Annotated in this window: 51 protein-coding genes (2 of these 51 running past the window's edge); 23 read left to right on the top strand and 28 right to left on the bottom strand. The window is 74.6% G+C overall.

Annotation, left to right across the window (positions count from 1 at the left end; all coding sequences use genetic code 11):
* From ACFVUH_RS14795 to ACFVUH_RS14785, 3 genes are all read left to right on the top strand, one after another.
* Positions 1–1,289, top strand: the 3' portion of a protein-coding gene (locus tag ACFVUH_RS14795) for a right-handed parallel beta-helix repeat-containing protein (RefSeq protein ID WP_387913495.1). The gene continues 2,089 nt to the left of window position 1, outside the view; the window shows 1,289 of its 3,378 coding nt (coding positions 2,090–3,378); its start codon lies beyond the left edge, outside the window; it ends in the stop codon at positions 1,287–1,289.
* 443 nt (positions 1,290–1,732) lie between these two features.
* A complete protein-coding gene (locus ACFVUH_RS14790; protein WP_387913493.1) occupies positions 1,733–2,899 on the top strand; it encodes a S8 family serine peptidase in 1,167 nt (388 codons plus the stop codon).
* A gap of 252 nt (positions 2,900–3,151) precedes the next feature.
* Positions 3,152–3,766 (top strand): sigma-70 family RNA polymerase sigma factor, encoded by a 615-nt coding sequence (locus ACFVUH_RS14785; protein WP_355365345.1) that lies wholly within the window; start codon positions 3,152–3,154, stop codon positions 3,764–3,766.
* Between the two features lie 251 nt (positions 3,767–4,017).
* Here ACFVUH_RS14785 and ACFVUH_RS14780 read toward each other — a convergent pair whose 3' ends face one another.
* Positions 4,018–4,461 (bottom strand): hypothetical protein, encoded by a 444-nt coding sequence (locus ACFVUH_RS14780; protein WP_387913491.1) that lies wholly within the window; start codon positions 4,459–4,461, stop codon positions 4,018–4,020.
* Between the two features lie 278 nt (positions 4,462–4,739).
* Positions 4,740–6,338: a CehA/McbA family metallohydrolase gene (locus tag ACFVUH_RS14775; RefSeq protein WP_387913584.1), complete on the bottom strand. Its 1,599-nt coding sequence runs from the start codon at positions 6,336–6,338 to the stop codon at positions 4,740–4,742.
* A 405-nt stretch (positions 6,339–6,743) separates the two neighbouring features.
* On the opposite strand from ACFVUH_RS14775, the gene ACFVUH_RS14770 reads away from it, so the two are divergent.
* Positions 6,744–7,556, top strand: coding sequence for a polysaccharide deacetylase family protein (locus ACFVUH_RS14770; RefSeq protein WP_387913489.1), 813 nt, complete (start codon positions 6,744–6,746; stop codon positions 7,554–7,556).
* A gap of 177 nt (positions 7,557–7,733) precedes the next feature.
* A complete protein-coding gene (locus ACFVUH_RS14765; protein WP_387913487.1) occupies positions 7,734–8,393 on the top strand; it encodes a hypothetical protein in 660 nt (219 codons plus the stop codon).
* A 28-nt stretch (positions 8,394–8,421) separates the two neighbouring features.
* On the opposite strand, the gene ACFVUH_RS14760 is transcribed toward ACFVUH_RS14765, so the two are convergent.
* The 11 genes from ACFVUH_RS14760 to ACFVUH_RS14710 form a co-directional block, all read right to left on the bottom strand.
* Complete coding sequence (locus ACFVUH_RS14760; protein WP_387913485.1) at positions 8,422–9,672, bottom strand: sensor histidine kinase; 1,251 nt, start codon at positions 9,670–9,672, stop codon at positions 8,422–8,424.
* A gap of 31 nt (positions 9,673–9,703) precedes the next feature.
* The gene (locus ACFVUH_RS14755) at positions 9,704–10,246 is read right to left on the bottom strand and encodes a hypothetical protein (RefSeq protein ID WP_387913483.1); all 543 of its coding nucleotides are present in this window, start codon (positions 10,244–10,246) and stop codon (positions 9,704–9,706) included.
* Positions 10,247–10,563: 317 nt separating this feature from the next.
* Positions 10,564–11,199, bottom strand: coding sequence for a 4'-phosphopantetheinyl transferase (locus ACFVUH_RS14750; protein ID WP_387913481.1), 636 nt, complete (start codon positions 11,197–11,199; stop codon positions 10,564–10,566).
* Between the two features lie 95 nt (positions 11,200–11,294).
* Positions 11,295–13,631, bottom strand: coding sequence for an arylsulfatase (locus tag ACFVUH_RS14745; protein WP_387913480.1), 2,337 nt, complete (start codon positions 13,629–13,631; stop codon positions 11,295–11,297).
* Positions 13,628–15,298, bottom strand: coding sequence for an ABC transporter ATP-binding protein (locus ACFVUH_RS14740; protein ID WP_387913478.1), 1,671 nt, complete (start codon positions 15,296–15,298; stop codon positions 13,628–13,630). Before ACFVUH_RS14740 ends, ACFVUH_RS14745 begins: the two co-directional genes overlap by 4 nt.
* The gene (locus tag ACFVUH_RS14735; RefSeq protein WP_387913476.1) at positions 15,295–16,155 is read right to left on the bottom strand and encodes an ABC transporter permease; all 861 of its coding nucleotides are present in this window, start codon (positions 16,153–16,155) and stop codon (positions 15,295–15,297) included. Before ACFVUH_RS14735 ends, ACFVUH_RS14740 begins: the two co-directional genes overlap by 4 nt.
* Positions 16,156–16,158: 3 nt before the next feature.
* Positions 16,159–17,103 (bottom strand): ABC transporter permease, encoded by a 945-nt coding sequence (locus ACFVUH_RS14730; protein WP_380681874.1) that lies wholly within the window; start codon positions 17,101–17,103, stop codon positions 16,159–16,161.
* A gap of 18 nt (positions 17,104–17,121) precedes the next feature.
* On the bottom strand, positions 17,122–18,705 hold the full coding sequence (locus tag ACFVUH_RS14725) for an ABC transporter substrate-binding protein (RefSeq protein ID WP_387913475.1): 1,584 nt from the start codon (positions 18,703–18,705) through the stop codon (positions 17,122–17,124).
* Positions 18,702–19,979, bottom strand: coding sequence for an ROK family protein (locus ACFVUH_RS14720; RefSeq protein WP_387913473.1), 1,278 nt, complete (start codon positions 19,977–19,979; stop codon positions 18,702–18,704). The genes ACFVUH_RS14725 and ACFVUH_RS14720 overlap by 4 nt, the downstream gene beginning before the upstream one ends.
* A 70-nt stretch (positions 19,980–20,049) precedes the next feature.
* The gene (locus ACFVUH_RS14715; RefSeq protein WP_387913472.1) at positions 20,050–21,018 is read right to left on the bottom strand and encodes a TauD/TfdA dioxygenase family protein; all 969 of its coding nucleotides are present in this window, start codon (positions 21,016–21,018) and stop codon (positions 20,050–20,052) included.
* A gap of 533 nt (positions 21,019–21,551) precedes the next feature.
* Positions 21,552–21,809, bottom strand: a complete 258-nt coding sequence (locus tag ACFVUH_RS14710; RefSeq protein WP_387913471.1) for a hypothetical protein — start codon at positions 21,807–21,809, stop codon at positions 21,552–21,554.
* A 130-nt stretch (positions 21,810–21,939) separates the two neighbouring features.
* Here ACFVUH_RS14710 and ACFVUH_RS14705 point away from each other — a divergent pair, with 130 nt between their 5' ends.
* Together ACFVUH_RS14705 and ACFVUH_RS14700 are read left to right on the top strand one after the other, a co-directional pair.
* Positions 21,940–22,422, top strand: coding sequence for a cysteine/serine endopeptidase inhibitor (locus ACFVUH_RS14705; protein WP_355365322.1), 483 nt, complete (start codon positions 21,940–21,942; stop codon positions 22,420–22,422).
* Between the two features lie 267 nt (positions 22,423–22,689).
* A complete protein-coding gene (locus ACFVUH_RS14700) occupies positions 22,690–24,063 on the top strand; it encodes an NAD(P)/FAD-dependent oxidoreductase (RefSeq protein WP_387913469.1) in 1,374 nt (457 codons plus the stop codon).
* A gap of 55 nt (positions 24,064–24,118) precedes the next feature.
* Here ACFVUH_RS14700 and ACFVUH_RS14695 read toward each other — a convergent pair whose 3' ends face one another.
* Entirely contained in the window at positions 24,119–26,509 is a 2,391-nt protein-coding gene (locus tag ACFVUH_RS14695) for an ATP-binding cassette domain-containing protein (protein WP_387913467.1), read from the bottom strand.
* A gap of 157 nt (positions 26,510–26,666) precedes the next feature.
* Here ACFVUH_RS14695 and ACFVUH_RS14690 point away from each other — a divergent pair, with 157 nt between their 5' ends.
* The 3 genes from ACFVUH_RS14690 to ACFVUH_RS14680 all read left to right on the top strand — a co-directional run bounded on the left by ACFVUH_RS14690 (position 26,667) and on the right by ACFVUH_RS14680 (position 28,838).
* Positions 26,667–27,659, top strand: a complete 993-nt coding sequence (locus ACFVUH_RS14690; protein WP_387913465.1) for a DUF6528 family protein — start codon at positions 26,667–26,669, stop codon at positions 27,657–27,659.
* Between the two features lie 295 nt (positions 27,660–27,954).
* Positions 27,955–28,224: a hypothetical protein gene (locus ACFVUH_RS14685; RefSeq protein WP_387913464.1), complete on the top strand. Its 270-nt coding sequence runs from the start codon at positions 27,955–27,957 to the stop codon at positions 28,222–28,224.
* Positions 28,221–28,838: an acyl-CoA thioesterase gene (locus ACFVUH_RS14680; protein ID WP_387913462.1), complete on the top strand. Its 618-nt coding sequence runs from the start codon at positions 28,221–28,223 to the stop codon at positions 28,836–28,838. The genes ACFVUH_RS14685 and ACFVUH_RS14680 overlap by 4 nt, the downstream gene beginning before the upstream one ends.
* A 265-nt stretch (positions 28,839–29,103) precedes the next feature.
* Here ACFVUH_RS14680 and ACFVUH_RS14675 read toward each other — a convergent pair whose 3' ends face one another.
* The gene (locus ACFVUH_RS14675) at positions 29,104–30,048 is read right to left on the bottom strand and encodes an ROK family protein (RefSeq protein WP_387913460.1); all 945 of its coding nucleotides are present in this window, start codon (positions 30,046–30,048) and stop codon (positions 29,104–29,106) included.
* A gap of 233 nt (positions 30,049–30,281) precedes the next feature.
* On the opposite strand from ACFVUH_RS14675, the gene ACFVUH_RS14670 reads away from it, so the two are divergent.
* Positions 30,282–32,585: a transglycosylase domain-containing protein gene (locus ACFVUH_RS14670; RefSeq protein ID WP_387913459.1), complete on the top strand. Its 2,304-nt coding sequence runs from the start codon at positions 30,282–30,284 to the stop codon at positions 32,583–32,585.
* A gap of 85 nt (positions 32,586–32,670) precedes the next feature.
* On the opposite strand, the gene ACFVUH_RS14665 is transcribed toward ACFVUH_RS14670, so the two are convergent.
* From ACFVUH_RS14665 to ACFVUH_RS14650, 4 genes are all read right to left on the bottom strand, one after another.
* Positions 32,671–33,108 carry a hypothetical protein gene (locus ACFVUH_RS14665; protein ID WP_355365298.1) on the bottom strand — a complete coding sequence of 146 codons (438 nt, stop codon included), beginning with the start codon at positions 33,106–33,108 and terminating at the stop codon, positions 32,671–32,673.
* A complete protein-coding gene (locus ACFVUH_RS14660; protein ID WP_387913457.1) occupies positions 33,105–33,542 on the bottom strand; it encodes a hypothetical protein in 438 nt (145 codons plus the stop codon). Before ACFVUH_RS14660 ends, ACFVUH_RS14665 begins: the two co-directional genes overlap by 4 nt.
* Positions 33,543–33,815: 273 nt before the next feature.
* Positions 33,816–34,577 (bottom strand): ABC transporter permease, encoded by a 762-nt coding sequence (locus ACFVUH_RS14655; RefSeq protein WP_387913455.1) that lies wholly within the window; start codon positions 34,575–34,577, stop codon positions 33,816–33,818.
* A complete protein-coding gene (locus tag ACFVUH_RS14650; protein WP_387913453.1) occupies positions 34,567–35,499 on the bottom strand; it encodes an ATP-binding cassette domain-containing protein in 933 nt (310 codons plus the stop codon). The genes ACFVUH_RS14655 and ACFVUH_RS14650 overlap by 11 nt, the downstream gene beginning before the upstream one ends.
* Before the next feature lie 166 nt (positions 35,500–35,665).
* On the opposite strand from ACFVUH_RS14650, the gene ACFVUH_RS14645 reads away from it, so the two are divergent.
* Both ACFVUH_RS14645 and ACFVUH_RS14640 read left to right on the top strand, forming a co-directional pair.
* Positions 35,666–36,940 carry a sensor histidine kinase gene (locus ACFVUH_RS14645; RefSeq protein ID WP_387913451.1) on the top strand — a complete coding sequence of 425 codons (1,275 nt, stop codon included), beginning with the start codon at positions 35,666–35,668 and terminating at the stop codon, positions 36,938–36,940.
* A 112-nt stretch (positions 36,941–37,052) separates the two neighbouring features.
* On the top strand, positions 37,053–37,727 hold the full coding sequence (locus tag ACFVUH_RS14640; protein ID WP_387913449.1) for a response regulator: 675 nt from the start codon (positions 37,053–37,055) through the stop codon (positions 37,725–37,727).
* A gap of 115 nt (positions 37,728–37,842) precedes the next feature.
* Here ACFVUH_RS14640 and ACFVUH_RS14635 read toward each other — a convergent pair whose 3' ends face one another.
* Both ACFVUH_RS14635 and ACFVUH_RS14630 read right to left on the bottom strand, forming a co-directional pair.
* A complete protein-coding gene (locus ACFVUH_RS14635; RefSeq protein WP_355365280.1) occupies positions 37,843–38,286 on the bottom strand; it encodes a hypothetical protein in 444 nt (147 codons plus the stop codon).
* A gap of 109 nt (positions 38,287–38,395) precedes the next feature.
* On the bottom strand, positions 38,396–39,109 hold the full coding sequence (locus ACFVUH_RS14630) for a DJ-1/PfpI family protein (protein ID WP_387913447.1): 714 nt from the start codon (positions 39,107–39,109) through the stop codon (positions 38,396–38,398).
* A gap of 188 nt (positions 39,110–39,297) precedes the next feature.
* Between ACFVUH_RS14630 and ACFVUH_RS14625 the strand changes: the two genes are divergently transcribed.
* Positions 39,298–39,756 carry a nitroreductase family deazaflavin-dependent oxidoreductase gene (locus ACFVUH_RS14625; RefSeq protein ID WP_387913445.1) on the top strand — a complete coding sequence of 153 codons (459 nt, stop codon included), beginning with the start codon at positions 39,298–39,300 and terminating at the stop codon, positions 39,754–39,756.
* Positions 39,757–39,801: 45 nt separating this feature from the next.
* Here ACFVUH_RS14625 and ACFVUH_RS14620 read toward each other — a convergent pair whose 3' ends face one another.
* Together ACFVUH_RS14620 and ACFVUH_RS14615 are read right to left on the bottom strand one after the other, a co-directional pair.
* Positions 39,802–41,118, bottom strand: coding sequence for a cytochrome P450 (locus tag ACFVUH_RS14620; protein WP_387913443.1), 1,317 nt, complete (start codon positions 41,116–41,118; stop codon positions 39,802–39,804).
* A gap of 172 nt (positions 41,119–41,290) precedes the next feature.
* Complete coding sequence (locus tag ACFVUH_RS14615; RefSeq protein ID WP_387913441.1) at positions 41,291–44,479, bottom strand: M28 family peptidase; 3,189 nt, start codon at positions 44,477–44,479, stop codon at positions 41,291–41,293.
* Positions 44,480–44,935: 456 nt separating this feature from the next.
* Between ACFVUH_RS14615 and ACFVUH_RS14610 the strand changes: the two genes are divergently transcribed.
* On the top strand, positions 44,936–46,354 hold the full coding sequence (locus tag ACFVUH_RS14610; protein ID WP_387913439.1) for a helix-turn-helix domain-containing protein: 1,419 nt from the start codon (positions 44,936–44,938) through the stop codon (positions 46,352–46,354).
* 207 nt (positions 46,355–46,561) lie between these two features.
* On the opposite strand, the gene ACFVUH_RS14605 is transcribed toward ACFVUH_RS14610, so the two are convergent.
* Positions 46,562–47,392, bottom strand: coding sequence for an alpha/beta fold hydrolase (locus ACFVUH_RS14605; RefSeq protein ID WP_387913438.1), 831 nt, complete (start codon positions 47,390–47,392; stop codon positions 46,562–46,564).
* Positions 47,389–47,916, bottom strand: coding sequence for a MarR family winged helix-turn-helix transcriptional regulator (locus ACFVUH_RS14600; protein WP_387913437.1), 528 nt, complete (start codon positions 47,914–47,916; stop codon positions 47,389–47,391). The genes ACFVUH_RS14605 and ACFVUH_RS14600 overlap by 4 nt, the downstream gene beginning before the upstream one ends.
* A 167-nt stretch (positions 47,917–48,083) precedes the next feature.
* On the opposite strand from ACFVUH_RS14600, the gene ACFVUH_RS14595 reads away from it, so the two are divergent.
* The 6 genes from ACFVUH_RS14595 (at position 48,084) to ACFVUH_RS14570 (ending at position 53,125) form a co-directional block, all read left to right on the top strand.
* The gene (locus ACFVUH_RS14595; RefSeq protein WP_355363307.1) at positions 48,084–48,587 is read left to right on the top strand and encodes an RNA polymerase sigma factor; all 504 of its coding nucleotides are present in this window, start codon (positions 48,084–48,086) and stop codon (positions 48,585–48,587) included.
* Complete coding sequence (locus ACFVUH_RS14590; RefSeq protein WP_387913435.1) at positions 48,584–49,405, top strand: zf-HC2 domain-containing protein; 822 nt, start codon at positions 48,584–48,586, stop codon at positions 49,403–49,405. The genes ACFVUH_RS14595 and ACFVUH_RS14590 overlap by 4 nt, the downstream gene beginning before the upstream one ends.
* Before the next feature lie 26 nt (positions 49,406–49,431).
* The gene (locus ACFVUH_RS14585) at positions 49,432–50,238 is read left to right on the top strand and encodes an ABC transporter ATP-binding protein (protein WP_387913434.1); all 807 of its coding nucleotides are present in this window, start codon (positions 49,432–49,434) and stop codon (positions 50,236–50,238) included.
* The gene (locus ACFVUH_RS14580) at positions 50,235–51,626 is read left to right on the top strand and encodes a hypothetical protein (protein ID WP_387913432.1); all 1,392 of its coding nucleotides are present in this window, start codon (positions 50,235–50,237) and stop codon (positions 51,624–51,626) included. Before ACFVUH_RS14585 ends, ACFVUH_RS14580 begins: the two co-directional genes overlap by 4 nt.
* Positions 51,623–52,165: a hypothetical protein gene (locus ACFVUH_RS14575; protein WP_387913431.1), complete on the top strand. Its 543-nt coding sequence runs from the start codon at positions 51,623–51,625 to the stop codon at positions 52,163–52,165. The genes ACFVUH_RS14580 and ACFVUH_RS14575 overlap by 4 nt, the downstream gene beginning before the upstream one ends.
* Before the next feature lie 297 nt (positions 52,166–52,462).
* The gene (locus ACFVUH_RS14570) at positions 52,463–53,125 is read left to right on the top strand and encodes a zinc ribbon domain-containing protein (protein WP_355363024.1); all 663 of its coding nucleotides are present in this window, start codon (positions 52,463–52,465) and stop codon (positions 53,123–53,125) included.
* A 144-nt stretch (positions 53,126–53,269) separates the two neighbouring features.
* Here ACFVUH_RS14570 and ACFVUH_RS14565 read toward each other — a convergent pair whose 3' ends face one another.
* The gene (locus ACFVUH_RS14565) at positions 53,270–54,037 is read right to left on the bottom strand and encodes a hypothetical protein (RefSeq protein ID WP_387913429.1); all 768 of its coding nucleotides are present in this window, start codon (positions 54,035–54,037) and stop codon (positions 53,270–53,272) included.
* On the bottom strand, positions 54,034–54,702 hold the full coding sequence (locus tag ACFVUH_RS14560) for an RNA polymerase sigma factor (protein ID WP_387913427.1): 669 nt from the start codon (positions 54,700–54,702) through the stop codon (positions 54,034–54,036). The genes ACFVUH_RS14565 and ACFVUH_RS14560 overlap by 4 nt, the downstream gene beginning before the upstream one ends.
* A 117-nt stretch (positions 54,703–54,819) precedes the next feature.
* On the opposite strand from ACFVUH_RS14560, the gene ACFVUH_RS14555 reads away from it, so the two are divergent.
* On the top strand, positions 54,820–55,356 hold the full coding sequence (locus tag ACFVUH_RS14555) for a GNAT family N-acetyltransferase (RefSeq protein WP_355363028.1): 537 nt from the start codon (positions 54,820–54,822) through the stop codon (positions 55,354–55,356).
* A 37-nt stretch (positions 55,357–55,393) separates the two neighbouring features.
* Here the strand turns inward: ACFVUH_RS14555 and ACFVUH_RS14550 are convergent, their stop codons facing one another.
* Positions 55,394–55,720: an ArsR/SmtB family transcription factor gene (locus tag ACFVUH_RS14550; RefSeq protein WP_387913425.1), complete on the bottom strand. Its 327-nt coding sequence runs from the start codon at positions 55,718–55,720 to the stop codon at positions 55,394–55,396.
* A gap of 96 nt (positions 55,721–55,816) precedes the next feature.
* On the opposite strand from ACFVUH_RS14550, the gene ACFVUH_RS14545 reads away from it, so the two are divergent.
* Positions 55,817–55,949, top strand: the beginning of a protein-coding gene (locus tag ACFVUH_RS14545; protein WP_387913423.1) for a putative quinol monooxygenase. It continues 206 nt past the right edge of the window; 133 of the gene's 339 nt are visible here — the first part of the coding sequence; its start codon is at positions 55,817–55,819; its stop codon lies beyond the right edge, outside the window.

The following is a 55,949-nucleotide window of genomic DNA, read 5'->3' as shown; positions in this document are numbered from 1 at the left end:
GTTCCGGCTCCGGTTCCGGCCCGGACTTCGGCCGCGAGGCGATCGACACCCTGGTCAAGCTGATGGAGGACCACCGCGACGACATCGTGGTGATCGTGGCCGGCTACTCCGCCGAGATCGGCGACTTCCTGGCCTCCAACCCCGGCCTCGCCTCCCGGTTCAGCCGGACCGTCGAGTTCGCCAACTACGAGGTCGACGAGCTGGTCACCATCGTCGAACGCGCCGCCGGCGGCCACGGCTACGAACTGGCCGAGGGCACCGGCGCGGCGCTCACCGTGCTCTTCGAACGGATGCCGCGCGGCGAGGACTTCGGCAACGGCCGGTCGGCCCGCAAGGTCTTCGAGGAGATGGTCGACCGGCAGGCCACCCGGCTCGCCGAGCAGGCCGAGATCAGCGACGAGGACCTCGCGCTGCTCGTCCCCGAGGACGTCGGCGTGGAGCTCGAACCGCCCGTCAAGGAGGCCGACGGCACCGAACCGCTCGCCGAGCTGCGGGCACTGGTCGGCCTGCCCGCCGCCAAGGCCCAGGTCGAGGACCTGGTCAACCTGATCCGCCAGGTCCGCCGCCGCGAGGAGGCCGGGCTGCCGACCGCCACCATCAGCCACCACCTGGTCTTCGCCGGCCCGCCCGGCACCGGCAAGACGACGGTCGCCCGGCTCTACGGGCGGCTGCTCGCCGAACTGGGCGTGCTGCCCGGCGGCCAGCTCGTCGAGACCGCCCGCGCCGACCTGGTCGGCCGCTACGTCGGCCACACCGCCCAGCTCACCAAGGAGGCGTTCGACCGGGCCCGCGGCGGCGTGCTGTTCATCGACGAGGCGTACACCCTGACACCCCGGCACGGGGGCGGCGGCGACTTCGGCCAGGAGGCCGTGGACACCCTGATGAAGCTGATGGAGGACCACCGCGACGAGGTGGTGGTGATCGTCGCCGGCTACGACGACGAGATGCGGCACTTCCTGTCCTCCAACCCCGGCCTCGCCTCCCGGTTCTCCCGCCAGATCGACTTCGGCCACTACGCGGACGCCGAGCTGGTCACCATCGTCCGCAACCACGCCGAGTCCGCCGGGTACACGTGCGCCCCGGAGACCCTGGCCACCCTGGAGCACCTGTTCGCCGCCGTCCCGCGCGACCGCACCTTCGGCAACGGCCGCTTCGCCCGGCAGACCCTGGAAGGCATGATCACCCGCCAGGCCGGCCGCCTCAGCCGCCTGGACGTCGCGGACCTGTCGGAGCTGAGCCTCCTGCTGCCCGAGGACATCGCCCTGGACCGCCCCGGCAGCCCCACGTGACCACCACCCGCACCCGCCCCGGCGCCGCCGCGGCGGCAGCCGGCCTCGCGGCCCTGACCGCCCTTGCCCCGGCCGTGGGGCGCGTGGCCGTGCCCGCGCCCTCGGCGGCGGCCGTGCGGGTTGCCGGTGGCGCGCCCGTGTTCTCGGCGTCCGCCGGGCCGGTCGTGCCGGAGCCCCCGGCGTCGTCCGTGCGGTCGGCCGACGGGACGGCCTCGCCCGCGCCGTCCACGGCCGCCGGGCCAGTGGCTGACGGGGCGCGTTCTTCTGCTGTGGCGGGACGGGTTCGGCCGGTGGCGGCCGGGCTCGTCTCCTCGGCGCGGTCCCTGCCGGCCGCCGCCGACGGGTCGGTCGTTTCCGCCGCAGCGGGTCCCTCGGTGGCTTCGGGGCCGGTGCGGGCGGTGGGGTCGCCGACGCCGGCCGGCGGGGCGGCGGAGATTCCCGCGATGGGGCAGACCCTGTCCGATGTGCGGCAGAACGGGTGCCGGAAGCCGTCGGGGCGGGTGGCGGAGCGGGCGGGGTGGGCGCAGGCGTATCTGCGGCCGGAGGCGGTGTGGCCGTCGAGCCGGGGGGAGGGGGTGACGGTGGCGGTGGTCGGGTCCGGGGTGGAGGCCTCGGCCGGGGCCGGGACCGGGGCGCTGGCCGGGCGGCTGACGCTCGGGCCGCGCCTGCACGGCGAGGGCGACGCGGGCCGGGACTGCGTCGGACACGGCACCTTCCTGGCGAGTCTGATCGCCGGCCGCCGCACGGCCGACGGCGGTCCGGCGGGCATCGCGCCCGGGGCGAAGGTGCTGTCCGTGGCCGTCACCGACGACGCCGGGAGCACCAACGCCGACCTGCTCGCCCGCGGCATCCGCGCGGCGGCGGACGGCGGTGCGCGGATCGCGGTGGTCGCGGCGCCGATCGCGGAGGCGGCGCCGGCGCTGGCCGAGGCGGTCGGCTACGCCACCGCCAAGGGCATGCTGCTGGTCGCGCCGGCGGGCCCGGACGGCCAGTCGGTGGCGGCCCCGGTGTATCCGGCCGGGTATCCGGGCGTGCTCGCGGTGGCCGCGCTGGGAGCCGACGGTGTCCCGGCGGACCGTTCGGCGTCCGCCGCCCCCGAGGCCCCGTCGTCCGGCGCCACCGGCGGGCGGGCCTCGCGGGTGGACCTGGTGGCCCCCGGCGAGGGGCTGGTGGCCGCGGGACCGGGCGGCGGCTCGTTCATCGCCTCGGGACCGAGCTACGCCGCCGCGCTGGTGGCCGGGTCGGCGGCGCTGGTGCTCGGCCGGTCGCCGTCGCTGACCGTGGACCAGTTGGCCGAGCGGCTGCGGACCACCGCCTACCGGCCCGGTACGGAGTTGCCCGATCAGACTGTCGGCTGGGGCACGGTGGACCCGGTGACGGCGGTGGCCGCCGGAGGTCCGTCCGGGGCCGGGCCGGCCGGTGCCGGCACACCGCCGTCCCCCGAGCCGGTCGTCGTTCCGCCGCCGGCGGACCCCTCGGCCCGGCGGCTGGCGTCGGCGCTGGCCGGGGTGAGCCTGGGCGGTGCGGCGCTGGTGGGACTGGCCGCGGCCGCGGTGCGCGTCGGGCGGAACCGCGCCGGCCGGGACCGGAACGGCCGCCGCCCGGAGTGACGGCCCCCCGCGGCGGCTCGCCGACGCCCGCGAGCGCCCGTCGGCGCCCTCGAACGCGCCCCCAACGTCACGCCAACGTCGTCGGCGGCGCCGCGTTGGCCCGCCGTTGGCGGCGGCTGCAAGCGTGGCAGCGCCCGGGAGAGCGGCTCGCCCGCCGTGGCCCGCCCCCGCGCCGAGACAGCGATCGCCCCAGGTCCCGCAGCACGACCGGGGTGCCGACGAATGACGAATGTCGTAAGGGGCTCAACAGCCGTGGCCATCGACGCTACCGCCCACGCCGGGACGACCACCGAGGACGCCCGGGGGCCCGTCGCCCCGGCGGCCACCCGGCCCGACCGGTCCGCCCGGCCCACCCTGGACCAGGACACCCTCGCCGAGCTGTACCGGCTGCACGGCGGCTACCTGCTGCGCGCGATGCTCCGGGTGACCAGCGGCGACCGCGGCAAGGCCGAGGACATCGTCCAGGAGACCCTGCTGCGCGCCTGGCAGAACCCGGCGGCCATGCACCGGGGTCCCGAGCACAGCCGCCCGTGGCTGTTCACGGTGGCGCGTCGGATCGCCATCGACCACTACCGGATGCAGACCGCCCGCGCCCAGGAGGTCGCCGACGAGGCCCCGGAGGACCACGCCGGTACCCACGACCCGTACGACGAGGTGCTGGTCGCCCAGGACGTGGCGGCGGCGATGGCGGAGCTCCAGCCCCACCACCGGGACGTCCTGGTCGAGTTGCACATGAACGGCCGGTCGATGGTGGAGGCGGCCCGGGTGCTGCGGGTGCCGGTCGGCACGGTCAAGTCCCGCAACTTCTACGCCGTCCGCGCCCTGCGGCCGATCCTGGAGGCCCACGGCATGGCCGGCGCCGGGTGACGGCCCGCCCGCGAGGGCGTCCCGAGAGCGCGGAAGCGGAACGGAGTGAACCGTTCCCGCCCCGCCACCCGTAGTCCAGGGTGGCGGCACCGCCACCGGCGCTCGTCCCCCGGGCGAGCGCCGGGCCTACGGCCGCCCGGGTCTCCGCCCTTGTGGGAGCGGCGGACACCGGGGCGACCGGCCGCAGCGGCGGCCCGCCGGTCACCCCCGGACCGGCGGGCCGCCTTCCGCGTTCCGCGTTCGACGCCGGGTCACCACCCCAGCAGGTAGGACCCCCGCCGCAGTCCGGCCAGCACCGTGTCGGCCGTGGCCTCGGCGTCGTCGCCGCCCGCGCCGTCCGCCTCCGCGACCGCGCCCCCGGCGACCGCGCCCCCGTTGAGCACCACGTAGTGCAGCGCCGCCCCCGTCGCCCGGCTCTCCCGGCGGAAGGCGTCCAGCGCCGTCGGCGCGACCGAGCCCTCCACCACCACCTGGTAGCCGCCCGAGGCGAACGCGAACGCGGCCTGAGCGGTGGCCGCCAGCGCGGTCACGTTCTGCCGCCGCGCCTCCGGGCGGTCCGCCTCCACGTAGCCCTGCCGGACCGCCCGCCGGAAGTCCTCCGCGCGCAGGTGGACGCTGGGGAAGAGCGCGTCCGCGACCAGCGGGGCGACCGCGCCGCTCCCGGCACCGGCGGCCGGGTCGGAGAGGACGACCACACTGCCCGCCCCCCGTCCGCCCCCGAGCTCCGGCCCACCTACGGTCGTACGGTTCACAGCTGCTGATCCCTTCACGGGCCGGGGACGGACGGGGGGCCGGGGCGGGACGGCCGGAGCGCGCGGGCAAATCCGGCCATACGACGGACAGCCGACCGTCTCGTCATATCGACTGACTGCTGTCGGAGATCAACCTAGTCCACCGCACACCCCGGAGTCCTCCCCTCCCCGGACCTCCCGCCGTCCCCTCGCCGTCCCCCCGCTTCCCGGCCGCCTCCCCGCTACCTCCGGGTCCGCAGCACGATCGGATTGGTCAGCGCCGCCATCGGCCCCCACGGCAGGTCCGGGCCCATGGAGTTGCCCCGGCCCGGGGTCCCGTCCGCCTTCGGGTGCCGCACCTCGGCCCGGACGAACGCGGCGAGCGAAGCCGTGGTCCGCCACACCACCGTGCCCGCGCCGTCGGCCGGGAGCGACTCCTGGTGCAGCTGGCCCTCGTCGGTCAGGAACCGCACCGTGCCGTTCGGCACCCCGGAGACGGCGAGCCGCACATCCACCGGCGCGTCCGCCGGAACGGCCAGCTCCTCACCGATCCCGGCCTGCCGGCCGTTGCCGGTCGCGGTGAAGTCCAGCTGGACCGCCGCCGATTCGGCGAGCCAGCTGCGGCCGGCGCGCAGGCCCGCCAGCACGGCGTCCCGGTTCAGGTCCTCCGCGAGGACCACGGTGTGCGGCGAGCCGATCACCTGCGGGGCGCTGTGCGCGTCGCTGTTGCCGATCGCCGGCAGCCAGGACCGCCCGTCGCGCAGCGCCACCGCCAGCTGGGCGTCCCAGGTGTCCACGGCCGACTCGTCGTCGTACGTCCACGGGCCGTTCCACACCTCGACGGCGTCCGCGTCCTCGTACCCGAACTTCCACTGGCAGGCGACGTACGGGCAGTACGGGTGGGCCGGCACCACCAGGCCGCCCTGCCGCCGCACCTGGCGGGCGAACCGGGGGAAGGCCTCGTCGCGCGAGCGGTAGCGCCAGTCGACGAACTGGCCCGGCTGCAGGCCCAGCGCCAGCCAGTGGCCGTTGCGGGTGGTCACCTCCTCGCCGAGCACGATCAGCAGGTCCGGTCCGGCCAGCGGGCCCCACACGCCGTGCGAGGAGGTGGTGTTGTGGTCGGTCGACACGATGAAGTCCAGCTTCGCCTCGCGCGCGCCGGCGGCCACCTCGGCGGGCTGGCGGCGCCCGTCGGAGTGCACCGTGTGCAGGTGGCAGTCGCCCCGGTACCAGGCCCGCCCGCGCCCCCGGGCGCGCTCCGGCGGGTAGGCGGGGGTGAATTCGCCCCCGGGCGCGCCGAACCGCAGCGTCACGTCCACCCGGTACTCCAGGCCCTGCGGCGCCACCTGGTACGGCCCCAGCACGACGTGCCAGCGGCCCGGACGGACCGGGCCGGGCAGGTAGCCGGGGGTGGCCTGCTCCCGGCTCACCGCGAACTCGGTGCGGAAGCCGCCGGACCAGCCGCGGAAGCCGCGCCCGCCGAGCTCGGTGCCGCGCTCGTCGAAGAGACCGATGTCGCAGGAGTTGCCCGGGGTGCCGGGCGGGACGGTCGGCTTGTCGTACCGGTAGGAGACGGCGATCTCGCGGACGCCGCCGGGGACGTCGAAGGGGAGGTGGACGAAGTCGGGCGCGCCGGTCGGCAGCTTGCCGGTCAGGGTGATCGTCCGCTCGGTGCCCGCCGCGCCGCCGGCCGCCGCGCCGCCGCCCGCCGCGCCGTTGGCGGTCTCGCCGTCGGCCGCCCGGGCGACGCCCGCGGTCGCGGTGGCCGCCGCCACCGCCCCGAGCGCGCCCGCCGCCAGTAATCCGCGTCGGGCCGGCCGCGCCTTGCCGTCCTCGTGCATGTCCTCAGCCATCGGAAGCCTCCGCTCTCGCCGGGATGTCAGCGGAGTCTCGTACCCTCCCCGGTGAACCCCGGGTGAGCCGGGCCCCACGGTCGTGCGGCAGCCCCGTGAAGGCCGCGTCGGCTTGCACGGGCGGGCGCGGAGGCCCTGAATGGAGGGGCGTGGATCGGTGATCTCTGACGGACGGACAGGTTCGGAGCTTTCATGGCACTCAGTCGGCGGACCCTCCTGGCGGCCGCGGCCGGCACCGCGCTGGCCGGTTGCGCGCCCACTCCGGGCGCGCCGCCGACCCGGTCGCCGACCACCCGGCCGCCGACAGCGTCGCCGCCCTCCTCGGCCCCGCCCTCGCTCCCGTCCTCGCCCGCGCCCTCCCCGTCGGAGCCGCCGTCCGCGGCCCCTTCCCCGGTGCCTTCCCCGACGCCTTCTCCCTCCGCCGAGGCGTCCTCCGCAGCGGCTTCCCCGCCGGCTTCCCCGCCGGCCTCCGCACCCGCCTCCGCACCCGCCACCACCCTGCCCACCCGGGCGGCCGTCACCGCCCGCTACGCCGACGCCGCGCCCACCACCTGGGGCCTGGACGTCCCCGGTGTGCTCACCACCCTCCCCGGCGCCGCCCGCGCGGTCGCCCTCACCTTCGACGCCTGCGGCGGCTCCGGCGGCTCGGGCTACGACGCCGCCCTGATCGACACCCTCCGCGCCCACGCCGTCCCCGCCACCCTCTTCCTCAACGCCCGCTGGATCGACGCCAACCCCGAGGTCTTCGAGAACCTCGCCGCCGACCCCCTCTTCGAGATCGCCAACCACGGCACCGCCCACCGCCCCCTCTCCGTCACCGGCCGTTCCGCGTACGGCATCGCCGGTACCCGCGACCCCGGCGAGGTCTACGACGAGGTCGCCGGCAACCTCGCCAAGCTCACCGCCCTCCTTGGCCGCCCGCCCCGCTTCTTCCGCTCGGGCACCGCCCACTACGACGACGTCGCCACCCGCATCGCCGCCGACCTCGGCCAGCGGATCGCCGGATTCAGCACCAACGCCGACGGCGGCGCCACCCTCCCCGCCGCCCAGGTCCAGCGGGAGCTGGCCGACGCCGAGCCGGGCGGCATCGTCATCGCCCACATGAACCGGCCCGCCTCCGGCACCGCCCGCGGCGTCGCCGCCGCCCTCCCCGCCCTCCTGGCCGCCGGGCGCACCTTCACCCGCCTCTCCGACGCCTTCCGGTAGGCGGACGTTCCGTTTGAAGGAACGAACCACCCAACAAATCTGGGATACCGGCGCCCCCGCCGTCTCGGTGAGGATGCGTGACGCAACCCCCGCGCAACCCCCGCGCACGTCCGCCCGCCCACGTCCGCCCGGGCGCGCCCGCGCCCGGCCCGGTTCACGACCGACGGAGGAGTACGGATGACCCCCGCCCACAGCCCGCGCCGCCGCCGCACCGCCGCGACCGCGGCCGCCACCATGACGGCCCTGGCCCTGCTGGAACTCGGAGGCGTCGGGGCCGCCACCGCCCACGCCGACACCCGCTCGCTGCGGTCGAGCTGCAACCCCGCCGTGGACGCCCCCTGGGTGGATGTGATCCACACCCAGGTCGACCCGATCGTCACCGACTACCTCACGATGGTCGTCGTCGGCGCGGGATCCGGGACGCGCACCGACGCCCTGCCCCGGGTGGCCTCGGTGACCACCTCCGTCGACGGCAACCCGACCATCACCGCCGCGGAGAGCGAGATCCTCCTCAAGGCCGAGGCCTGGGTCGGCTTCCCGGTCCAGAAGACCACCTCGTCCACCGGCGGCTCCACCCTCACCACCACGTGGAGCTACAACCAGCCCGACCGCTACGGCCTCTACCGGGGGACCCGCAAGGTCCTGGGCGAGTACGTCAAGTACGTCTGCGTCCGGACGGGCCCCGACACCGGCGAATGGGTCAGCGCCGTCCCGGGCAGCGGTACCACGGGGACGTTCATCACCTACGGGTCCGTGGAGAACGGCATCGTCCGCTGTGCCCGGACCGAGGCCGCCGGGACGCTGCGCCGCGCCGCCCAGGTCCGGCTCGGCTGCTGACCCGCCGGTCCCGGGTCCGGCCGCCGTGTCACCGCGGTACCGGTGCCGGACCGGCCGCCGTGGACACCGGCAGTGCCGCCGCCACCCGGAACCCGGGCCCGTACGGCGCCGCGCTCAGCAGCCCGCCGTACAGCGCCACCCGCTCGCGCAGCCCCAGCAGCCCGTGCCCGGTCGACAGCTCCCGGCCCTCCTCGCGCTCCCCGTCCGGCGGGCGCCCCGCACCGTCGTCCACCACCTCGATGAGCAGCGCCCGGTCCCAGGTGATCCGCACGACCGCGCGGGTCCCCGGGCCGGCGTGCTTGGTGATGTTGGTGGCGGCCTCCTGGACCAGGCGGTAGGCCGTCTGACCGACGCTGTCGTCGACCCGCAGCGGCGTGCCCCGGATCTCCAGCGCGATCCGGACGCCGGCCTTGCGGACGTCCGCCAGCAGCTGCTCCAGATCGCCCAGCCCGTGGCTGTAGCCGTCCTCGGTGGCCGCGTCCGAGCCGCGCAGCAGCCGCAGCATGTGCCGCAGCTCGGCCATCGTCGACCGGCCGAGGTCCTCGATGTGCGCGAACGCCTCGGAGCAGGCCGGGTCCTCCAGCGCCGTGGCCCGGGCCGTCTCCGCCCGCATGACGATCACCGCGACGGCGTTCGCGACGATGTCGTGCAGCTCCCGCGCGATCCGCACCCGCTCCTGGGTCACCCGCAACCGTGCCTCGGCGACCTCCTGCCGGTGCCGCTCCGCCTCCGTCCTGGTCGCCAGGCTCCACCGGGCGAACCCCCACACCACCAGCGTCACCGGGGCGTAGAACGCGATGTTCGCGACCAGGACGGGGGTGGTCAGCGGGCCCTCGTAATCGCCGATCGTCTCGGCGATCGCCATCCCCATCGGAATCAGGCTCGCCACCAGGACACCCAGCGCCACCGGCCGCCGGTACTGCGCGGCCACCGTGTAGAGGGCGATCAGCAGGCCGAAGCACGGGGTGTAGTCGACGGTGTTCGCCCACGACAGCAGGTCGGAGGTGACCGCGATGACCCACACGGTGGCGAACACCGCCAGCGGCCGGCGGCGCCGCACCACCAGTGCCAGCACCTCGGCGAGGGCGAGCAGCAGCATCCACATCCGCTGCTGCCAGTCCGCCCACGGGGCGATCAACGTGCCGAAGTAGAACAGCTCCGGAATGACCGCCGCCACGGCCAGCGCGGTGTCCTGCAGCCACACCGACCGCAGCCACCGCGCCGCCCCCTGCCGCCGCGCCCGGCCCTGTACCTGTGCCTGCGCCTGCCCCTGCGCCACCGCCGCCGCCACCATCACGCCACCGCCGCCATCAGTCCGCTGCCGTCTGCGGCGCCTTGCAGCAGAGCCGGCTGCCGCAACAGGTGCCTCCCGCGTAGACGCCGGCACTCCCCGCGACCCCGATGGTGGACTCGGGAGCCCCGAGCCACCAGGTGTCCGGAGGACCGTCCTTCTCCGGCGGTACCACCCGGAACCCCAGCTCGGCGTACGTCGCCCACTGGTCACCGTGGTTGCGCAGCAGGGCGTCCGCCAACTGCGCCCGGGTGACCTGCACGGCCGCCACCGCGAACGGCTCGGCCCAGACCAGCGTCAGCACCGCCGCCGCCGTGGTGATCCCGTCCCCGTCGAGCGCCGCCACACTGACGCCGCCGACCGGAACCTCCACGGCCCCGTCCCCCGGCGAGCGCGATATCCGGGCGACGAATCTCCGCCACGGGTTGGCCAGCGCCTCGACCGGATCCGGCACCAGCACGGTCGCCGTACTGGTCAGCAGCCCGTGCCCCAGCAGACCGCCGGCCGCGCCACCGTCCTCCTTCGTGTGCACGGTGACCGCCAGCGCGGGAACCTCGCTCACAGAATGGCTACTCATAGTGACACCTCGTGATCATCTCTGCCCGCACTCCAGCCCTGCGGGCGACGTACCACCACCCTCCCTCCAGCGTTGTCCCAGGAGCATGAGTCTCCGGCCCCACCTCTGCCCCGACCTGCGGACTCCCGCTTCCGCCCCCATTCGGTGATGCTCCGTCATGACATGTGTCACGGGCCTCCCATGGGAATGCTCACTACCCTCGGTGAGTGCGCGCACTTCTGTCACCCCGGGGCCGCTGACAGGCTGAACCGCATGACCGAGCGCCTCCCCACCCTCACCGGCCGCGGGCTGAACACGGCCCGCTACCGCAGGACGGTGATGGCGGTGGCGAGGTGGCCGTTGTGGACGCGCCAGCGGCCGGTGAGGGTGGGGAGGGGGGAGGGGACGAGGAGGGTGGCGGTGAAGGTGCCGGTGGGGTGGAGGGTGAGGTCGGCCTCGGAGAAGTCGAGGAAGCGCTGGGTGAGGGGGAACCAGGTCTTGTAGACGGATTCCTTGGCGCTGAAGAGGATGCGGTCCCAGGGGGTGTCGGGGTGGGCGGTGGTGAGGGCGGCGTCGCGCTGCTGTTCGGCGGGCAGGGCGATGGCGTCGAGCACGCCCTCGGGGAGGGGGAGAGCGGGTTCGGCGTCGATGCCGAGGGAGAGGACGTGCTCGGCGCGGGCGACGGCGGCGGCGCGGAAGCCGGCGCAGTGGGTGAGGGAGCCGACGACGCCGTCGGGCCAGCCGGGGGCGCCGCGCAGGCCGGGGAGGAGCGGGCGGTAGGGGACGCCGAGGCGGGTCAGGGCGAGCCGGGCGCAGTGGCGCACGGTGGTGAACTCGCGGCGGCGGGACTCGACGGCGCGCGCGACGACCGCCTGCTCCTCGGGTTCGAGGCGGGCCTCGGGCGGGTCGGAGTAGGCGGTCTCGACGACGACGGCTTCGGGCAGGAGTTCGCTGATCACTGTTCCCCCGGACAGGACGGACGACGGGTGGCGGACGCCACGAGCCTTCCGGAGGATAGCGCGCCGATCGGCTGACTGATCGGCTGATTGATCGGCTATTCGAAGGCGGCGGCGGCCTCCCGCAGCGCACGGGCGACGGTCTCGGGGTCGTCGGGGGCGGGGTCGCCGGGCAGGTAGGTGACGGCCCGCAGGGCGCCGCTGTAGCGGAAGGAGCGGTGGCGCTCGTACAGCGGCCAGGAGACCGGGGACCTGCGGTCGACGCCGACGCTGATGCCCTGGAACGGGGCCATGCCGATGAGCTGGTGGACGGGGCCGAGCCGGCCGGCCTCGGTGCCGTCGACCAGGACGCGGAACTCCCAGCGCAGGCCGGCCACGGCGGTCGCCTCGACGGTGACCAGGCGGGCGCCGGGGGCGAGCGGGCCGGCGTCGGCCTCGAAGAGCTCGCCGTACTGGTTGTAGGCGAGGTGCAGCCGGCCGTCCTCGACGTAGAGGCTGTAGCCGCCGCCCTGGTCGCCGTGCGAGACCAGGACGCCCGCGTCCTCGGCGCCGTGGTGGGCGAGTTCGACCTCGACGGCGAAGGAGCGGAAGGAGATCAGCCGCGACGAGCGGTAGCGCTCCAGTTCGGGTGTGCCGGCGAGCAGGCGCAGCGGGCGGCGCAGCCGGGCGTCGTCGGGGTGGCGGCGGGCGAGCGCGCCGCTGCCGTCGGTGAGCGGGAAGACGCCGTTGCGCCAGGCGGCGTCCTCCCAGGCGGCGGACAACTCCTTGACGACGTCGTGGTGTTCGGCGGCGAGGTCGTGGATCTCGGTGGGGTCGGTGCGCAGGTCGTACAGCGCCCACTCGCCGTCGTCGTACGGGGCGCCGGGTCGGTGCAGGGTGACCAGCTTCCAGCCGTCGCGGTAGTAGCTGCGGTTGCCGGTCATCTCGCAGTACTGCTCGGGGTGGGTGGAGGCGGCGGCGGGGTCGCGCAGGACGGAGGTGAAGGTGGAGCCGTCCAGGGACTGCACGGTCCGACCGCCGCGTCGCGCGGGCCGTTCCAGGCCGGCGAGGTCGAGCAGGGTGGGCAGCAGGTCGGTGACGTACTGGTACTGGGTGCGTACGCCGGGATCGCCCTCGGTGCGCGGGAGTCCGGCGGGCCAGGAGAGCACGAACGGGACGCGCACGCCGCCCGCGTGGGTCTGGCCCTTGTAGAGGCGGAACGGGGTGTTGGAGGCCATGCCCCAGCCGCGCGGGTAGTGGACCAGCGAGCGCGGGCCGCCGATCAGCTCGACCTCCCGCTCGACGTCGGGGTTCCAGTCCTCGGGGAGGCCGGGGTGGTGGACGAAGCGGCTGAAGTAGCTGCGGGTTCCCTCGGCGCCGCCCTCGCCGGTGCCGCCGTTGTCGGAGGTGAACACCACGATGGTGTTGTCGAGTTCGCCGAGCGCGGCGAGGGTGTCGAGCAGCCGGCCGAGGTTCTGGTCGACGTTGTCGACCATCGCCGCGTAGACCTCCATGTAGCGGGCGTAGAGCTGCCGCTGGGTGGGGGTGAGTTCGCTCCACGGGCCGACCTCGTAGCCGGATTCGGCGTTGCGGTCGGGCAGTCGGGTGCCGGGCGGGAAGTGGCCGGCGGCGAGCTGGCGGGCGAACCGGGCGGCGCGCAGCGCGTCCCAGCCGTCGTCGTAGCGGCCCTTGTGGCGGGCGAGGTCCTCGGGCTTGGCCTGCAGCGGGCCGTGCACGGCGTTGTGGGCGAGGTAGAGGAAGAACGGCTTGTCGGCGTCGTGGGCGCGCAGCGAGGTGACCATGTCGATGGCGCGGTCGGTGATGTCGTCGGTGTAGTAGTAGCCGTCGGGGAGTTCGTCGATGTCCAGCGGGCTGTTGTCGCGGACGAGTTGGTGCGGGTGGAAGAGGTTGGTGAGGCCTTCCAGGACGCCGTAGTACTGGTCGAAGCCCTTCTGCAGCGGCCAGTTGGCGCGGTGGTCGGCGGCGTTGGAGGCGGAGTCGCGGGTCAGGTGCCACTTGCCGACGGCGTAGGTGGCGTAGCCGGCGTCGTGCAGCAGTTCGGCGAGGGTGGGGATGTCGTCGGCGATCTCCATGCCGTAGCCGGGGAAGCCGGGGTCGGCGTTGGCGACGAAGGAGTAGCCGACCCGGTGCGGGTTGAGGCCGGTGAGCAGGGCGGCCCGGGCGGGGGAGCAGAGCGGCATGGTGTGGTAGTTGGCGAGTTTGACGCCGCGCTCGGCGAGGCCGTCCAGGACCGGGGTGGGGACCTCGGAGCCGAACGGGCCGATGTCGCTGTAGCCGAGGTCGTCGACCAGGACGACGACGATGTTGGGTGCGCCCTCGCGCGGGCGGACGCGGTCGGGCCAGGCCGGGGTGGACTCGCGGAAGGTGCGGCCGACGGTGCCGGGGAAGCCGTCGTACGGGTCGCGGTACGGCCGGGCGTCGGGGGACGCGCTCATGCGGTGCTCCGGGTGGTGAGGGCGGCGGACCGGCCGGTGCGGACGGCGGGCCGGGTGTCCAGGCGCGGGACGGCGGCCAGGAGTTCGGTGGTGTAGGGGTGTTCGGGCGCGGTGACGACCCGGTCGGCCGGGCCGGTCTCGACGATCCGGCCGCGGTGCATGACGGCGATCCGGTGGCTCACCTGCCGGACGACGGCGAGGTCGTGGGCGATGAACAGCAGGGCGAGGCCGAGTTCGCGCTGCAGGCGGGCGAGCAGGTCGAGCACCTGGGCCTGGACCGAGACGTCCAGTGCGGAGACCGGCTCGTCGCAGATCAGCACGCTCGGTTCGGGCGCCAACGCCCGGGCGATGCCGATGCGTTGGCGCTGGCCGCCGGAGAAGGCGCGCGGATGCCGCTCGGCGCTGTCGGGGTCGAGGCCGACCTGCTCCAGGAGTTCGGTGACCCGCCGGGCGCGTGCGGCCCGGTCGCCGAGGCCGTGGGCGATCAGCGGCTCGGCGATGATCTGCCCGGCGGTCATCCGGGGGTTGAGCGAGGCGTACGGGTCCTGGAAGACCAGCTGCACCTCGCGCCGGGCGTCCCGTTCGCCGCCGCGTCCGAACTCCCGTCCCCGGAAGCGGATCTCGCCGCCGGTCGGGGCGTGCACCTGGACCAGCGCGCGGGCCAGTGTGGACTTGCCGGAGCCGGATTCGCCGACCAGTCCGAGTGTCTCGCCGGGGTGCAGCACCAGGTCGACGCCGTCCAGCGCGGTGACCGCGCGCCGCCGCGAGCCGTAGGTCTTGCGCAGGCCGGTGACGGTGAGCAGCGGTTCGGTGCCGGGCGCGCTGTTGGCGGCGGCGGCCGAGGGCGCTTCCAGACGCGGGACGGCGGCCAGGAGCTGTTCGGTGTACGGGTGCCGGGGCGAGCCGAGGACCTCGGCGGTGGCACCGGACTCGACCACCCGGCCGTGCCGCATCACCAGCAGCCGGCGGCAGGTCTGCGCGATCACCCCGAGGTCGTGGCTGATCACCACCAGCGCGGTGCCGGTCTCCCGGTTGATCCGGGTGAGCAGGCGCAGGATCTGCTGCTGGACGGTCGGGTCGAGGGCGGTGGTCGGTTCGTCGGCGACGAGCACCTCGGCGTCGTTGGCGAGCGCGAGGGCGATCATGATGCGCTGGCGCTGTCCGCCGGAGAACTGGTGCGGATGGTCGCGCAGTCGCCCGGCGGCGTCGGGGATGCCGACCAGGTCGAGCAGCTCGACGGCGCGGGTGGCCCGTTCGCGCTTGTCGGGGTTCCTGCCGTGGGCGCGCAGCGCCTCGTCGAGCTGCCTGCCGACGGTGAGCACCGGGTTGAGCGAGGACATCGGGTCCTGGAAGACCATGGCGATCCGGCGCCCGCGGACGGCGCGCAGGGCGCTCTCCGGCAGGGCGGCGAGGTCCTGCCCGGCCAGTTGCACCGAGCCGCCGGTGATCCGGCCCCCGGCGGGGAGCATGTGCAGCAGGGCGAGCGCGGTGGTGGACTTGCCGGAGCCGGATTCGCCGACCAGGCCGAGGGTGTCCCCGGCGGCGAGGTCGAAGCCGACGCCGTCCACGGCGGTGGTGCCCTCGAAGGCCACGGTGAGGTCGGTGACCCGCAGGACCGTGCGGTCGGCGCGGGGTGGGGTGTCGTCGGGCGGTGTGCTGGTGGTCATCGGCGGATTCCCCGGTTCAGGGCCTCGGCGATCAGCGTGAAGCCGAGCACCAGCGCGGTGGTGGCGGCCAGCGGGGCGGCCGCGAAGGTCGGATGGGTGGCGAGGTAGCCGACGGACTGGCTGAGGATCGAGCCGAGGGTCGGCTCCGGCGGGCGTACGCCGAGCCCGAGGAAGCTCATCGCGCCCTCGATGAACACGCCGACCGACAGGGCCACCGCGGTCTGCACGATCAGCGGGTCGACGGCGTTCGGCAGTACGTGCCGCAGCAGCACCCGGGCCCGGGTGGCGCCGCCGACCCGGGCGGCCAGCGCGTACTCGCGCTCCCGCTGGACCAGGATGCCGGAGCGCAACTGGCGGCCGAAAAGGGGGACTTCGGCGAGTGCGATGACGATGAACACCGGCCAGCGGCCCGGGCCGAGCACGGCCGTGACGGCCAGCGCCAGGATCATGCCGGGGAAGGCGAGCACCAGGTCGAAGACCCGCTGGACGGCGGTGTCGGCCCAGCGGTGGCCGGCCGCGAGCAGGGCGAGCGAGCAGCCGACCAGCGCGCCGACCGGGACGGCGCCGAAGGTCAGCGCGAGGTCGGTGGTGATGCCGTGCAGGACCCTGCTGAGCAGGTCGCGCCCGAGGTCGTCGGTGCCCAGCGGGTGTGCGGCGCTGGGTCCGGCGAGCGCGAGCGGGCCCTGGGCGTCGGGGTCCTGCGAGGTGAGCAGCGGGGCGAGCAGCCCGGCCAGCGCGATCGTGCCGACCAGGGCGAGCCCGGTCAGTCCGCGGGCGGAAAGCAGCCCGGCGAGGTAGCGGTTGCGGGTGGCGGTGCGCGCGGTGCGCGCCGGGGCGGGGGCGGTCAGGGCGGTCATCGGTTACTCCCACCGGATCCGGGGGTCGAGCCAGGCGTACACGAGGTCGGTGAGCAGCTGGACGGCGACGTAGCCGGCGACGATCAGCAGCAGCAGGGCCTGCACCACGGGGTAGTCGCGGCGCAGCACGCCCTGTTCGACGAGCTGGCCGAGTCCGGGCCAGGCGAAGATCCGCTCCACCAGCACCGCCCCGGCGACCAGGTGGCCGATCTGCAGGCCGAGCACGGTGACGGCGGAGGGCAGCGCGTTGGGCAGGGCGTGCCGCCAGACGATCCGCCGGCGCGAGACGCCGACGGCGGTGGCGGTGCGCACGTAGTCCTCGGCGAGCGCGCGGTGGATGCCGTCGGTGAGGTAGCGGGCGAGCACGGCGGCGCTGGGCAGGGCGAGGCAGACGGCGGGCAGCAGCAGGTACTGCAGCGCGAGGTCGGGCGCGTCGAGCAGGGACTCGTGGCCGCCGGCGGGCAGCAGTCCGAGGGTGACGGCGAACAGCAGTACCAGCAGCACGCCGGTGACGAACGGCGGCACGGCCAGCACGGCGGTGGTGAAGGCGCGGACGGCCGCGGCGACCGGGCGGCGCCGGGCGGTGGCGCCGAGCACGCCCAGCGGCAGGGCCAGCAGGACGACCAGCAGCAGGGCGGCGGCGGTGAGTTGGACGGTCGCGCCGATCCCGTCGCCGATCAGGTCGGCGACCTGGCCGCCGATCGAGTAGCTGGGCCCGAGGTCGCCGCTGAGCAGATCGCCGAGCCAGTGCAGGTACTGGGTCAGCAGCGGCCGGTCCAGGCCGAGTTGGGCGCGGATCGCGGCGACGGCCGGCGGTCCGGCGTCGGGGCCGGCCAGCGTGGTGGCGGGGTCGCCGGGGATCAGGCGCAGGATGAGGAAGACCAGGAAGGAGGCGAGGAGGAGGACGAGCAGCCCGGAGGGCAGCCGCTTGAGGAGGAAGCTTCGCATGGGGTTCGGGCCGTCCGCTCAGGCCGTGAGGTAGGCGTCGTCGAGGTTGAGGTAGCCGAACTTGTTGAGGGTGGCGCCGCGGACCTTGCCGCCGGCGACCTCGGTGAGACCGGCGATGGCGAGGTCGATCACGAACTGCTCGTCGAGCAGGACGTCGGTGATCTGCCCGTAGAGCGCCTTGGCCTCGGCACTGTCGCTGTCCGGCCGCTTCCAGGCGCGCTGGACGATGTCGGTGTAGGCGGGCGAGCCGAAGTGGGAGCTGTTCTTGGCCTCGTTGAACGGGTAGGCGCTCACCGCCAGGGTGGCGGGGTGGAGTTGGGCGAAGCCGTGGCTCAGCGTCCACAGCGCGGGCATGCTCTGGGCGATGAGCTGCTTCTGCATGGTGGGCGAGTCGGTGGGCTGCAGCACGGTCTCGATGCCGACCTGCTGGAGGTCGTACTGGAGGATCTGCGCGATGGCGGTGCTGCCGGGGTCGTTGCTGTGCGCGAACGGCAGGCTGATGCCGCCGAGTCCGGCGTCCCTGAGCAACTGCCGGGCGCGCTCGGGGTCGTGGCGGTAGTGGGCGGAGGCCTCCGCGGCGTACGCGGGGGAGGACTTGGGCCAGGGCGTCGAGGAGACGGTGCCGTAGCCGCCGAGGGCCTGCTGGACCAGCCGCTCGCGGTCGACGGCCCAGGCGATGGCCTGCCGCACCCGCTTGTCGCCGACGTGCTCGGCGGTCAGGTTGACGCCGATGTAGTGGGCGCCGGAGCCGGTGTCGTAGGGCGTGACGCGGAACTGCGGGTCGCTCCTGAGGGTGGCGACGTCCTTGCCGCGGACGCTGTAGGACAGGTGGGTCTGGCCGGTCCGCAGGGAGGAGAGCAGCGACTCCTGCTGCGGGACGACGCGGATCTCGACGCCGTCCAGATAGGGGCGGCCCGGGTTCCAGTAGGCGGCGTTGCGGGCGAAGGTGATCGAGCTGCCGGGCTTGCGCTCGGTGAAGGTGTACGGGCCGGTGCCGATCAGCTTCGTCCCGGCGAAGGCCTCCTCGACGGTCGCCGAGTCCGGGATGATCATGAACTCGAAGAGGTCGAAGAGGTTGCTCACCGGATGGGCGAGGACGAGGGTGAGCTCGAAGTCGCCGTTCTTGCGGAAGTCCGTGACGGCGGCGGCGGTGGAGCGCAACTGGGCGGAGCGGGCCGGGTTCTGGAGGTTCTTGACGGCGAACACCACGTCGTCGGCGGTGAACCGGCGGCCGCTGTGGAAGGTCACGTCCTCGCGCAGCCTGAGGGTCACGCCGGTGCCGTCCGGGGTGACCTCCCAGGAGGTGGCGAGCTCGGGCTGCGGCTTCAGCTGGTCGTCGTAGCGGGTGAGGGTGTTGAAGACCAGCCGCTGGACGAGGGTGTTGGCGCTCTGGGCGAACAGCAGGGCCGGGGTGAAGTCGACGCCGGCGCCGACCGTGAGGACGCCGCCGCGGCGCGGGCCCGCCGCATCGTCGGCGCTCCGGCCGGCGGCGGTGTCGGCGGCCGAGCGGCAGGCGGCCAGGGTCAGCAGGCCGGCGCCGGCCAGGCCGCCGCGGAGCAGCGCCCGGCGGGAGAGCGGGGCGGCGGTGGGGAAGCTGGTCACGAGTGGGATCCTCTGCGGGAAGGAGCTGTCGGGGTCGGTCGGCGAGGGGGCGGGGCGGTCGTCAGGGCGTGCACCGGGCGGGCGTAGAGGGCGCCCAGCGAGGCCGCCCCGGCGGCCACGGCGAGCACGTCGGCGCCGCGCCGCTGGGCGATCACCAGGCCGGTGTCGCGCCGCAGGTGCGAGCCGCGCGCGAACGCGGCGCGCACCACCTCCAGATAGGCCGGGTCGAGGGAGGTGAAGTGCTCGGTCAGGACCAGCAGATCGGGGTTGACCACGTCGGCCAGCAGGCCGAGCGCCCGGCCGACGGTCTCCGCGCGCCGCCGCACCAGCCGGTCGGCCCGCGGGTCGCCGGCCTTGACGGCGGCCACCAGCGCGGCGCGGTCGGGCCGTTCGGTGATCCCCTCGGCCGCCGCCGCCTCGAACAGCGTGGTGTCCGAGGCGGCGGCCACCAGACAGCCGGTCCGGCCGCAGTGGCAGGGCACGTCGCTGTCCGGCACCGGCAGGTGGGCGATCTCCCCGGTCGGCGAGGCCGGGCCGACGTGCACGGTGCCGGCCACCGCCAGGGCCGCGTCCACCACATGGCCGACGAACAGGTGCACCATCGAGCGCCGGGCCGCCGGGTGGCCGAACAGGATCTCCGCCTGGGTCAGCGCCCGGGCGTGGTTGTCCACCTGGACGGGCAGCCCGGAGGCGTCCGCCAGCAGCTCGCCGAGCGGCAGGTCCTGCCAGCCGAGCGGATCGTGACGGATGATCCGTCCGCGATCGCGGTCGACCGTGCCGCCGGTGACGGCGCCCAGGCCGACCACGGTGCGGGCGTCCGGGGCGGCGGCGAGCAGCCCGGGCAACCGTTCCAGCAGCGGCCGCAGCACCGCCGGGCCGGTGCGTCCCCGGTGGCTCAACTCCCTGCGGTGCAGCACGTTTCCGCGCGGATCGAGGAAGGCGAAGGTGGTGGACGGCAGGCCGATGTGCAGCCCGGCCACCGCGATCCGGTCGGTGTCCACGTCCACCGGGAGCTGCGGGCGGCCGACCGCGCCGCGGCCGGGGGCCGTCGCCGGCTCGGGCCGCTCGCGCAGCAGCCCGAGCCGGACGAGGTCGACCACCTGGCGGGAGACGGCGGCCGGGCTCAGGCCGGTGAGCGCGGCCACCCGGCTGCGGGCCACCGGACCGTGGTCCAGCACCGCCCGCAGGACGGCGGCGGCGTTGACGTCCCGCCGCGCGTCCCCGGTGCGCGGCCGGGCGGTGGTGACGACCGTGCTCGTCAGCTCGGCGAACATCCTTCGTCCTTCGGGGATTCGGCGCCGCTCAGCGCTGCGCGAGGGTTACGGTCGTCTGCGGCCCGGTCTCCTACGGCTGGGCGGCCGGCCGCTCGGCCTCCAGCTCCTCGGCCGGCACCAGCCCGGCCACCCGCGGCGGCTCGGTGGGCTCCAGCAGCCGGCTCGGGGCGCCGTCCACGCCGGCCGGCAGGTCGCCGTCCAGGGTGATCCGGCGGACCAGGCGCGGCTCGTCGCCGTAGTCGTTGACGGCGTAGTGCTGGGTGGCCCGGTTGTCCCAGATCGCGACGTCGCCGACCTGCCAGTCCCAGCGCACGGTGTTCTCCAGCCGCTCCACGTACCGCTGGAACAGCGAGATCAGCGCCTTGCCGTCGGCGCCGGAGACGCCCTGGATGCGCTGGGCGAACGCGCCGAGCAGGATGCTCTTCTCGCCGGTCACCGGGTGGACGCGGACCACCGGGTGCTCGGTCCTGAACGCGGTGGAGACGAACACCTGGCGGAACAGGTTGGCGACCTCGGCGTTCTCGGCGAGCTCGGGGCGCAGCGCGAGGCTCGCCGCGTAGTCGTAGTCGTTGGTGTGCACGGCGCGCAGCGACTCGGCCAGCACCTTCAGCGGTTGCGGCAGGTCCTGGTAGGCGGCCGCGGTGTTGGCCCACACGGTGGAGCCGCCGGCCGGCGGCAGCTCCAGGGCGCGCAGGATCGAGGCCTTGGGGTAGGACGGCACGAAGGTGACGTCGGTGTGCCAGTTGTTGGCGCGCACGCCCTTGGTGGCGTCCAGCTCGAAGATGTACCGGCCGTCGGCGCTCGGGACGGTCGGGTGGCCGACCGGCTGGCCCAACAGGCGGGCGAACGCCTCGTGTTCGGCGTCGTCGAGGTGCTGCTGGCCGCGGAAGAACAGCACCTTGTGCGCGTACAGCGCGGCTTCGAGGGCGGCGACGGTCTCGGCGGGCAGGTCGCCGCCGAGGCGTACGTCGTGCACGATCGCGCCGATCCGGCCGGCGGCGGGGGTGAGGCGCAGGGCAGTGGTGGTGGCGGTGGACATGGCGGTTCCTCGACTCTCGTGGAGCGGACACGGGGATGCGTGGGAACGCCCCGGCGGCGGACGCGGGCAGGGCGGGACGCGGTGAAGGGTGTGACGTGGTAGAGGTGCGACGCGGTAGGGGCGTGACGCGGTGACGGGCGGCACGCGTGGGCCGGACGGCCCGGGATCAGCGGGCGAGTGCCCCGCGACAACAGCGACAGCCGCGGCGGGCCGGGGCGGTGCGGTGAACCGTGCTCATCGGCCCTCCTTCCGGGTCCGGGGCGCTGCGAGTGGGCTCGGCGCTCATCGTGCTGAAGCCGCCGCCTCCCTGTCAATCACCCGTTCTGCCTGGTGAGAAGGCATGTTGCGGCCGTGTGACGCCGCATTGCGGACGATGGTCGGGCGGTGACGGGACGGCTGCGGCGGCGTGTTCCCGCCTGTCGGGGGCGTGTCCGGATTACTAACTTTCGCAGCGGAAGAAACCCCGCCGGCAGCGGAACGGCCCGCCCGGAGCCTGTCCGGGCGGGCCCTCCGAGGTCCGGGGCCGGGGTTCGTCAGGCCCCCAGCAGGCGGGCGAAGTCCAGGCCGAGCCCGCCGAGCACGGGCAGGGCGCCGAGGTCGGTGACGGCGCCGACCGGGATGCTGTAACCCTGGTTGACCTCCCGGACCTCCGGGGCGGCGGCGGCCGGTCCGGCAAGGGCTCCGGTGAGCGCGGCGGTGAGGACGACGAGCAGGGCGAGGGTGCGCACGGGGGCCTCCGAGGGCGTGGGAGCGGGTGCCCTGCTGAACGCGCGGGGGAGTGGTGCGGTCACGTATCGTCCCCCCTTCGGTCGTGCGGGTAAAGATTCTCGGCTTGTGTTCATGACAACATGTCATGTGTCTGTCCCATGCGTTCCGATCCCGCCTACCGTCCTTCCCATCGACCCAACTGGGAGGGCCCACATGCGCGTTGCCCCGAAGCTGCGGATCCTGGCCGGCGTTCCGCTGGCCGCCGCCGCGATCGTCGCCCTGAGCGCCGGAACCGCGAGTGCCGCGATACCGATCAACAAACCCATGACCGGCAAGGCCACCTACTACAACGACGCCGGCTACGGCGCCTGCGGCACCCAGATCAATGCCGCCACCCAACTGCTCGTCGCCGTCTCGCACACCTGGTGGACCACCGCCAACCCCAACAACGACCCGGTCTGCCAGGGGATCTCGGTCAAGGTCAGCTACCAGGGCAAGACCCTCACCGTCCCCGTCAAGGACCAGTGTCCGTCCTGCGACTCCACCCACATCGACCTCAGCCAGCCCGCCTTCGCCAGGCTCGCGCCCCTCGGCCAGGGCGTGATCAACGGCCTGACCTGGCAGTTCGTCAAGACCGGTCTGGCCGGCCGGACCATCCCGATCGGCGAGCCCGTCACCGCCTCCACCCTCGGCTGACGCCCGCCCCGCGACGCCCTGCCCGTCCCCGCCGCGACGGTCGGCGGGGCGGGCGGAACCGGCCCCGCGCACCCGGTGCGACAGGGCCGATGAAGGGGTGGACGGCCGGCGAGGTCCTCGAACGGCTGCCGGCCTGACAGGCTGGCTGGGCCGGGGCGCGGATGCTTCCAGGCTGTCGGTGGTTCCCGAACGGCGCGCGGGCGTACCGTCCCGGGAAACGATCAACGCGAGTGGAGGTCGGGGTCCGTGGGATCCGGTGGCAGGGGTGTGAACGGCGGGGTGTCCTTCTGGTGGGGCCGGCTCGGGCTGCCCGAACCGAGGCCGGCGCTGCCCGGCGACCGGGAGGTCGACGTCTGCGTGGTCGGCGGCGGCTACACCGGCCTCTGGACGGCGTACCACCTCAAGAAGGCCGACCCAGGACTGCGGATCGCCGTGCTGGAACAGCGCTTCTGCGGCTACGGCGCCTCCGGACGCAACGGCGGCTGGCTCTACAACGGCTTCGCCGGTCGCGGCGCCTTCGCCCGCCGCCACGGCCGGGCCGGCGCCGCCGCGATGCAGCGGGTGATGGACGCGGCGGTCGGCGAGGTCGCCGACACCCTGGACGCCGAGGGCATCGACGCCGACCTGGTGCGCGGCGGCGTCCTGGAGGTCGCCCGCACTCCCGCCCAACTGGCCCGGTTGCGCGAGTTCGCCGAGACCGAACGCGGCTACGGACCCGACCGCGTCCACGAGTTGAGCGCCGGCGAGACCGCCGAACGGCTGCGCGTCGCCGGCACCCTCGGCGGGGTCTGGAGCCCGTACGGCGCCCGCGTCCAGCCCGCCAAGCTCGCCGCCGGCCTCGCGGCGACGGTCGAGCGGCTGGGCGTCGAGCTGTACGAGAGCACCCCGGTGACCGGGATCCGCGGCGGCCGCAAGCCCCGGGCGGTCACCCCGTACGGCACCGTCACCGCCCGCTACGTGCTGCGCGCCACCGAGGGGTTCACCTCGGGCCTCGCCGGGGAGCGCCGCACCTGGCTGCCGATGAACTCGGCGATGATCGCCACCGAGCCGCTGCCGCCGTCCTTCTGGGCCGAGGCCGGCTGGGAGGGACGCGAGGTGCTCGGCGACTTCGCCCACGCCTACATGTACGCCCAGCGCACCGCCGACGACCGGATCGCCCTCGGCGGACGCGGCGTCCCCTACCGCTTCGGCTCCCGGACCGACACCGACGGCGCCACCCAGCCCGCCACCATCCGCCAACTCCGCGAGATCCTGCACGAGTTCTTCCCGGCCGCCCGCACCGCCCGGATCGAGCACGCCTGGGCCGGGGTGCTCGGCGTGCCCCGCGACTGGTGCGCCACCGTCGACCTGGACCACCGCACCGGCCTCGGCTGGGCCGGCGGCTACGTCGGCAGCGGCGTGACCACCACCAACCTCGCCGGCCGCACCCTGCGCGACCTCGTCCTCGGCCACGACACCGAACTCACCCGGCTGCCCTGGGTCGGCCACACCGTCCGCCGCTGGGAGCCCGAACCCCTGCGCTGGCTCGGCGTGCACGCCCTCTACGCCGCCTACCACACCGCGGACCGCCAGGAGGCCGCCCGCCGCCGCGCCACCACCTCCCCCCTCGCCCGCCTCGCCGACACCATCGCCGGGCGGTAGACGCAGAAGCCCCGGGCCGGCGGGCAGAACCGGCCGGCCCGGGGAACGGAGGGACTCAGGCGCCGACGTACTCCGCCAGATGCCGGCCGGTGAGGGTCGAGCGGGCGGCGACCAGCTCGGCCGGCGTGCCCTCGAAGACGACGCGGCCGCCGTCGTGGCCGGCGCCGGGGCCCAGGTCGATGATCCAGTCGGCGTGCGCCATGACGGCCTGGTGGTGCTCGACCACGATGACGGACTTGCCCGAGTCGACCAGGCGGTCCAGCAGAGCGAGGAGCTGCTCGACATCGGCCAGGTGCAGGCCGGTGGTCGGCTCGTCCAGGACGTAGATCCCGCCCTTGTCGCCCATGTGGGTGGCCAGCTTGAGGCGCTGCCGCTCGCCGCCGGAGAGGGTGGTCAGCGGCTGGCCGAGGCTGACGTAACCGAGGCCGACGTCGACCAGGCGGGTCAGGATGCGGTGGGCGGCGGGCGTGCGGGCCTCGCCGGCGGCGAAGAACGCCTCCGCCTCGGTCACCGGCATCGCCAGCACCTCGCTGATGTCCCGGCCGCCGAAGCGGTACTCCAGCACCGAGGCGTCGAAGCGCCGGCCCTCGCAGTCCTCGCAGGCGGTGGCCACGCCGGCCATCATCGCCAGGTCCGTGTAGACGACGCCCGCGCCGTTGCAGGTCGGGCAGGCACCCTCGGAGTTGGCGCTGAACAGGGCCGGCTTCACGCCGTTCGCCTTGGCGAACGCCTTGCGGATCGGCTCCAGCAGACCGGTGTAGGTGGCCGGGTTGCTGCGCCGCGAGCCGCGGATCTGGCTCTGGTCGACGGACACCACGCCCTCCCCGGCCGGGATCGAGCCGTGCACCAGCGAGCTCTTGCCGGAGCCGGCCACGCCGGTGACCGCGACCAGCACGCCGAGCGGGATGTCCACGTCGACGTCCCGCAGGTTGTGCGCGCGGGCGCCGCGGACCGCCAGCTTGCCGGTGGGTGTGCGCACCGCCTTCTTCACCGAGGCCCGGTCGTCCAGGTGCCGGCCGGTGACCGTGCCCGCCGAGCGCAGGCCCTCCAGCGCGCCCTCGTAACAGATCGTGCCGCCCGCCGAGCCCGCACCCGGGCCGAGGTCCACCACGTGGTCGGCGATCGCGATCACCTCGGGCTTGTGCTCCACCACCAGCACCGTGTTGCCCTTGTCCCGCAGCTGCCGCAGCAGGCCGTTCATCCGCTGGATGTCGTGCGGGTGCAGACCGGTGCTGGGCTCGTCGAAGACATAGGTGACGTCGGTGAGCGAGGAGCCGAGGTGGCGGATCATCTTCACCCGCTGCGCCTCGCCGCCCGACAGGGTGCCGGCCGGCCGCTCCAGCGAGAGGTAGCCGAGGCCGATCTCGACGAAGGAGTCCAGCGTCTGCCGCAGCGCGGCGAGCAGCGGCGCCACCGAGGGCTCGTCGAGGCCGCGCACCCACGCGGCGAGGTCGCTGATCTGCATCCGGCAGGCGTCGGCGATGCCGACCCCGCCGATCTTGGACGAACGGGCGGCCTCGGTCAGCCGGGTGCCGTCGCACTCGGGACAGGAGGCGAAGGTCACCGCGCGGTCGACGAACGCCCGGATGTGCGGCTGCATCGCCTCCCGGTCCTTGGACAGGATGGACTTCTGGACCTTCGGGATCAGCCCCTCGTAGCTGACGTTGATGCCGCCGATCTTCACCTTGGTCGGCTCGCGGTGCAGGAAGTCCCGCAGCTCCCGCTCGCTGTAGTCGCGGATCGGCTTGTCCGGGTCGAGGAAGCCGGAGCCGCTGAAGACCCGCGTCATCCAGCCGTCCCCGGTGTAGCCGGGCACGGTGATCGCGCCCTCGGCGAGCGACTTGGTGTCGTCGTAGAGCTGGGCGAGGTCGATGTCGGAGATCGAACCCCGGCCCTCGCAGCGCGGGCACATGCCGCCGGTGATGGTGAAGCTGCGCCGCTCCTTGACCGTCCGGCCGCCGCGCTCCACGGTGACCGCGCCCGCGCCGCTGATCGAGGCGACGTTGAAGGAGAACGCCTTGGCCGAGCCGATGTGCGGCCGGCCGAGCCGGCTGAACAGGATCCGCAGCATCGCGTTGGCGTCGGTCGCGGTGCCCACGGTGGAGCGCGGGTCCGCGCCCAACCGCCGCTGGTCGACGATGATCGCGGTGGTCAGGCCGTCCAGCACGTCCACGTCCGGCCGGGCCACCGACGGCATGAAGCCCTGTACGAACGCGCTGTAGGTCTCGTTGATCAGCCGCTGCGACTCCGCCGCGACCGTGTCGAACACCAGGGAGCTCTTGCCCGAGCCGGAGACGCCCGTGAACACCGTCAGCCGGCGCTTGGGTATCTCGATGCTGACGTCCTTGAGGTTGTTCTCGCGCGCGCCGTGCACACGGATCAGGTCGTGGGTGTCCGCCGCGTGCGGCTCCGGTGCCTGCGCGCCGTTCCTCGTGCCCGTGCTCATCGTCTCTCCGGTTCCTCTCGCCGTGCCCGCAGCTTCCGATCTAACCAGCCGGGTACGACAAGCGGGGGGCTTACGCCGGTCGGATGCCGCGCGCTGGCGGCCGGCGGGCCCGCACCGCACGGTGGTTGCGGGGGACGGACGACGGGAGGTGCCGGCGGTGTCGAAGCGGGCACGGCTGTGGCGGACGACGGCCGGCCTGGCGGCCCTGGCCGTGGGCGCCGGCGCGGTGCCGGCGACGGCCGCCGGGGTGCGGCCGGGGTGGGCGGTGGCCGTGGTGGACCAGGCCTCGCGGCGGGTGCTGGTGGTGCAGAGCGCGGACGAGCTGATGGCCTACCGCGGCCCGGACCGGCAGCCGGTGGTCTGGTCGTGGTCCGCGGACACCGCCGGCGACCTCGACGACCTCGACCCGCACCGCAGCTGGGGGGCGCCGGACGAGGCCAAGAGCCGGGTGCGGGACGGCCGCCGGTACCTGCTGGTCACCGCCTCCGGCGGGCTGGCCGCCGTCGTCGACACCGCGACCGGCGCCACCGCGTGGGCCACCGACACCGGAGAGCACGCCAACCCGCACAGCGCCGAACTCCTCCCCGACGGCAACGTCGCCGTCGCCGCCTCCACCGGCGGCTGGGTGCGGCTGTACGCCGCCTCCCTCGGCCCGCGCACCACCGCGCACGCCGAGTACCGGCTGCCGGGCGCGCACGGGGTGCACTGGGACGGGCGCGCCGGGCTGCTCTGGGCACTCGGCGACGACACCCTCACCGCGCTGCGGGTGGGCGGTACCGCGGCCGCGCCGCTGCTCGGCGTCGAACGCGCGGTGCCGCTGCCCGAGCCGGGCGGCCACGACCTGTCGCCGGTGCTCGCCGAGCCCGGCCGGCTCTGGGTGAGCACCGGGGAGCACCTGTGGCGCTTCGACCCGACGGCGGACCGCTTCACCCGGATCCGGCTGGGCGGCGAGGAGGCCGAGCGGGACATCAAGAGCGTGGGCGACGAACCCGGCACCGGGCGGCTGCTCACCACCGCCCCGGACCACGCCGGCCCCTGCGCCTGGTGCACCTCGGTGCTGACCCTGCACCGCCCCGACGGCAGCCGCAGTCTGCCCGGCACGCACCTCTACAAGGCGCGCTGGTGGACCAGTTGGGGGATCGGGCGATGACCCGGTGGGTCGGTGGCAGGACCGGGGGGAGGGGCGGCGGGAGGGGCGGGGGACGGGACCGGCCGGGCTGGCATTCGGAGGATGCGGCTGATTTTATGCAACGCCAAACTACTCCAATAGTGGTCAGTTTCCGCTCTGGTTCCGTATACCTCCCGGTAGCGCCCCGGGCTGGGATAGCGTCCATGGCGCCGGGGGAAACCGAGCCCGCTCAGCGGGTTCGCACCATCCAGAAATGCCCTACCCATTCAGGGAGAGAACTGTGCGCAATTTCGTTTCGGAATCACGGTCGGAGACCGTGGACGAGCTGCGGCTCGCACTGGAATCGCTCGCGGCCTTCCCGGCCCGCCACGCCGCGGGCGGGGCCGAGGTCGCCAACCGCCTCTCGGCGGTGGCCGATCTGTGCCGGGCGGTCGACGGCGTGCTCGACAGCCTGGTCGTCGAAGCCGCCGCCGAGGCGGCCGAGGAAGGCTGGACCGCGGCCCGGATGGCGTCCGAACACGCCGTCTACTACGCGCGGTTGCGCCGGGCGCTGCTGCTCACCGGTTCCACGGCAGAGCAGCGGTGAACGCGGCAGCCACCCAGGCGGTGGACGTCGACGCACCCCTGGTGGACGTCGACGCACACGTGGTGGTCTGTCCCACCCGGTGGAGCGACGTCGACGAGAACGGGCACATCAACAACGCCCGGCTGGTCTCCTACGTTCAGGAGGGAATTTACGACCTGTGCTGCCACCACCCGGTCGCCGTCCGGGAATCCCTATTCCCGTCCGGATTCCTGATCGCCCGGCACGAGATCGATTATCTGGAGCAGCTGTACCACCGGCCGGAACCGTTGCTGGTGCGGCTGACGGTCGCCCGACTGGGGCGCAGTTCCGCGCACGTGGTGGTCAAGGTGTGTCGTGACGCGAACACGTTCATGCGGGCGCGGACGGTCGTGGTCGCCAGGGATGCGGTCTCCGGCCGCTCCCGCACGCTCAGCCCGTCGGAGCGACGGTTCCTCTCCGGGTTCCTCGCCGACGACGCGGCTCCGGTGGTACCGCCCCGGGTGGCGTTCGCCGCGCCCCGTGGGTCGTTGTCCGCGGCGTCCTCCGGGCACCACCCGGCCCGTCGGCGCCTGTCGAACCCCGCTGCCCTCACCAGGGGCGTTCCGGTGATTCCGGACGGGCGTCGCGTCCGCTGACCCCCGCCGCGACCCCGATCGATGAGCGGCAGGATCCTGCTGGGGCAGGATCCTGCTTGGTTGTGCGGGCGGCGAACGAGGGCGAGCGCGAGGGCGAGCATGAGCGCGAGGGCGGGAACAGGGACGGGGACGGGGACGGGGCGGACATGGGGGCGCAGTGGGGGCGGAGCCGTCGGAGGCTGAACCCGGCGGCAGTGGCGGGGAATTCGGACGTGGATCAGGTGCCGTCGGCCACCGGCCGGCCGGACCGGGGTGCCCGGGCCGCTCAGCGGCAGAGCGCGGCAGCGCCGATCAGTCCGGCGTCGGTGCCGAGTCCGGCGCGGCGCACGTCCAGCCCGCGGACGTAGGGCAGCGCGGCGTAGCGGTCCAGATGGCGGGCGAGCGGCTCGAACAGGACCGGGCCGGCCGTCGCCACCCCGCCGCCGATCACCACCCGCCGCAGGTCGACCAGGGCGGCGGTGGCGGCGATCCCGGCGGCCAGTGCCCTGGCGGCCCGGTCGAAGGCGGCCAGTGCCACCGGGTGCCCGGCCAGCGCGTCCTCGGCCACCGCGCGCGCCGAGCGGTCGTCCCCGGTGGGCCGCCAGCCCCCGGCCAGGGCCCGGCGGGCGATCGCGGTGCCGCCGGCGATGCCTTCCAGGCAGCCGCGTGAGCCGCACGGGCACGGTTCGCCGTCCAGGTCGACGGTGATGTGGCCGAGGTGGCCGGCGTTGCCGCTGGGGCCGGGGCGCACGGCCCCGTCCAGCACCAGGCCCGCGCCGACGCCGGTGGAGACCACCAGGCACAGCGCGTTGTCGGCGCCGCGGGCCGCGCCGCGCCAGTGCTCGGCGGCGGCCATCGCCACCCCGTCGCCGGCCAGCGACACCGGGCGGGCGCCGACGGCGGGATGGGCGGCGACCTCGGCGGTGAGCGGGAACTCCCGCCAGCCGGGGATGTTGACCGGGCTGACCGTGCCGCGGGCGAGGTCCACCGGTCCGGCGCTGCCGATGCCGACGGCGGTGACCCCGGCCCAGCGCGGTGCGGCCGCCAGGTGGTCCAGCACCCGGTGCACCACGGCCAGCACCTCGCTGCCCGACTCCTGTGCCGGGGTGGGAAGTTGGAAACGGTCGGCGAGCGTTCCGGCGGAGTCGACGAGCGCCCCGGCGATCTTGGTGCCGCCGATGTCGACGGCGGCGAACAGCGGGCCGGCGGCGGTGGGCGAGGGTGCGGTCATGGCGGGTGGCTCCGGGCGGGGGTGAAGGTGCGGGTGAGCGGGTCGGACAGGGACAGCAAACAGGATCGGACCGGCGGAGCGCGGCGCGGAGCCGCCGGCCCGTCGGCCCGAACCGGGGGCCGGGGCAGCCGGAAGCGGCCCGGATGTGCCCTTTTGGGCTGTTCCTGCCCGAACCGGAGCGGAAATTCGCGCATGCGTGCAACGATTCGCAACCTCCACGACATCCAGGAAGTATGGAATCGAATCTTCTCCCGACCGAGGACCGGGCCGACGGCGAAGCAACCGGACCTTCCCGGAAGTCGCCGCTCCGGTACGTCCGCCACAGCGCGACGTTCCTGGGCGTCAGCGTGGTGTCCGGTGTGCTGCTCGCGGGCATGGCCCTGCCCGCCGCCGGCGCGCTCGGGCTGACCGCCAAGAGCACGGCCGAGGGGTTCGACGACATCCCGGACGACTTCAAGACCCCGCCGCTCACCCAGGCGACCCAGGTCTTCGACGCCAAGGGCGGGCTGATCGCCAAGGTCTACGAGCGCGACCGCACCGTCATCGCCGCCGAGCAGATGTCGCCGTACATGCGGCAGGCGCAGGTCGACATCGAGGACGCCCGCTTCTACGAGCACGGCGCCGTCGACCTCAAGGGCGTGCTGCGCGCGATCAGCAAGAACGCGGAGAGCGGCACCGCCTCCGAGGGTGCCTCGACGCTGACCCAGCAGTACGTGAAGAACGTCAACATCGAGAAGGCGGGCGACGACCAGGACGCCGTCCGGGAGGCGATGCGCAAGACCCTGGGCCGCAAGATCCAGGAGCTGAAGGTCTCGATCAAGCTGGAGGAGGACCTGACCAAGGAGCAGATCCTCACCAACTACCTCAACATCACGTACTACGGGAACGGCGCCTACGGCGTGGAGGCCGCCTCCCAGCGCTACTTCAGCAAGTCCAACAAGGACCTCACCGTCGCCGAGGCCGCCACCCTGGCCGGCCTGGTGCAGAACCCCTCGCAGTACGACCCGAAGGCGCACCCGCAGGCCGCGCTGAACCGCCGCAACACCGTGATCGACAAGATGCTGGAGAACAAGCACATCACGGAGGAGCAGGCCAAGGAGGCCAAGGCCGCCCCGCTGGGCCTGAAGTACAAGGACCCGCAGCGGGGCTGCATCACCGCCCAGGCGGGCATGGGCTTCTTCTGCGACTACGTCCGGCACGTGGTCAAGCAGGACCCGGTGTTCGGCGCCACCGCGGCCGAGCGCAAGAAGTTCTGGGACCAGGGCGGTCTGAACATCTACACCACCCTCGACCCGGAGAAGCAGGCCGCCGCCCAGAACGCGGTGAGCTCCAACGTCCGGGTCACCGACAGCGTCTCGGCCGCCGCCACCATGGTCGAACCGGGCACCGGCAAGATCCTGGCGATGGCCCAGACCCGCCCGTACGGCCTGGAGCCGGCCAAGAACCAGACCGTCGTCAACCTCAACGTGGACGCGGCGATGGGCGGCGGCAACGGCTTCCAGCCGGGCTCCACCTTCAAGCCGGTGGTCGCGGCCGCGGCCATGGAGGCGGGGCTGTCGTCGACCCAGGAGTACTCCTCGCCGAACAAGATGGACTACCCGACGATGAAGACCTGCGACGGTACCTGGAAGAACACCGGCAAGCCCAAGGTGGCGGTGCCCAACGAGTCCGCGAGCGAGAAGGGGCCGTACCAGCTGAAGCAGGCGATGGCCCTCTCGGTCAACACCTACTTCGTGCAGATGGAGGAGGAGATCGGCCTCTGCGCGGTCAAGCAGATGGCCAACAAGCTCGGCATCACCTCCCGGGCCAGCGGAAAGGCGCTGGACGAGGTCCCCGCGATGGCCCTGGGCGTCGAGGAGGTGAGCCCGCTGACCATGGCGAACGTCTACGCGACCTTCGCCGCCGGTGGCAAGTACTGCGCCCCGGTCGCCGTCAACAAGATCACCACCGTCGACGGCACGGACGTCAACGTCCCGCCCGCGCGCTGCGACCGGGCCTTCTCGGAGAACACCGCCCAGGTGCTGAACACCATCCTGAACGGGGTGACCGAGAGCGGCGGCACCGGTTCGGCGCTCAGCCTGGAGGGCGACCGGCAGATCGCCGGCAAGACCGGCACCTCCGACCACAAGAAGGCCGCCTGGTTCAGCGGCTACACCCCGCAGCTCGCCACCTCGGTCTGGCTCGGCGGCCCCGCCGGGGGTGTGGAGATGCGCAACATCACCATCAACGGCAAGTACCGCACCGAGGTGTTCGGCGCGGACGGGCCCGGCCCGATCTGGCGCGACGCCATGAACCAGGCGCTGCGGGGCGCGCCCAAGCAGTCGATGCCGATGGCGGACATCCCCGACCCGGCGCCCAGGCCGGACCCGGGCGCCACCCCGGGCGCCACGGGCTCGCCGACCGGTGCCGCGTCCGGTGCGCCCTCCGGTGCCCCGTCCGGAGGCCGGGCCGCGACGCCGAACGGCGGCAGGTCCAAGGCGCCGTCGGGCGGCAAGTCCACCGCGCCGACCGGCGAACCGTCGACCGACCAGGACTGACGTCCGGTCGCCGTACGCCGACGCCCCCCGTCCGTCTCGGGCGGGGGGCATCCGCGACGCGGCGGCGGCGCCGCGTCGCGGCAGGCTAGAGCGGACCCCAGCGGTAGAGGGCGGAGCCCCAGGTGGCGGTGTGCACGAAGGACGTCGAGAAGGTGTTCATCTTGACGTAGTAGCCGCTCTGCCCGACGGGCTGGAGCTTGGTGTCGATCTGGTAGACCAGCGAGAGCGGGTAGACGCAGAGCGACCAGTCGTAGTCGCCGTCGTTCACCCGGATGTCCTCGCCGGGTGCGCTGCCGCCCGGGCTGTTGAGGGTCCAGGAGTACGTTCCGGCGTCCAGGTGCAGCCGCCGGTAGGTGCACTTCTGGGGCGGGGTCACCGGGGCGGGCAGCGGTCCCACCTGCCCGAAGTCGGTGATGAACTCGTGCTCGGTGACGGCGTTGGCGGGGACGACCGCCGGGCCGGCCAGCAGGCCCAGCGCGAGGGCCGGCAGGGCGAGGATGCGGGTGATCGCGCGCGACTTCACTTGAGCGGCCCCCAGTTGTAGAGCATGGACTCCCAGTAGTAGGTGTACGTACGGGAGATGTCGAACGAGGTCTGGCGCTCCCAGTACGCTCCGCCGCCCACCTTGCTGAGACGGGTGAACGCGCCCCACATGGTGGCGCGCGGGAACACGCAGATGCTCCAGGTGTAGTCGCCGTCCTGGACCTGGATGTCCTCGCTGGGGGCGTAGCCGCCCGGGGTGCTGAGGGTCCAGGCGTAGGTGCCGGGGTTCAGGTGCAGCTGGCGGGTGGTGCACTGCTGGGGCGGGGTCACGGGGGCGGGCAGCGGTACCAGTTGGCCGTAGCCGGTGAGGAACTCGTGCTCGTAGGCGGCGTTGGCCGGGCTCACCGCCACCCCCGTCACCAGGGCGAGGACGAGGGTCGGTAGTGCGAGGAGCCAGGTGAGTCTTCGCAGCATGCGTGCCTCCGGTCGGCCGGACGCCGCGGGGGCCCGGCGGTGGGGGTCCAGTGGTCTACGCCAATTCTGGTGGCCGGGAGCGCCGCTGCCCATCCCAGAACCCTGGGGGGCGGCGGTCCGCTCCGCCGTTCCCCCAGCCGTTCGCCAGGGCGGTGAGCGCGCAGGCGCGGACGGCGGCGAGCAACTGCTCGTGCTCGGTGCAACCGCCCGCGCGAGGCCGCAGGCCGCTTCCACCGGAGGGTGGGAGCGGCCTGCCGCGTCGTCGGCCGTGGGTCAGGTGTCGCGGCTGCGCAGCGTGAGGTGGCCGGCCAGCAGGGCCGCCGCCGCCCAGGCGGCGACGACCAGCAGGGCCGTCACCGGGCTGAGGGCCGGATCGCCCTTCATGGCCTGGGCGCCGGCGTATTCGGGCAGATAGCGGGCCACCGTGCGCAGCACCGGGATGGCGGCGGCCACCGGAGAGAGCACGAAGACGAACGCGAACGACAGCGAGAGCGCCAGCGCCGTACTGCGCAGCATCGTCGCGAGGCCCAGCGCGAACAGGCACATCAGGGTCAGGTAGAGGCAGGCCCCGAGCACGGCGCGCAGCGCTCCGGGGTGGCTCAGCCCGATGCCGTGCGGGCCCAGCGCCGCCTGGGCGGCGAAGAAGGAGAGGAACGCGGTCGGCACGGCCACCAGCAGGGCCACCGCGGCGGCGGCGACGATCTTGGAGAGGTAGAAGAGACCGCGCTGGGGCACCGCGGCCAGCGAGGTGCGGATCATGCCGCTGCCGTACTCGGTGCAGACCAGCAGGACCGCGAAGGAGATCATGGCCAGCTGGCCCATCTCGACGCCGACGAATCCGGCCTCCACCGGATCGAAGTCGGCGAGGAGCGGGTCGTTTCCGCTGTCGATCGCCGAGCGGGCCGAGGCGCCGTTCAGGATGCCGATCCCGATGCTGACGACCGGGGTGATGAGCAGGGGGACGACCGTCGACCGGACCGTCCTGATCTTGGTGAGTTCGGCCTGGACCACGGCCGTCGCCGCGTTAGAGGACATGACGGTTCCCTCCTGTGAAGGCCTCGCTCCGGTACTCGGCGGCGTCGCCGGTGAGCCGGAGGAAGGCGTCCTCCAGCGAGGCCGTCCGGGTGGCCAGCTCCCCGAGGACGAGCCCGGCCTCGGCCGCGATCCGACCCACCTCCTCCGTTCCGGTGCCGTGGACGACCACGGTGCCGGGTTCCTCCTGGCGGGCCGTCAGCCCGGCGCGGTCCAGGACGCCCAGCAGCCGGTCCGGCTCCGAGGTGCGGACCAGGACCCGGGGCCGGCAGTTGTCGGCGATGAAGTCGTCCGTGCTGGTGTCGGCGAGCAGCCTGCCGCGCCCGATCACCACCAGGTGCTCGGCGGTGATCGCCATCTCGCTCATCAGGTGGCTGGACACCAGGACCGTGCGGCCCTCGCCGGCCAGCCCCTGGAGCAGCGTGCGGATCCAGCGCACGCCCTCCGGGTCGAGGCCGTTGACCGGTTCGTCCAGCAGCAGCACCTCCGGGTCGCCGAGCAGGGCCGCGGCGATGCCCAGCCGCTGGCCCATGCCGAGCGAGAAGCCGCCGGTCCGCCGGGAGGAGACGGACTCCAGGCCCACCATGGCGAGCACCTCGTGGACCCGGGCGCGGCCGATCCGGTTGGTCCGGGCGAGCCACAACAGGTGGTTGTACGCGGTGCGGCTGCTCTGCAGCGCCTTGGCCTCCAGCAGCGCGCCGACGTGCCGCAGTGGCTCGTACAGCTCGTGGTAGGCCTTCCCGTGGTAGCGGACGTCGCCCTCGTCGGGGCGCTCCAGGCCGAGCATCATCCGCATGGTGGTGGACTTGCCGGCCCCGTTCGGGCCCAGGAAGCCGGTCACGCGGCCGGGCCGGACCGTGAAGGTGAGCCCGTCGATCGCGACGGTGTCGCGATAGCGCTTGGTCAGTTGCCGTAGTTCGATCACGACGGCAGGCTGCCGTGCGGCGGTGCCGCGGCACATCGGCCGGCGCTCCGAGTCGCGGCCTCCACCGGGAGGCGGAGACGGCGGGCTCCACCGTCGCCGTCTCCTACCACGGTCGGTCATTCCCGCGGCCGAGGCGCAGGCCCGCCCGGGCGGATACGGTGGGCGCATGGCCCGACTCCCTCCTCCCTGGCGGACGCTGTACCGCGACGGCGCTGTCCGCCCGCTGAGCCGAGGCGAGTTGGCGACCGCCGACGGCCTGGTGGCGGTGGCGCTGACGGCGCTCTTCCTGGCCCTGCCGGGGCCGGCGTGGAGTTCCCACGGCGGATGGTCGGTCCGGCTCGCCCTCGCGGCCGCGATGGGACTGCCGCTGGTCCTGCGCCGGGCCCGCCCGGCGGCGGTCTGTGCCGTGGTCACGGCTGCCTCGGTGGTGGCCTCGGCGGCCGGTACCGTCCGGGAGCCGTTCCTCGGGGTGGCCTTCGCGCTCTACCAGGTGGCCGTCACCAGTCCGGTCCGGCGGGTGCCCACCCCCGCGATCGGCGCGGTGAGCGGCGGTGTGCTGCTGCTGCTCCTGGTCTCGGGCGTCCCGAGCGGTGGTGGGCAGGACCTCGTGCTCCACCTGGCGGGCCTGGCCGTGGCCGGGATGGCCTGGGTGCTGGGCCGTGCGGTCCGCGAACGGCGCGCGCACGCCGCCCGATCGGCCCGGCGGGTCGCCGAGGAGGCCGTGGCGGAGGAACGGCTGCGGATCGCCCGGGAGCTGCACGACATCGTGGCGCACCACGTGGGGGTGATCGCGGTGAAGGCCGGGGTGGCCAATCACCTCCTGGCCACCCACCCGGAGGGGGCGGGCGACGCGCTGCGGGTGATCGAGACCTCCAGCCGCTCGGCGCTGAGCGAGATGCGGCAGATGCTCAGCGTCCTGCGGGCCGGCGAGTCCGGACCGGAGGCCGACGGCCTGGACGGACTGCGGCCGGCGCCCGGGCTCGCCGCGCTTCCCGAGCTGGTGGCCGGTGCCACCGCGGCCGGGCTCACCGCCGAACTGCGCACCGAGGGAACCGTCGACCTGCCGCAGGGTGTGCAGAGTTCGGCGTACCGGGTGGTGCAGGAGGCCCTGACCAACGTGCTCAAGCACGCCGGGCCGACCCGCTGCCGGGTCGAGTTGGTCGCCGACGGGCGGGAGCTGCGGATCGAGGTGACCGACGAGGGCGCCGCCGCGGTCCGCGGTGCCCGGCGCTCCGGCCGCGGCGGCGGGCACCCGACCCGGCACGGGAGCGACGAGGCGGCCGGGCACCGGAGTGGCCACGGCCACGGTCTGATCGGCATGCGGGAACGGGTGGAGCTGTTCGGCGGACGCTTCGAGGCCGGGCCGCTGGCCGGCGGCGGCTTCGCCGTCCGGGCCGACCTGCCCTACCGTGCCCTGGTGCCGGTGGGGCAGGAGCCCTGACCAGGACCGGCGCTCCGGACCGCCCGGGTCCGGAGCGCTCCGGACCGGCCGGACGGCTGCGCTACCCCTCGCCCCGCGGCCGGGGTGGAACGACGATCGTGTGGAGGACCGTGTGACCGAGCCCATCCGTGTCCTGGTGGTGGACGACCAGGCGCTGCTGCGTGGCAGCTTCCGGATGCTGATCGACGCCGAACCCGGCCTGACCGCGGTCGGCGAGGCATCGGACGGGGCCGCCGCGATCGCGCTGGTCGCCGAGCAGCGGCCCGACGTGGTGCTGATGGACGTGCGGATGCCCGGAACGGACGGCATCGAGGCCACCCGGACGATCTGTGAGCGGCACCCGGGCGTGCGCGTCCTGATGCTCACCATGTTCGACCTGGACGCGCACGTCTTCGCGGCGTTGCGGGCCGGAGCCGTCGGCTTCCTGCTCAAGGACATCCCGCCGGCCGACCTGCTGCACGCGATCCGGGTGGTGGCCGCGGGGGAGAGCCTGCTCTCGCCGAGCGTCACCCGGCGGCTGATCTCGGAGTTCTGCCGGCATCCGGCCACCGAACCGGCCGGTCCGCCGCCCGCGCTGGACGGTCTGACCGGCCGGGAGCGGCAGGTGCTCCAACTGGTGGGCGCCGGGCGGTCCAATGCGGAGATCGCGCAGGAACTGCACGTCTCCGCGGCGACGGTGAAGACGCACCTGGGTCATCTGCTGGACAAGCTGGACGCCCGGGACCGGGTCCAGCTGGTGATCATCGGCTACGAGAGCGGCCTGCTCACCCCGCGCCACCGGGTCTGACCGGTCCGCGCCGCGTCCCGGACGGCACGTCAGCGCCGTTCCACGGGGGATCCGGTGGGCACGGGGGCGCTCGGAGGAAGCCTCCCGGCACCCCGGGCGCGCTCGTCCCCGCGGGTCAGCCGCCGTTGCCGAAGGTGCCGCGGGGGCCCGCCGGTTCGGCGCAGGACCGGCAGACGACGCGCGAGTAGACGGCCGCCGGGCCGCGGATCACCGCCTCGACGCCGCCGTACAGCGACTTCGTCCCCGCCGGGCCGCCGCAGATGTGGCAGCTGCGCAGGGCCTGCGCCCTGGTGTAGCAGTCCCAGCAGACCAGCCGGTCCGCCGCCTCCGCCAGGATGGCGGTCGGCTGCGGGGCGGCGAGGTGGTCGCAGTGGCGCAGGGTGCCGTCCGCCTCGGCACGGAGCATCACCGCCCGGGTCTCGTGGAACCACGGCGCGGCGCGGTCGGGTGTGGTCCGGACGGGGGCGGGGCGTCCCGAGGCGATGAGCAGGCGTTCGGCGTGATCGCCCGCGGCCCTGATCTGGTCGGTGACGGCGAGGCCGGCGGGGTCGTCGCTCATGGGCACGTCCTTGTGCGAACGGTGGGGCTTGCGGGACAGCGGTCGGGGGAGTGGCGCGCGTGACGCGGCCGCCGCTCCCGGTCTCCCACTGTTCCACCCGCCGCCCGCGTTACGCCTCCTCGGCGGGAGAGGTGTGGGCGTGCGCCCGGGGCGCGCGCTCCCGCTGCGCGCCGTAGGGGCGCAACAGCGGGTCCGGCGGCGCCTGGCCGAGTTCCTGCGCGCGGGCGAGCACCTCGGCCGGGGCCTTCTCCACCGAGCCGGTGTCGAAGGGGGGCTGCGGGTCGTACTCGGTGCAGAGCTGGATCGCCTGGGCGGTGACCTCGTCCGTGAGCAGGGCGGCCAGCCGGACGGCCATGTCGATGCCGGAGGAGACCCCGGCCGCGGTGATCAGCCGGTCGTGGCGGACCACCCGGTCGGCGGTGTAGACGGCGCCGTGGGACTCCAGTTCGGCGGTCGCCGCCCAGTGCGTGGTCGCGGTCAGGCCCTTCAGCAGACCGGCCGCGCCCAGCACCACGGAACCGGTGCAGACCGAGGTGGTGAACCGGGTGCCGGCGTGGATCCGGCGCACCCAGTCGAGGAAGGCGGGATCGGCGAGCATGGGCCGGATGCCGCCCCCGCCCGGGATCAGCAGGACGTCGCAGCGCTCCACCTCGGAGTACGCGGTCGGGACCTGCACCGGCAGCGCGCCGAACGTGTCCCGCACCAGGCCGGGTTCGGCGGTGACGAAACGGACGGTGGCACCGGGCACGAGCGCGAGAATCTCGTAGGGTCCGATCGCGTCGAGCGGTTCGAAGCCCTCGAAGAGCGGGATCACGATGTCCATGCTCCGCAGCATAGCGACCGACCGGTCGGGCCCGTCCGTCAGCCGTCGAGCAGGCCGCGGCGCCCGACGTCGCCGCCGCCGCGGGCTGCAGTGACCACCGCGACCTGCACGGACACCGGAACGGGTGCGGCACCGGCGCTTTGCCGTCACACTTGAGGCAGTCCGCTCACGACGATGGAGTGAAGGTCATGCCGCTTGAGGGCGAGTACGAGCCGAGTCCGGCGCAGTGGGTGCGCGAGCAGGTCGAGCTGTACGAGAGTTCGGGCGGAACCCGGGGCACGACGCTGCGGGACACCGGCCTGCCGGTCGTCATCGTCACGATGCGCGGCGCGAAGAGCGGCAGGATCCACAAGGTCCCGGTGATGCGCGTGGAGCACGGGGGGCGGTACGCGGCGGTGGCCTCGAAGGGCGGCTTCCCGAGCCACCCGGACTGGTACTTCAGCGTCAAGGCCAACCCGGGGGTGGAGCTCCAGGACGGCCCGGAACGCCGGGACATGACGGCCCGTGAGATCGCCGGGGACGAGCGGGACGAGTGGTGGCGGCGCGCGGTCGCCGCGTACCCGCCGTACGCCGAGTACCAGGAGAAGACCGACCGCGTGATCCCGGTCTTCGTCCTCGAGCCCGGGCACCCGGCCGGCCCGGCGTAGCCCCCGCCGCCGGCGAGGGCCCCGTCGGTGTCCCTGCTGTGCTGCTCAGCCGCCGGTGGCTGCCGTCAGGACCGCCGGGGTCGGGCCGTCGGGGCGGACGGTGATGCCCCAGACGGCGCCCGCCGGGGTGCTCCGGAAGTCCACCGTGTGGGCGGGGAGCAGGAGTTCGAGCAGGGCGGTGGACTCGCGGAGGGCGAACTGGGTGCCCAGGCAGGCGCGGGCGCCCAGGCCGAAGGGGAAGTAGGCGCCGAGGTGGGCGGGGCGGGTTCCGCCCGGGGTGAAGCGGGTGGGGTCGAAGCGCTCGGGGTCGGGCCACAGGGCCGGGTCGCGGTGGGTCAGGTAGGGGCAGACCAGCAGGTCGGTGCCGGCCTCGACGTGGTGGCCGGCGAGGGTGTCGTCGGTGAGCGCGTGCCGGGGGAGGATCCACGCGGACGGGTAGAGCCGCAGTGTCTCGCTGACCAGCGCCTGCACCGCCTCGCGCCGCTCGGGCGAGCCCTCCGGGCCGGCCGCGAGGGCCCACGTCCGGGCGTCGGGATGGGCGTCGAGCAGCAGGTACAGCCAGGTGAGGGTGGTGGCGGTGGTCTCGTGGCCGGCGACGAGCAGGGTGACGAGCTCGTCGCGGATCAGCCGGTCGGTGTACTCGGGGTGGTGCTCGGCGGCGTCGAGCAGGTCGCGCAGCACCCCGGGGCCGTCGGGGCCGTCCTCGCGGCGGCGGGCGGCGTCGACGGCGGCATGGGCGACGGCGTCGATCCGCGCCAGGTCGCCGGCGACGGCGTCGTGGGCCCGTGCGCCGTCTGGCAGTTGGGGGAGGGCGGCGACGACGACGGGGATGCGGTCGAGTTCGCGCTCGGTGGCGGCGTCCAGCGGGTGGCCGGTGAGCGCGCGCCAGATGGTGTCGAGGGCGAAGTGGCGCATCTGCTCGCCGATGTCGACGCGCTCCCCGCTCTGCGCGTACCCGGCCCAGCGGTCGGCGGTGCGGCGGGCCGCGGCGGCGATCCGCTGCTCGTAGCGGCGCATCCCTGGGCCGGTGAACTGGGCCTGCAGCATGCGCCGTTGGCGCTTCCAGGCGTCGCCGCTCGCGGAGAGCACGCCGTCCCCGGCGAGCATCCGGGCGCGGTGCGAGCGCTTGACGTAGCGCTCGGGGTGCCGGCCGAGCACGTGTTGGACGGCCTCGGGGTCGGTGACCAGGACGGTGGGCCGCGGGCCGATCCGGAACGCGGCGACGCCGCCGAGCCGCTGCCGGGTGCGGGTCAGCAGCTCGATCAGCTCGGCCTCCTCGGCGCGCCACTGGGCGACCTCCGCCGGCGCCAGCTCGGGCATGGGCGCTGCGGGCGATGAGCCGGGGTTCGCGGTCGTGGTCACAGCAGCTCTCCTCGGTCGGCGACGGACGGCCCGCGCCGACTCTACGTCAGCCGCCGTGCTCCCGCCGCGCTCCCGCCGAACCGCCGCCCGAACGTGCGGCGGTGCCGCGGCCCGTCCCCCTCGACGAACCGCGGCACCGCCCTTATCCCGTCCCGGAGACGATCCGGTCCGCTCAGATCGCCTGCCAGAGGGCCGGGACGATGTTGGGCTCCCAGCCCACCTGGGCCGTGTGGCCCTGGAGGCACCGGTAGCTCACGCCGTTCCAGGTGACGACGTCACCCGCCTGGTACGTGGTGCCCGGGGTCCAGGTGCCGCCACCGGGGCCCGGGTCGGAGGTGACCACCAGCGAGTAGCTGCTGGTGTGGGAGACCGAACCGGTGCCGGTCACGGTCAGGTTGTACGTCCCGTTCGGGACCGACGAGCCGACCGCGATGCTGAGCGTCGCGGAGCCGCCGGACTGCACCGAGGACGGGCTGACCGAGGCGGTCACCCCGGCCGGCGCGCCGGAGACGGCGAGGTTCACCGTCTGGGCGGAGCCGGAGGTGGTCTGGGTGCTCACCGTGGCGGTGGTGGAAGCGCCCGGCTTGACGTTGCCGGTGGCCGGGTTGACCGAGACCGAGAAGTCGTTGGTCGGGATCGGGCCGCTGCCGACCGAGGTCTTCCACAGGGTGTAGGCGACGCCGTCGGCGCTGCGGTCCAGCACGGTGGCGTTGATGTTGCTGGTGGTGTCGCACGACGAGTGGTAGCAGGAGTCGTACGCGCGGCCCGCCGTGCCGCCCCACTTCGCGGCCTGGGCCGAGGTCTTGGTGGCGCTGGCGCCCGCCGCGTAGCCCGAGGTCGGGATGCCGGCGGACTGGAACGAGGCGTCGTCCGAGCGGCCCTGGCCCTCGACGTTCTCCTCCGGCTGGAGGTTCAGCGAGTCCCAGTACGCCTTCATCGGCGCCGAGGTGGTGGAGTTGACGTTGTTGATGAAGTAGCCGGCGTTGGGCGAGCCGACCATGTCGAAGTTGTAGTAGCCCTTGATGGCGCTGCGCTGGGCGGATCCGAGCTGGCTCACGTAGTACTGCGAGCCCTGCAGGCCCTGCTCCTCGCCGGTCCACCAGGCGAACCGCACGTGGCGGGTCAGGGTCGGGTTCTGCTGGGCGAGGACGAGCGCGTTCTCCAGCAGGACGGCCGAACCGGAGCCGTTGTCGTTGATGCCCGGGCCGGCGCTGACGCCGTCCAGGTGCGCGCCGAACATGGTGACCTGGTCGGACGGGCCGCCGGGCCAGTCGGCGATCAGGTTGTTGGCGGTGTAGCTGCAGGTGCCGCAGGTCTGCTCGCTGACCTGGTAGCCGGCCGCCTGGAGCTTGGCCTTCACGTAGGCCAGCGACTGGCTGTACCCGCTGGTGCCGGTGCGCCGGTTGCTGCCGTTCTGCGAGGCGATGCTGTTGAGCTGGGCCAGGTGCGCCTGGACGTTGGTGACGCTGATGTCGGGCGCGCTGCCGCCGGGGTTGCCGCCGCCGACCGTCAGCGTGTACTGCGCGGTGTGGGTGGCCTGGCCGGTGGCGGTGACCGTGATGACGTAGCTGCCCGGCGCGGTGGTCGCGCTGGTGGAGACGGTCATCGTGGCGGAGGCGCCGGTCTGCACCGAGGACGGGCTGAAGCTGACGCTCGCGCCGCTCGGGGCGCCGGAGGCGGTCAGGTTGACGCTCTGGGCGCTGCCCTGGGTCACCTGCGTGCCGACCGTCGCGGTGGCCGAGGAGCCGGGCTGGACCTGGCCGGAGCCCGGGTTCAGCGCGAGGGAGAAGTCGCTGACCTGGCCGGTGCAGGTCGGGTCGCCGGTCTGGGCGGGGACGCTGACGGCGTCCCAGGCGGCCTTGGTGCGGTTGAACAGGTTGCAGGTGGAGTCGAGGTTCTTGGCGGCGGTCAGGGTGGTGGTGCGGTAGCGCTTGTAGGTCATGCCGCTGGTCTTGAGCAGCATGCCGCCGTAGAAGATCCGGCCGGCGTCCTTGATGCCGACGCCGGTGACGCTGGAGCTGTTGCAGGTGGGGCTGGTGGGCTTGCCGCCGCCGGGGTTGGAGCCCTCGGCGAGCAGGTAGAACCAGTGGTTCAGCGGGCCGGCGGCCGCGTGCACCTCGGTGCTCGGGATCGAGGACGAGTAGCAGTTGGGGTTGTTGCTGACCAGCGAGGGGTTGTACATGTTGCGGATCGGGCCGCTGCCGACGAGGTTGATCATCTCGCCGACGAGGTAGTCGGGGCTGTCGTACGGGGCGGGCTGGTTGGCGTAGGCCTCGGTGAGCGCGCCGAAGATGTCGCCGGTGCCCTCGCCCAGGCCGTTCTCGTTGTTGGCGCCGCCGGGGGTGAACTGGTCGATGCCGTGGCCGAACTCGTGGCCGACGACGTCGATCGAGGAGATCCACTCGTTGGCGTTGCTGTGGCCGATGGAGACCGAGGAGCCGTCCCAGTAGGCGTTGACGTCGGCCAGGCCGACCTTGACGGGCCAGCTGCCGCCGTTGCCGTCGTGCCCGTTGCGACCGAGCCAGTCGCGGAGCATGTCCCATTCCTTCTGGGCCGCGAACATGGCGTCGCCGCAGCCGGTCTCCTTGCTGGTGGGGCTGCCGGTGCCCCAGGAGTCGGAGGACTTGGTGAAGACCTGGCCGGTGGCGTTGTCGGCGCAGCTCAGGCCGGGGCGGCCGGGGTCGCGCAGCGAGTAGGAGCTGCCGGAACCCGTGGTGTTGATGGTGGGGTTCGGGCCGTTCCACTTGGAGTTGAGCGTGCCGGCGCGGGCGTCGTCGTAGCTGTCGACGACCTCGCCGCTGCGGGCGTCGACGAAGACGTGCAGGGTGCTCGGGGCGCTGCCGTTGCTGCCGGTGAGCACGGTCTCCCAGGCGAGCCGGCCGGCGCCGTCCTGGACCCGGACGACCAAGCGGCGGGACTGCACGCCGTCGACCTTGGCCAGCTTGGTGCGGGCGGTCTTCTCCGCGTCGGCGGCGCTGACCAGCGCGGTGGTGGGCACGCCGACCGGGCCGGAGGAGGCGGACTGCAGCCCGCGGACCTTGCCCTGGCCGTCGGCGAGCACGACGGCGTCGCCGCCGACCACCGGCAGGCCCTTGTAGGTGCGCTGGTAGGCGACCGAGTAGAGACCGCCCAGCCAGGGGGTCACGGACTGGCGCTCATAGGTCTCGTCCGGGCCCTTGGCCAGGGCGTCCAAGCCCGCCGAGGCCGCCAGGTCGGCGGCGTTGACGGCGGCGGCCAGGGCGCTGGGCGGCGCCGAGACGGCCGGGCCGGGGTCGGCGGCGGCCTGGCCGACCGCGGTGGCGGTCAGCATGCCGGCCACGACGGCCAGGGTGGTTCCCGCCGTCAGCAATCTGCGTTTCATTCCGAGGCTCCTCGAACGTGGGGGTGCTCGATCGCGGACGGTGTGCCGTCAGGGCGCTCACCGCGGGGCCGTTTGGGGGGCGGCTGTGTGCGGGCGTCCGCGCTCGGGTGCCGGAACCCTCACACGCCGTCATGGCCCGGTCAACGGTCCGGGCGTGCGCTGCGGACGGTTGGCAAGTTCCGTCAAGTGACGTCAGGAACCTTTTCCGGGCCGGGAATTGAGGTCTGACGGGGCGTCCGGGCAGGTCGGAGGCGGCGGCCCGGCCCGGCCCGGGGCGGCGGGGGAGGCCGGGGCCGGCGCCTGAAGAGGTTGAGACCAAAGGGGGAAGAGGTAGAGACCAGTAACCGAAAGTGGTTGAGACCATCTCATGTACGCCGGAGGCCCTCGTCCAGTACCGTCCTCCTCAGCGGACCTCCCTACCGGGAGGGCCCGGAACGCACTCGGGAGGGCAGCCCCGTGCACCGGAACCGGGCGTCGACCAAGCCCGCCGAGGACGAGGCCTGGCGGGCCTTCGGGCTTCGCCTGCGCCAGTGGCGTCGTCGTGCCGGTCTCACCCAGGCCCAGCTCGGCGCCGAGATCGGCTACGACCACACGGCGGTCAGCAAGCTCGAACACGGCACCCGCCGCACCAGCCCCCGGATCGCCGACCGTCTCGACGACCTGCTGCTCGCCGGCGGCGAACTGCGCGACGCCTGCCGGCGCGCCGAGGAGGGCGCGCTGCCCGTACCGGCCGGGCCGCCGGCCGCCCCCGCCCCCGCCGAGCCGCCGACCGCCCCCGGCGACTGGACCCGCGCCCCGCTGCCCGGCCCGCCCGTCGCCGCCCTGGTCCCCGCCCTGCCGCCCGGCCTCGCCCCCCAACTGCCGGTCCGCCTCCCCGACTACGGGCTGCTCTGTCCGCTCCACGACGCCGCGGGCTGCGACGTCCCCCCGCCGGCCGACCTCGCCGTCCTGCACGCCGCCTTCCGCGCCGCCGACCCGGCCGCCGCGCCACCGCTGGACCCCGACACCGTGCACGCCCTCGCCGGCCTGCTCGCCGCCCACCTGCGGGCCGGCGACGGCCCCGGCACCCCCGGCACCGAGGCCGTCGAGGACACCCTGCGCGTCGTCCTGCGCCGCCTGGCCGTGCACCCGGCCGGCCCCGCCCGCCGCCCGCTCGCCCGGCTCGCCGGCGAGTACGCCCACGCCGCCGGCGCGCTGCGGATGCAGGACGGCCGCAACGCCACCGCGATGGCCTGCTTCTCCCGCGCCCTCGGCTGGGCCGAACTCGCCGAGGACGCCGCCACCCAGGTCGCCGCGCTCAGCGACATGAGCTTCCTCGCCCGCCTCGACGGCGACCCCGGCGCCGCCCTCGGCTACGCCCACGAGATCGTCCGGGTCGCCCCCACCCGGCACTGGGCCGGCGCGATGGGCCAGATCGGCCTGGCCCGTGCCCATGCGATGACCGGCGACGTGCGGTCCACCGTCCGTCACATCGCCCGCGCCCGCCACCACCTCGACCACATCGGGGTCCACGACGAGTCCGACGCCGCCTGGCTCTCCATCGCCTCGATGCGGCTGCGGGTCGAGGCGGGCGCCGCCGCCGCCCTGCGCGACGCCGCCGCGGCGGTCGACGACCCCCGGCTCGCCCGGCGCGCCGTGCACGCCGCCGAGACCGCGCTCGCCCTGCTCGCTCCCGACCAACTGCCCTCGTTGCGCCTGCTGTTCACCGTCCGGGTGGCCGACTGCCACCTGATCGCGCACGACCCGCGGGCCGCCGCCGAACTGGTCCGGTCGGTCCTTGCGGCGGGCGACGGCGAGGCCGGGCTGCCGCCGCTGGTCCGGCGCGAGCTGGCGGGCCTGCGCAGCCGCCTGGTCGGCCACGGCCTCGCGGGCTGAGCGGGCCGGGGACTCCCGTCACCGCTGCCGGCCACGTCGGGGCTGTCGCGAAGGGGAGCGTTCGGCCGGCGTCCTCGGTTCGATCGGCCTGCTGCTCGGCGGCACCGTCCTGGCCGTCGGCGTGCCGGCGAGGTCCGTCACGGCGAGGACCGGCGGGCCCTGGGCCCCCGAGGACCTTCCGGGCGCGCCCGCCGGGTAGGCCTTCCTTCAGAGGGCGGCGAGGAAGCCGTCCAGCTCGCGTTCGAAGAGGTCGGGGCACTCCAGCGGGACCATGTGCGCGGCGCCGGGCAGGACCAGCTCGCGGGCGTGCGGGGCGCCGTCGGCTATGGCGCGGGCGTTGGCCAGGATGTCCGCGCCGTCCAGTTCGCCGGTCAGGACCAGCGTCGGCGCCCCCAGCTCGCCGAGGCGCCCGGCCGCGCCGGCCTCCCGCGGGCGCCCGGCGCCGAAGCCGGCCGCGTGGCGCAGCACGTTGGCGGTCACCGAGGCGCGCAGCCGCTCCCGCAGCGCGCCGTCCACCTGGGCGGGGGAGCGGTGCGGGCCGTCCGCCCACATCCGCAGGAAGTGCTCCACGAACCGGCCCACGCCCTGCTCGCCGCCGGCGCCCAGTGCGGCGATCTGCTGCTCCGTGTGGTGGGTCACGAAGGGGTCGGTGAACGGTCGTCCGCTGACGCCCGGCGCGGTGAGCACCAGGCCCGCCACGGACGCGGGGTGGGTGAGCGCGGTGTCCAGGGCGATCCGGGAGCCGAGCGAGAGCCCGACCAGTACGGCGCGCGGCACGTCCAGGTGGGCGAGCAGGGCCCGCAGGTCGTCGGGGTGGGCGTAGTCGCCGCCGACGGTGGAGGAACGGCCGTGTCCGCGGGCGTCGTAGCGCACGACGTGCCGGCCGGCGGCGGCGAGCCGGGTGAACTGCTCGTCCCAGCTGTGCCGGTCCAGCAGGCCGCCGTGCAGCAGGACGACGGCCGGTCCGGCGCCCTCCGCGACCTCGTAGGACAGCTCGCCGTCCGTGACGGGTACGGTGCCGGTGCGCGCTTCGGTCATGTTCCGTCCGCTCCTTGATCGTTCCGGTCGTTTCGATTGCGCTTCTCGGCCGTTCGCTCCAGTTCCTGGAACACCTCGCCGAGCCGGTCGAGCACCCGCAGGGCGGTGGCGACCGCGTCCGGGTCCAGATCGCCGAGGTGGCGCCGCAGCGCTCCGTGCTCGGCTTCCTGGACGCGGGCGAGCACGCTCTCGCCCCGCGCGGTGAGCCGCACCAGCGAGGAGCGCCGGTGCTCCGGATTGGCGACGGTCTCGGCCAGCCCGAGCGCCTTGGCGTCGTTCACCAGCCGCTGCACGGGCTGCCGGTCCAGGTCCAGCGCCCGCGCCAGCTGCGGCACGGTCCGCGGCCCGCCGCGCCGCAGCGCGTCCAGCACCGCGTGCTGCCCGGCGGTCATGCCGGTCCCGGCCAGCCCGCGTTCGACCGCCCGCAGGACCACCCGGTGCACCGGCCACAACCGCCGGATCACCTCGTGCAGCAGCCCCTCCACGGCCGGGCCGCCGCCGTCGACCCCCTGACTGACACTCATGGTGTCATCATGACATCAACGGTGTCATCCGTGAACCCGCCGCGGCTCACGTGACCGGGATCACGTCTCCTCGAAAACCGGCGGGCCCGTCCGTCCGTCTAGCAGGTGTGAAACGCGCCAAGGCGGCACCGCCGCAGGAACTGGACGAGGAAGGCCTCCTCCGCCGGGTGGCCCGGGGGGACCGGGTCGCCTTCGAGGAGCTGTACCGCCGCACGTCGCCGTGGCTGGCCGTGCGGCTGCGCCGCCGCTGCGCCGACGAACAGATCGTCGCCGAGGTCATGCAGGAGACCTACCTCGCGGTGTGGCGGGCGGCCGGATCCTTCACCGGCACCCGCACCGGCGGCACGGCCGTCGGCTGGCTGTGGACGATCGCCGCCCGCCGCCTGGTCGACGCCTTCCGGCGCCGCGCCCACCACGCCGAGCCGCCGGCCGCCGCCGCCCCGCACCGGGTGGCGCCCGCCGCCGAGGAGGAGGCACTGGTGGCGACCGTCGGCGGTGACGTCGGGGACGCCCTGCGGCGCCTCGCGCCCGAACTCAGGGACGTCCTCCAGGCGATGGTGCTCGACGGACTGTCCGTCCGGGAGACCGCGGTGGTCCTCGGACTCCCCGAGGGCACGGTCAAGACCCGCGCCCGCCGGGCGCGGACCGCGATGCGGGAGGCACTGGCATGAGCAGCACGGAACACGCGTCGGAACGGCTCATCGACGGCTACGCGCGCGGCGCCGCCGGCCTCGCCACCGACGAGGTGTGGGCCCTGGAGGCCCACCTGGAGGCCTGCCGGACCTGCCGCGACCGACTGTCGGCCGCCGTCACCACCGGGGCGCCCGCCGTGGCGGCGCTCACCGAGGCCGTCTGGGACGGGCTCGCCCCACAGCTGGACCGGGCCGTTCCCGCCCGCCGCCGCCTGACCGCCCGTCTCTCCCCGTGGACGACCCCCGCCATGACCCCGTGGCTGGCCATGGTCCTCGCCGTCACCCTGCTCGCCCTGCTGCTGGACCTCACCGGCCCCGGCTCCGGCCGGATCTCCCTGGTTCTGCTCCTGGCCCCCGTCCTGCCGGTCGGCGGCGTGGCGCTCTCCTGGTCCCGCGGCCTCGACCCCGCCCACGAACTCACCGCCGCCACCCCGAGGGCCGGCCTGCCACTGCTGCTGCGCCGCACCGTCGCCGTGCTCGCCGTGGTGATCCCCGCCCTGTTCGCGGCCGGCTGGGCGACGGGGCTGACGGCCGCGCAGTGGCTGCTGCCCTGCCTGGCGTTCACCTCCGCCGCCCTTGCGCTCGGCGGGCTGATCGGCATGACCCGCGCCGCCCTCGCCCTGACCGCCGCCTGGGCCGCCGCCGTGTCCGCGCAGGCCCTGGCCGCCGGCCACACGCCCTCCGTCCTGCGCGCGGACGGCCTGCCGCAGTGGGGCTGGGGCCTGCTCCTCGCGCTCGGCGCCGCCGTCGTCCTCACCCGCCGGGGCGCCTACACCGCACAGGGGCCGAACCGTTGAACCTCCGGAAGAACAGGAGCCGCACGATGCCCGCAGTGAGCACCGCCGACCTCGCCCCCACCCGCCACGCCTGGCAGATCCGCGCGAACGGACTGAAGGTCAGGGCCGGCCGCCGACGGATGGCCGTCGACGGCCTCGACCTGACCCTCGGCACCGGCGTCCACGGCCTGCTCGGCCCCAACGGCGCGGGCAAGACCACCCTCATCCGCGCCCTGGCCACCGTGCTGCGCCCCGCCGGTGGCGAGCTGGAACTGCTCGGGCAGTCCCTGGGCGGGCCGGGCGAGTACCGCGCGCTGCGCCGCCGGATCGGCTATCTGCCACAGGATTTCGGCTACTACCGGCGTTTCACCGTACGGGAGTTCGTCGAGTACATGGCCTGGCTGAAGGAGGTTCCCGCGGCCGACGTCCCGGCCGCCGTGCAGCGCGCCGTCGAGCGGGTCGGCCTGGCCGACCGCGCCGACGAGCGGATGAAGGCGCTGTCGGGCGGCATGGTGCGGCGGGCCGGCATCGCCCAGGCCATCGTCAACGACCCGGCGGTGCTGCTGCTCGACGAGCCGACGGTCGGCCTGGACCCGGCGCAGCGGCTGCGGCTGCGCCAGCTGCTCCAGGAGCTCGGGACGGACGCCTGCGTGGTCGTCTCCACCCACCTCGTGGAGGACGTCGCAGCCGCCTGCACCGACGTGGTGCTCTTCGCCGAGGGCCGTCTGGTCTTCCAGGGCACCCCGGACCGGCTCGCCGCCGCCGGTGGCCCGGAGCACGCGGGCGACAGCCCGCTGGAGCGCGGCTACTCGGCGCTCCTCGCCGCCCCCGCGCGGACGGGGGGTGCCTGGTGAACCTCCCGTCGCGGGTGCTGCGCACCGAACTGCGCCGCTCCGTCGCCCCCTGGGCCGGCGCCGCCGTCCTGGCGGCCGCACTCGCCTTCCTGGAACTCGCCCACGGGCCGTGGTCGACGGGCACCACCCGCTGGACGGCCCAGTGGACGTCCATGGCCCTGTGGACCCGGCACCTGCTGGTGTTCCTGTGGCCGCTCGCCCTCGGCCTCGGGGCTCTCCAGGGGTTGCGCGACCACCGCTCGGGGACCGTCGAACTGCTCGCCACCACCCCGCGGCCGGCCCGCCACCGTGCCGCCGCCCTCGTCGCCCCGACGGCCCTGGCCGTCGCCGCGGCCTTCGGGGTGCTCGTCCTCCTCGGCGCGGTGCGGGTGCTCGCCGGCGGCGCCGCGTCCACCGGCGCCGGCTGGCTGCCGATCTCGCTCGTGGGCGCGCTCGCGCTCGCCGCCGGGGCGGTCCTCGGCGTGGGGGTCGCCCGGACCCTGCCCTCGGCCCTCACCCCGCCCGCCCTGGCCGTCGCCGGCTTCGCGCTCACCAACGTCCTGCGCCAGACGACCGATGCCGCCGTCCCGGCCTCCGCCGTGCCGAACCGGCTCTCGCTCCTGTCGCCGACCGTCGCCGACGTCCGCCAGACCCTCTTCACCCTCTCCGCTCCCGTGCACCTCGGACAGACGCTCTGGCTGCTCGGCCTTGCCGGGACGGGTCTCGCCCTGCTGGCCGCCGGCACCCGGCGCGCCCGGCTGCTCGCCCTCACCCCGCTCCTCGCGGGCGCGGCGCTCGCCCTGCCCCTGCTCCCGGCCGACCCGCGCGACACCTACGTCCTCGACCGGGCCGCGACGGCCCGGGTGTGCGACGGCCCGGTGTGCGTGACGGCGGCCCACCGGGCCCGCCTCGACGAGCTGGCCGGCCCCGGCCGGGACGCCCTGGGCCTGCTGCGCGGCGCCCTCGGCGACCGGGCACCGGCCACCGTCCACGAGACCACCACCCCGCGCGCCATCGGCGACCCACCGGAACGTCCGTACGAGGCACTGCTCGTCGACTTCGACGACGCGGTGATCGGCGCCGCCGGGGGACCGGAGCTGACCCGGGCGCTGGTCGGCCAGGGCATCGCCCCGCTCTGCAGCCCCCGCGGCGACCGCGAGAGCGGCACACTGCCGGAGACGGTCGCCCAGAGCATCGCGGCGGCCTGGGCCCTCGGCGACGAACCGCGGCCGCTCGACGGGACGATGCACCGCGCGCAGGACCAGGCCGAGCTGGCGGCCCCGGCCTGGCGGGCGTTCAGTGCGCTGGCGCCCGCGGAGCAGCGGCAGCGGATCGTCGCCCTGCACACCGCCGCCGTCGCCTGCACGGACGACCCGCTCGACGTCCTGGCCGGCGGTGCGTCCCGGTGAGATGGCCGATCCTGTACGCGCGCTCGCGCCGGCTGCCCGCCGCGCTCGCCGCCCTGGCTCCGCCGGCCGCCCTCGCGCGGCTCGGCGACGCCGACCCGGCGAGCCCGCGGCTGTCCACCCTCCTCCTCGCCGCCGGGGCGATGGCGCTCTCCGCCGGATTCGGCGGCCCGGACCTCGCCCTGGACCGCACCGCCGCCCTGCGCTGGGCACCCCGCCGGGCGGCGCACGTCCTGCTCGCCATCGTGCTCGTCGCCGCCGTGCTGCCGCCCGGCCCCCTCGCCGTCACCGTCCGCGACAGCGCCGGCCTCACCGGCCTCGCCGCCCTCGGCGCCGCCTGCTGCGGGCGCCCCTACGCCTGGCTGTTCCCGTTCACCGGGCTCGCCGCCTCCTTCGTCGTCCCGCCCGCCCCGGACCTCGCGACCCGGATCCTCACCTGGCCCCTCCTCCCGCCCGACGCGACCCCCGCCACCGTCACCGCCCTCACCCTCGCCGCCACCGGCACCGCCGCCTACGCCCTGGCCGGCCCCCGGCGCCGGTGACCTGAGCCGGTGACCTGAGCCGGTGACCTGAGCCGGTGACCTGAGCCGGAGATTCGACGGCCGGAGCCGGCGGCCCTGCCGGGGATCCGACACCTGAGCGGCGTGCCACCCCGCTCAGGCGTCATGCCCATGAGCATGCCCGCGCCCGGGGGTTGTCCTCCCGGCGGTGACGCGGCCCGCTATAGCCTGTGCGACACGTCCCACCAGGCCCATCCGCACCATCGGGCAGAACCGGCGGGACGGTGGCGTGCGTCCAACGGCTGGACGCGTCAACAGGCGAACTGAGTGGAACGGGCGATGAGCGGCGAGATCTACTTCAGCAACAACTACCGGGACCTGAGCGAGCAGCACGGGACGGGAGCCGGGTTCCAGTTCGAGTTCTCCTGCGCCCGGTGCTACGACACCTGGCGCTCGCCGTTCGAGGCGTTCACCACCGGCCAGATGGCCGGCTGGCTGAGCAGGGGCGTGAGCGCGGCCTGGAACCTGATAGGCGGCACCGCGAGCAACAGCATCTCCAACGCCGCGGACGGCCTGGCCGGCGCCAACTGGGGCACCTCCAGAGACGCTGCCTTCCAACGGGCGATCAGCAACGCCGAGGCGCACTTCAACCGCTGCGCGCGCTGCACCCACTACGTGTGCGGCCGGTGCTGGAACAGCGCCCAGGGCCTGTGCCTGGGCTGTTCGCCCGACACCGCGGCGGAGGCCGTCGCCGCCCAGCAGCGGGGCCTGAACGACATGGTGTCGCAGCAGGCGTACCAGGTCGGCCAGCAGGCGGGGCAGGCGTACGACGTCACCACTCCGCGCCAACTGGTCTGCCCGCAGTGCCGGGCGGAGTCGCGCGGGACGGCGTTCTGCGGGGCCTGCGGGTTCCGACTGGCGCAGCCGTCCACCTGTCCCGGCTGTCACAACGAGGTGCCGGACGGGTCCGCCTTCTGCCCGACCTGCGGGACGCGCCGTTGACCGGTGCCGACCGCCGTTGACCGGCCGGTCAACGGCGGCGGGCGGTCGGCGCGGCCTTGTCGCGGCTCGGCGGCGTCGACCCGCTGGTGCCCGGAGCGGGACGTCGGCGGATCCGACGTCCCGCTCCGGGCACGCGGTGCGGCCTCAGCCGGCCGACGGGGTGGGGACAGGGCTCACCGAGGGCGCGCAGCCGGCGGCGCCGAACAGGACGCCGGCCTCCAGGCCGCCGAAGTCACCGCCCGGTCCGGGCTGGGCGGCCGGGAAGTGGAGGAGCAGTTCCCCTCCGGCATCGAGCTTGCTGCGGTCGATGGAGTAGACGGTCCTGCCGTCGCGGGTCGACGCCTCGATGAACACCGGGGACACCGGGTTCTTTCCCGCGGCGTCCTTGGGAACGGGCGTGACCATCGACTCCAGGGACCCGCAGCCGGGTTCGTCGCCGAAGACCCGGGTGCGGATGCCGAGCCGGTCGAGGTCGCGCTTGAGCCGGCCGGTGTCGACGGGCGTCGTGCTGTCGAGAACGACGATCGTGATGCGGTCGTCGGTCTTCGCGAGCTCGTAGGTGGCGTTGGTGATCCGCTCGAGCGGGCTCGGCGAGGCCGCGGGCGACGTGGTGGCCGGCACGGCAGGCGCCGCCGCGGACCGGCCCCGGCCGGCCGGGTCGCCGGGGAGGGAGGTCAGGGCGATACCCGCCGCCGCGACGGCCAGCCCGACCGGGAGCGCCAGGCGCAGGGCGAGCCCGCGTCGACGGACCGCCGGGGCGGGGAGCGCGTCCTTGGTGAGCGCGTTCATCAGATGTTCCTTCCGTAGGAGGTGGCGGTGCGGGGAGAGCCCCCGGGCCGCCGCGGCCGGCAGCAGCCGGGCCAGCTCCTCCCGCTCGGCCTGCTGGGACAGGCCCTCGGGTGTGGCGTTCATCGGGAAGTCTCCTTCGTCGACCGGGCCGCGAGCGCGCGGCCATCTGTGAACTGTCCGCCGCCGCCCGGGCGTTGCAGCAGAGCTGCCGAACGGGCGGAGCGCTCCGAGCGGGATGTCGCCAACTCGCGCTCCGTCAGCTCACGCAGCCGCGCCCGGGCGCGCGAGAGACGCGAGCGGATCGTCCCCACCGGCCGGCCCAGCGCCTCGGCGACGGCCGCGTGGTCCAGCCCCTCCCACACACAGAGCGCGAACACCTCCCGGTCGGCCGGGCGCAGCCGCCCCAGCGCGGCCTTGGCCGCGGCGAGCTGCTCCGCGTCCACCAGCCGGCCCGCGACCTCGGCGGCGAAGTCGGGCGTGGCGTCCGGCGGTGGCAGCTTGGCGAGGGTGTTGCGGTGCCGGCGCGCCGCCCGCCGGGTGTTGCGGATGACGTTGGTCGCGATGCCCAGCAGCCAGGGGCACAGACTCCCGCCCTCCGGCGCCACCCGCTCGCGCAGCCGCCACGCCTCCAGGAAGGTCAGCGACACGATGTCCTCGGCGGCGGCCCAGTCGCCGGTCATCCGGAGCGCATGCCGGTGCACGGCGCCGGAGTGATCCTCGAAGATCTGCCCGAACGCCGCCGCGTCGCCGGCGCGCACCCCGGCGCGAATCGAATTCTCCACAGCCATGCCCTGTCCCCCCGCGCCGCGCCGTTGCCGTGACCCGCGCCACATTCCCTGGCGCCTGTGCCGGGCGCCGGCGAAACCCACTTGCTCCCGGGGGCGCGATCACGTTGGCTGGGCGGCATGACCGACCTGCACACCGACCGCCTCCTGCTGCGCCGGTGGCGTGACGCCGACCGCGAACCGTGGGCGGCGATGAACGCCGACCCCGAGGTCCGCGAGCACCTGGGCGAGATCCTCACCCGCGAGCAGAGCGACGCCTCCGTCGCCCGCTTCGAAGCCGACCTCGACCGGCGCGGCTACGGCTGGTGGGCCGTCGAGGTCCGGGCCACCGGGGAGTTCATCGGCTTCGCCGGCCTGGACGACGTCGACGACGGCCTGCCGTTCACCGGCGTGGAGATCGGCTGGCGGCTCGCCCGCCCGGCCTGGGGCCACGGCTACGCCACCGAAGCGGCGCGGGCGGTCCTCGCCTTCGGCTTCGAGACGCTCGCCCTGCCCGAGATCCTCGCCGTCACCACGGCGGGCAACCTCCGCTCCCAGGCGGTGATGCGCCGGATCGGCATGACCACCGACCCGTCCGAGGACTTCGACGACCCCGGCGCGCCCGAGGGTCCGCTGCGCCGCAACGTCCTGTTCCGCATCGCGCCGCCCCGGTTCTGACGGGTCGCTCGCATCACGCGGGTCACTCCGCCGCCGGTCACTCCGCGGTCGGTGGCTCCTCGGCCGTGAGGATCGCCAGCAGCCCGGGGAAGCGCTGCTCGATGTCGGCGCGACGGAGGGTGGCCATCCGGCTGTTGCCCCGGTCGACCTGGCGGACCAGCCCGGCCTCGCGCAGCGTGCGGAAGTGGTAGGTGACCGTGGCCTTGCCGACCGGCAGGGCGAAGGAACTGCACGTGCGCGCGCCGTCCTCGGGTCCGGCGGCCAGCTCCCGCACGACACGCCGCCGCAGCGGGTCGGCCAGTGCCGCCAGGACGCGGCCGAGCTCGATCTCCGCCGTGTCCGGGTGCCCCTCGTCGTCGGGCATCGTCGTCCACCTCCCAGGTATGACTTGCATCGTACCTCCCAGGTCGCCTAACGTCCCGAGGTACGAGATCACTCGTACCTCCCGAAAGGACCCTCCGTGACCCAGCAGCCCTTCACCCTCGTCGGCACCGCCCGCCCCAAGCCCGAACGCGTCGACGACCTGCGCCGGCTCCTGCTCTCCTTCGTCGAGCCGACCCGCCAGGAGCCCGGCTGCCTGGAGTACCACTTCC

Origin of the sequence: Kitasatospora sp. NPDC058032, assembly GCF_042885845.1 — a bacterium.
Classification (GTDB): Bacteria; Actinomycetota; Actinomycetes; order Streptomycetales; family Streptomycetaceae; genus Kitasatospora.
Note: the sequence above shows the minus strand (reverse complement) of the source record. Positions and strands in the feature narration are given on the sequence as shown.

Excerpts from the sequence above, each read along its gene's own strand:
- ACFVUH_RS14790 (WP_387913493.1), top strand. The coding sequence starts at position 1,733 with ATGGGGCAGACCCTGTCCGATGTGCGGCAGAACGGGTGCCGGAAGCCG.
- ACFVUH_RS14565 (WP_387913429.1), bottom strand. The coding sequence starts at position 54,037 with ATGAACGCCACACCCGAGGGCCTGTCCCAGCAGGCCGAGCGGGAGGAG.
- ACFVUH_RS14615 (WP_387913441.1), bottom strand. The coding sequence starts at position 44,479 with ATGAAACGCAGATTGCTGACGGCGGGAACCACCCTGGCCGTCGTGGCC.
- ACFVUH_RS14720 (WP_387913473.1), bottom strand. The coding sequence starts at position 19,979 with ATGTTCGCCGAGCTGACGAGCACGGTCGTCACCACCGCCCGGCCGCGC.
- ACFVUH_RS14735 (WP_387913476.1), bottom strand. The coding sequence starts at position 16,155 with ATGACCGCCCTGACCGCCCCCGCCCCGGCGCGCACCGCGCGCACCGCC.
- ACFVUH_RS14675 (WP_387913460.1), bottom strand. The coding sequence starts at position 30,048 with ATGACCGCACCCTCGCCCACCGCCGCCGGCCCGCTGTTCGCCGCCGTC.
- ACFVUH_RS14570 (WP_355363024.1), top strand. The coding sequence starts at position 52,463 with ATGAGCGGCGAGATCTACTTCAGCAACAACTACCGGGACCTGAGCGAG.
- ACFVUH_RS14630 (WP_387913447.1), bottom strand. The coding sequence starts at position 39,109 with ATGGACATCGTGATCCCGCTCTTCGAGGGCTTCGAACCGCTCGACGCG.
- ACFVUH_RS14730 (WP_380681874.1), bottom strand. The coding sequence starts at position 17,103 with ATGCGAAGCTTCCTCCTCAAGCGGCTGCCCTCCGGGCTGCTCGTCCTC.
- ACFVUH_RS14715 (WP_387913472.1), bottom strand. The coding sequence starts at position 21,018 with ATGTCCACCGCCACCACCACTGCCCTGCGCCTCACCCCCGCCGCCGGC.
- ACFVUH_RS14550 (WP_387913425.1), bottom strand. The coding sequence starts at position 55,720 with ATGCCCGACGACGAGGGGCACCCGGACACGGCGGAGATCGAGCTCGGC.
- ACFVUH_RS14585 (WP_387913434.1), top strand. The coding sequence starts at position 49,432 with ATGCCCGCAGTGAGCACCGCCGACCTCGCCCCCACCCGCCACGCCTGG.
- ACFVUH_RS14695 (WP_387913467.1), bottom strand. The coding sequence starts at position 26,509 with ATGAGCACGGGCACGAGGAACGGCGCGCAGGCACCGGAGCCGCACGCG.
- ACFVUH_RS14590 (WP_387913435.1), top strand. The coding sequence starts at position 48,584 with ATGAGCAGCACGGAACACGCGTCGGAACGGCTCATCGACGGCTACGCG.
- ACFVUH_RS14705 (WP_355365322.1), top strand. The coding sequence starts at position 21,940 with ATGCGCGTTGCCCCGAAGCTGCGGATCCTGGCCGGCGTTCCGCTGGCC.
- ACFVUH_RS14600 (WP_387913437.1), bottom strand. The coding sequence starts at position 47,916 with ATGAGTGTCAGTCAGGGGGTCGACGGCGGCGGCCCGGCCGTGGAGGGG.
- ACFVUH_RS14745 (WP_387913480.1), bottom strand. The coding sequence starts at position 13,631 with ATGAGCGCGTCCCCCGACGCCCGGCCGTACCGCGACCCGTACGACGGC.
- ACFVUH_RS14660 (WP_387913457.1), bottom strand. The coding sequence starts at position 33,542 with ATGCTGCGAAGACTCACCTGGCTCCTCGCACTACCGACCCTCGTCCTC.
- ACFVUH_RS14775 (WP_387913584.1), bottom strand. The coding sequence starts at position 6,338 with ATGCACGAGGACGGCAAGGCGCGGCCGGCCCGACGCGGATTACTGGCG.
- ACFVUH_RS14655 (WP_387913455.1), bottom strand. The coding sequence starts at position 34,577 with ATGTCCTCTAACGCGGCGACGGCCGTGGTCCAGGCCGAACTCACCAAG.
- ACFVUH_RS14555 (WP_355363028.1), top strand. The coding sequence starts at position 54,820 with ATGACCGACCTGCACACCGACCGCCTCCTGCTGCGCCGGTGGCGTGAC.
- ACFVUH_RS14605 (WP_387913438.1), bottom strand. The coding sequence starts at position 47,392 with ATGACCGAAGCGCGCACCGGCACCGTACCCGTCACGGACGGCGAGCTG.
- ACFVUH_RS14765 (WP_387913487.1), top strand. The coding sequence starts at position 7,734 with ATGACCCCCGCCCACAGCCCGCGCCGCCGCCGCACCGCCGCGACCGCG.
- ACFVUH_RS14560 (WP_387913427.1), bottom strand. The coding sequence starts at position 54,702 with ATGGCTGTGGAGAATTCGATTCGCGCCGGGGTGCGCGCCGGCGACGCG.
- ACFVUH_RS14740 (WP_387913478.1), bottom strand. The coding sequence starts at position 15,298 with ATGACCACCAGCACACCGCCCGACGACACCCCACCCCGCGCCGACCGC.
- ACFVUH_RS14645 (WP_387913451.1), top strand. The coding sequence starts at position 35,666 with ATGGCCCGACTCCCTCCTCCCTGGCGGACGCTGTACCGCGACGGCGCT.
- ACFVUH_RS14635 (WP_355365280.1), bottom strand. The coding sequence starts at position 38,286 with ATGAGCGACGACCCCGCCGGCCTCGCCGTCACCGACCAGATCAGGGCC.
- ACFVUH_RS14670 (WP_387913459.1), top strand. The coding sequence starts at position 30,282 with ATGGAATCGAATCTTCTCCCGACCGAGGACCGGGCCGACGGCGAAGCA.
- ACFVUH_RS14625 (WP_387913445.1), top strand. The coding sequence starts at position 39,298 with ATGCCGCTTGAGGGCGAGTACGAGCCGAGTCCGGCGCAGTGGGTGCGC.